The following is a 57,671-nucleotide window of genomic DNA, read 5'->3' as shown; positions in this document are numbered from 1 at the left end:
GCTATCGTATTTCAAGTATGATATGAACAGAGACGAATATAATTTTCAAAGGTAAACAAGTATATAGGAGGACTCTAAATGGATATTCTATTTGTTATTCTACTTGTTATTCTTATAATTGTATTAATTCAAGGTAAGGAATACAAAGTGAATATTAATCGTATTTGGCTCATTCCGGCTTTGCTGTGCTTTGTAACAATCCAGTCCATTATTCATATGGGACAATTTAATATATTGCAAGGACTTCTCTTCGTTGCAATGCTCGGAATGGGATTGGGTCTAGGAGTTATTAGGGGAAAAGCTTTAACATTTCGATTAGATAGTGAAACAGGTCATGTATTACGAAAAGGAAATTGGTTAAGTACAATTATTCTCCTTGTTATTTTAGGTGCAAAGGTTTTGATTAAGCAAAGTATGTTTCCTGGCAGTACTCACCACACATTAATGGTTGTAACGAATACCTTTTTATGTATCACATTAGGTACCGTAATTAGTAGACGCTATTATATTTGGAAAAAATATAATGAGTTAATACAAAAAGTGTAAATACATTTATCCCTTGTTTAACAACGCTGTGAACGGTAATACTAAATAACATTGAACTTTTACAACAAGGGATGATAATATGATATTCATTTACACAGATTTCGGCGGAACACATTCAACTGCACTCGCTGCAGCTTATCATTTAAATAAATTACCAACAGATCGTAAGTTAACGAAAGAAGAAATATTAAATGTAGATTACTTTAATAAATTGAAAACAGAGGATATGGGAAAGATTATTTTTCATGGACAAGATGAATATGGGAATCCTGTATATACAATTGGGTGCGGGGCATCCAAAGTCGTTGTACCTGCGATGAAGCATTTAGGAGAGATTCTGCAAAAACATTATCACAGCCATGAAAAGATTATTTTTTCTAATACATCACCAACAGTTCCTTTACCAATGACTTTCGGTGGTCTGTTTTCTAGAAGGTTCCACATCGACTTTATCGGCGTACCATTACTCGTATGGGGAGCAAAACTTAGCTGTGATAACATACAAAGGCTTGTTAATTATACGAAAGAAGCTGGCCGATTGACGAATGATTATGTTGTAATTTTAGATAACGAAACATTTAAGTAATGTTAAAAAAAGACCGCAAAATTTCGCGGTCTTCTTTTTTTGACAAATAGACAAAAAATATTCACATTTATTATACATCTTCTATAGCTAAAATATTAAAGTCCTGTTACTATTACAGGGGATATTCTCTTTTCGTAAGATAAATATATAGAAAAGTCAGAAAAGAGGAACAGAACAAGGGAGGAACAACATGAAGCGTGTTGCTTGGTTTACTGATAGTACAACTGCGAGTTTTACAACAGATGGTGATAACTTTGTTATCCCAATTGAAGTTATTATTGATGGAGTGTCTTATAAGGATTGTGAAGAAGGAGTTCATAAACGTCTTTATGAAGCGTTAAATGATGGAAGAACAGTTACTACTTCGCAACCTAACATAGGGGAAATGGTAGAATTATTTACTAAATGCAAAGAAGAATATGAAGAAGGCTTTGCAGTTGCTATTAGCGGAAAAGTAAGTGGGACCTATCAAAATATGAAGCTAGCTGCTGATATGGCAGGTTTCCCTTTAACTGTATTAGATAGTGAAACGACAAGTTATCCAATGGATGAACTTTTGAGAAAAGCTAAAACGTTATACAATGATGGTATGACTTTACAAGATATACATAAAACATTAGTAGATGAAAAAAGAAGGCCTTTTTATGTATTTCCAAAAAGCTTAAAAGGTTTATATGCAAGTGGTCGAGTAAAGGGAGTTCAATTTTTACTTGGAAGTTTATTAAGTGTCAACTTAATCTTAGAAGTAAAAGGCGGAGAACTTTTACTTGAAAAGAAAGTGCGTAAAATCCAAAAATGTAGAGAATACATTAAAAATGAGCTTGAAAAAGAATTACCAAAAGTACTTCATATGTTCTATGCTAACGATAAAGATGGAGCTGAAGAATGGATTTTAGATATTAAACAAGCATTCCCTGAAATGGATTTCAAGCTTTATCCATTGCCGATTTCATTTGCTGTTCATGCAGGTGAAGGAACAATAGCAATTAGTTATTAAGAGGAAAACCCGTGAATAATTCGCGGTTTTTTTTATTATATAAAAGCTTCATTACATCATTCCCGTATCACAAATAATAATGTATAGATAAAAGGATTTTCTACTAAAAAAAAGAAGTATGTATAAACAAATATTATAATGGTAGTGATATTATGAAAATCGGAAAGTTTGGAGAAAAAAATAATATAAGTATAGATACAATTAGACATTATATGGATCTCGGACTAATTATTCCTGAAAAAAAGGGTAGCCATTATTTTTTTGATGAGTATTGTCAAAAAGATATAGAGCTTATATTAGAGTACAAATGGCTAGGTTTTAGTTTGAATGAAATTAAAGAACTTTTTCTTTATCAAAATTTAGCAAAATCTATGAATTACGAAAAAGATACTCTTTACCAATCTTTATTTAAATCGAAATACGAAATGTTTGAACAAGAAATACAAATTTTAGAGGAGAGAAGGGATAAATTAAAAGAAGTGTTAAATGATTTATCCCTAACAAATGAAACTCCGAATTCTATTATTGGGATAGATTTAAGCGTACTTCATTTACTTACATGTTCTAAGTGTAGCAAAAACCTAATTCTTCAAAATGGAATTATTAATTGCAATCAAATTACAGAGGGAAAGTTAATTTGTAACTGTGGGGAAGAATACATTATTACTTCAGGTATTCTAACAACTGGCAATTTATTTAAAGCATATGAGCGATCTTCACTTGAAAGTTCTATTTCAGATTATATTCATGAAACTGATACTGCATATTTGGAAAATATGCATAGAGAAGGAGAATGGGCGAAAAAGAAACTAATGCAATTAGATTTAAATAACAAAATACTACTTGATATAGGATCGGGTCTTGGGTTCTTTTTGCGAAATATTTATGAAGAACTACCCGAGGATTGCTTATTTATTGCAGTTGATCGAGATTTGAATAAACTACTATTTTTAAAAGATGTATTAGAAAGAAGAAATCCGAAAAGAAACATTCTCTTTATCTGTGCTGATTTTTTAAGTATACCTATTCAGAATCAGTCTGTTGATATTGTAATTGATCACTCTGGTACGAGCAATTATAGTTTTGAGCATGAGGATTTTTTACTTCACGAATTAAATCCACTTTTTAAAACGGATTGTTATTTATTAAGTTTATTTATTTTATTTAAAAATTTTAGCATAAATAGCCAAATTACAACTAGATTTCGAGATAATTTTACGTCTTCAAAAGTGAAGAGAGAAATCCAAAAGCTACAGTTTAATTCCATAGATGAAAGAACTTCAGAATATATAGAACGAGGAGGGAAATACGAGGATTTCTTTGTTCAAGGAGAAGAAATTTATACATATTCATTTTTCGGAAAAAGATGGGGTTAACCCCATCTTTTTTAATTTTTCTTTTAAAAGTTTTTAATAATAGCATATTGATATTGGGTTAACCCGAGAACTTACACTGTACGTAATACAAAGTTCAGCGGGAGGGAAATGTTATGGGAAGTTTACGATTACATATAGAAAATAAAAAAAGAAGCCAAGAACTAAGAAATATTTGTTTATATTCAATTGCAAAAACAGTATCAATATCCGGTAGCTCTATATATAGTTTCGCATTAGGATTATATGTTTTACAAATAACCGGATCTGCGTTAAATTTTGCGATTACGCTCATTTTAGGAACGATTCCAATGATTGTTATGAATCCATTTGCCGGTGTAATTGCTGATAAGGTTGATAAAAAGAAACTGGTTATTTGTATGGATTTACTAAGTGGATGCTTATTAATAACTGTTTATATATTAAGCAGCTATTATGGATTAAACTTATTCATCATTTATACTACTACCTTTCTTATGACGGTATTTACAACATTTTTTGGAATAGGATTAGAAGCCGCAAAACCAAATATCGTCTCTAAAGAGCGGCTTATGAGTATTAACTCTATAAGTAAAATTATCGATTCTGTATCTTTAATTCTCGGTCCTATGTTAGGTGGCATCGTTTTTGCAGTCTTTGATATTAAAATTTTTATAATTATAAACGGTATTTCATTTATTCTTTCGGGTATATCCATATTATTTATTCATTTTAAACTGTTCGAGTTCAACATAAATGAGGAATGCCCAAAAAGGAGAATTAATTTTATTAAAGATATAAAAGAGGGGTTTTCATACTTAATTGAAAAGGAAAGCCTAAAGAATACGTTTCGAATTTTAATTTCACTTAATTTCTTCTTAGGGTTTGCTGTAACTGTTCCATTGCCATACATTATTAACACAGTTCTCAATCTTAGTTCTAAGCAATTTGGTATCATTCAAGGGACTTTTCCAGTAGGGATGATAATTGGTGCAATTTTAGTAAAAAAGATAACTAATCGTTTTTCTTACTCTTATCTTTTGAAAAAGCTAAGTTCAATGTTGGCAGTTTTTATGATTATTTCAGGAATTCCAGTTCTATTCAAAAGTTTTGAAGTAAATGATTTTGTATACGTTATTACGTATTGTGTTGTTATGTTCTTTTTAGGGCTAATAATAGCGTTAATTGATATTCCTTTAATTTATTTCATGCAAAAAGAGATTCCTGATGAATATAGGGGGAGGGTACTCAGTATTGGATTAAGTATAGGTAAAATGATGCAGCCAATAGCATTGGCATTATCAGGTCTATTATTAAATTATATTCCAGCCTATACACTTCCAATTGCAGGAGGGATAGTATTTCTTATTTTGAATAAGGCTTACTCAAATAAGTTGAATTTAGAAATTCATTCAAAAGATTACAGTGTTTTGCATAGCTAAGTATATTGTCCATTAACAGTTACCCAAAATGCAATTGCAGGAAGATGGAAAATCGTGATTTTGTGGCATTTAAGCAAAAATGAAATTATTAGGTTTAATGAATTATTGAGGATGTTACCTGGTATCTCAAAAGGAATCTTAACTAGACAATTAAGAGAGCTTGAAGAGGACGAGTTAGTACACAGAGAAGTTTATAAAGTTGTTCCACCAAAGGTAGAATATTCTTTAACAGAGCAGGGGAAAAAGTTTATACCTGTATTAGAAGCAATGCAAGTCTGGGGTAAAGATTTACTAAATAAAAAAATAGATATGTATGAAAAGCATAAGGACTAATAAATTATTAATACCTTCCTATTGGTAATAGGAAGGTATTAAGTTCAAATTAAATACTGAAAAATTTATTAATGTAAGTTGTACTGGAAAACTATCGTAATTCAGCCGTCTTTCTAATAACAATCTTATCAATATCATCCTCTTCATCACCAATAAATAACCCTCGTTCTTTTAAGTATGTTTCAAAGTATAAATCTGCTTCTGCACGTTCATCATATGGCTTTACAGATAGAACGAAACCTAATTTATTTTGCTCCTCTAAATGAGAAGTGGAGATGTAAGCCGGTACATTGTGGCGTAAAAAGAGCTCTTTAACCGGAATAATCATATCTTTCATTAATTTCGTTAGCATACCCATTTCAAACTCAAAATTAAAGCGATCTATACTAGATAAATCCGCGAATACTACACCAATAAAACCTGTATTAAATACTTCTTGATATTCTACTTCTTCGTTACCGTAAAAATTCTTTTCAATTAAATAATTTATAAAATAAGAAACACCATCACTTTGTTCAAAAGGTTTTGTTGAAAGAACGAAGCCGATTTTCTTTTGTTTATGTAAATACACACATGACATGTATGCAGCGATATTATGTTCTTTAAATAATGCACTCGTTGCTCCAGATAGACCATCTAGTACGTGATGTACAATTTGAAGTTTTTTACGAGCGAAATAATAGGATTTCTTTTGTAACTCCAATGTATCAATAAAGACAGAGCCGATAAAGCCTGTATTTGAAATAATAGGTGTTTGCTTTTTTCTTCCTCTGCGCTTTGCTTGAGTCATTGTTGAAATCATCCCTTCATGTACAAATAAATTAAAAAGAACGTTTGTTCGTATATTTATATTTTACTATTAAAACGCACTAAAGTAAAGGGTTTTTGACGAAAAAACAATAAAAAAGACACCTATAAAAGGTGCCTTAAACGTTGCAGGGAAGAGGTTTCATCCCATTATTTATATTAAGATACAGATACAATCTCTTCTGTATCTTCTACATCTAAATGACAGTCCATAGTACGAACATCTTGATCTTCATGACTTCCGAAATAAATAGTAATTTTCATATGTATCGCTCCTTTATTCTAGGAATACCTAAAATAATTACTAGTAATGTTAATATTTATTATATACCACTTTTTTCATTCCGACAATGTTATATCATTTTTAATTCTTATTATGCTACATTGTGTGATATAAAGGGGTTAAAAAGGGGAATATCATTGATTAAGTGAAATTTCTTATATGTTATATTTAATATAGGTGTTATTTAATTACTATTTTTTAAAAGGAGCATAATTGATGAATTATCAAAAGTTACTTATAGATAATTTTATATACAAAACTTCATATATTGCTCGTCATGTGCAAGGGATGAGTGTAAAGAAAACGAAGGATTATATTGCCGTTAACTGTGGTTTACCTACAGATACATTTAATATTATTACTTTATTAAACAACAACTTAACGGAAGGAAACGAAGAATTATGTGCGGAGATAGAACACTTTAATCAAAAAGGGTTCCCCATGAGTGTTTGGTATTGGGATGCAAAGCGAGAGAATACACTTAAGTACGAGTTACTAAAACTTAGATTAATAGAAGCGGAAAATAATATTGCAATGGTTGCAGATTTACAAACAATTCATCCTACATTAGACATACCAGCAAGTTTTATAATACAAAAAGCAACTTCGCCGTTACAAATACAAAAATTTGGCGAAACGTTAGCGGTTTTATTCGGTACATCAGCGGAAGGCTCTAATGTTCAATCCTACTATAATCAAATTTCTTCTTTAGATTTATGGAATAGCGATGAAATGCAACTATACTTAGGTCTTTATAAAGGTGAGGTAGTATCTGTTGGCTCTTTAGTATGTACGAAAGATAGTGTCGGTATTTATGATATAGCGACTAAAGAAGAAATGAGAGGAAAAGGTTTTGGCTCTACTATGTTTAATTTCCTGCTGCAAGAAGCAAAACAATTAAAAAATGTGTACTGCGTACTACAAGCTTCACCTGATGGAATTAACATTTATGAAAAATCTGGATTTAAAGCTGTAGGACAAATGACTGTTTTTGAAAACCGGCATTTATTTGGATAATTCATCCAAATGAAATTGCTTTAAATATAGGAGTTAACATACCGTTATGAAAAAAATATCTCTAATTACACTCATATGCTTCTTTATGGTAATAAGCATCTTTGTTTTTCAGCAAATAAATGAACATAAATACATTAAAGCTACTAATACATTAAATCATATAAAAAACATTGCGCATAGAGGTGCTTCTGCATATGCACCAGAACATACAATAGTGGCTTATACATTAGGACAACAATTAAAAGGTGACTATATAGAAATAGATCTCCAAATGACAAAAGATGGGCATTTAATAGCTATGCATGATGAAACATTAAACCGTACAACAAACGGTGTGGGATTAGTTAAAGAACATACATTAGAAGAAATAAAGAAACTAAATGCAGGATCTTTTTTCAATAAAAAGCATTCCAATTTAGCAAAGAAAGAATTTGAAGATGCTACAGTTCCAACACTAGAAGAAATTATTGAAACGTTTGGACATAATCCTAACTATTATATCGAAACAAAATCACCAGATGAATATCCTGGAATGGAAGAAAAACTATTATCATTTATTAATCACTACCAAATAAATGATAAAGTTATTATTCAATCATTCAGTGAAGAAAGTCTGCGAAAGATTCATAGTTTAAATGCTAATATACCGCTAGTACAATTATTATCATATAAAAAAGCAGTTCAATTAACAGAATCAGAAATAGAAAAGTATAAAACATACTGCATAGGTCTTGGTATGAATTACAAATATATTGATGCAGCCTACGTAAAAAAAATAAAGAATTATGGATTAGAAGTTCATCCATTTACAGTAGATAATGAAAAAGATATGAAAAAGTTACTAGTATGGGGTGTAGACGGCATGTTTACTAATTATCCGGATCGTTTACATTCAATATTGGATTTGAAAAATCATAAATAAAAAGAATTACCCGATAGGAAATGATGTACGGCTGTTTTCCTGATGGTAACATAATTGAATACATTGAGCCGAAGTTTAAATAACTATGCAAAAGAGAAAATAAAAAGAATCCAATAAAAATATTGGATTCTTTTTATTTAGTTCTATGCACCCATCGTGAAACAATAGGATAATGAAATTCTTTATTTTGTAATTCATATAAAATCCCTTTAAGTGGTCCTAAAATTACGGCGGCTAAAAGTATTGTATATAATGGAATTGTTCCAAAAATAACAAATAAGGAATTTGTACTCAAGTCAATGTGTAATAAGGAAAGCATGATCGTACGGATTATTACGAAGTTCCAAAGAAATACAGCGAGCCATACTCCAAATTGGAAAAGGGCTGATTCTAGATTCATCTCTTTTATACTTTGTGATTTGAAAACGAAATAAAGTATGAGCGGTATAAAGAAAAGTGTATTACCAAAGAGGAAAAAGGCCAAGAAAGATAATAAAGTAATTGCATGTATCACTAGTTTAATGTTTTTATCTTGTGATAGTATCATTAAAATCCTCCTATATTTAATTTAGATGGTAAAAAACAATATAACCTATTATATCATAGGTTATATGGAATCGAAATAATCATACTATTTGCTGTATTAAGCATAATTTTTCATAAGATTACTCAGAAATTAATCAAAATGCAACTAATTTTTCCTCTGTTTTTTATATTTTTTTGATACACTGGCTACGAGAGGAATGCCAATTAAGGTAGGTAAAAACCAAAACCATATAGGTGGCAGTAAATTAATAATTGGAATATGAATTCCGACGTTTACTAAAAGTGCGGTTACGGCACCGATATAGGAGCCTAACATACCTCTAATATGGTGGCGAATCCAATTTTTCCAACGCTTTTTTCTTGCGAGATATCCGTAAATCGCAAATGAATAGGAGATAATTGCTACATAAAATAAATATGCGATTTTATCCCAGTTTAAAATAGACAATATAATTGCAGTAAGGGTTATGACAACATAGGACGCATGGTATATTTCGCCCCATTCCGTATGTTTTCCTTTCTTTTTTTGAGCAAACATCGCTACAATTCCAGTGATTAAACAGATCGTTCCAAATAAAATATGAATGGTCAAAAGGATATTAAAAATACTCATAATAATTCCTCCTTTTTTATTTTTATAGTATTGCAGTATAGGAGAAAAGTTGAAAAATATAGTTAGTTCGGCTTAATATATTGAAATATAGGTACTCCTAGAACAAAATGGAATGATTAAATTTTTTCTCAAATTTAGTGAGACGAGTATTACGTTAAATGAAGGAGAGACTTCTATGTTTACATCTATTACATATTTACAATCTGGGAATGATAAGCAACAAAAAGTTTACGAAGTTATTAATAAACTAAACATAATGGAGGATTTAGCTTTATATAGCCCTGTACTTTGCGGGACAATCCCTATTAGAGTTGATACCCTTCATTCTGACTTAGACATTGTAATGGAAGTACATAATTATGATTTTTTTGAACAGGAAATTAGATCATTGTATGGCTCATACGAAGGATTTGAAATGAAAAAGAAAATCATTAAAAATATCTTAACAATAAAGGTGAATTTTCAATTTGAAGGTTTTGAATTTGAATTATTCGCTCAGCCTAAGCCAGTGCGTAACCAAAATGCATATAGACATATGATTGTAGAGCACATGCTATTAATGCAGCATCCTCATATAAGGGAAGAAATTATTCGCTTAAAAGAACAAGGGTTAAAAACAGAACCGGCTTTTGCTCAAGTATTAAACATTGACGGTGATCCCTATAAAGAACTTATTTTATTAGGACAGGAAATGAGATTATGGTAAAAAAGGCACACAAAAAATCCTCTTTATAAAAAGAGGATTTTTTTATTATGCCATTAACTTACGAATCAAATTACTTAATATAATAATACCTTGAGTAATTTGTTCAGGGGAAGAATACCCATAAGATAAACGTATAAACTGATCTGATTCTTCCTCATAAATACGTCCCGGGTTAATAAGAACTCCCTTTGATTGAGCCTCTGAAAATAGTTTTTTCATCGAAATGTTAGGCACTACCCTTAGCCATATAAAAAATCCACCACTAGGAATATCCCATGTAGTAATGTCAGCACAGTACATATTTAATGCTTGTATCATTATTTGTCTTCGTTCTTTTAGATGAATCCTTACATTGGCTACGTGCTCCTCATAAAAACCTCTACTCAACCATTCTGCAGCAACTCTTTGAGATAAAGAACTTGACCCATAGTCAGTTTGCATTTTTATGTCTGATAATCTCTCAATAACAGGCTCTGGTCCGATAATCCAACCAATCCTAAGTCCTGGGCTAAGTGTTTTAGATAGACTACCGATATATAAAACATGTCCATATTTATCCATCGACTTTAAAGGAGGGGGCGGTAGTTCATCCATCCATAACTCACGGTAAATATCATCTTCAATGATAGGCAATTGTTCTTTTTCGCATATTCTTAGTATTTCTTTTCGTCGATCCTTGGACATTAATACACCCGTCGGATTTTGAAAACAAGGAATCGAATATAAAATATTTTTCTTTTGACTATAATTAATTCTTCTTAACAAATCATTAGGGATAATTCCATGTTGATCCATCTGTATTCCAGAAAGGTGAATATTAGCCGATTGAAATTTAATATAGAGCTTGGTGATGTATTTATTCCAAATGATTTTACATAATTACTTATTGCTTCACGTAAAGGGAGATATCCTTTTTGTTCTTCATATCCGAAATAATCTAGTTCCTCACATACGTTACGCATAATGAATTGCATAGTTTCTAACGGGAAAAGATGAGGTGCAAGTTCTCCTTTACTAAGATGAATCAATTTTTTATTTGCTTCTGCTTCATTTATTTCCCGTACCATTAACTTGCTTGGTTTATGAATACCAGCCTTTACATATTCACTCCAATCGGGCGGGGGATTGGTGGCTAATAATGACCATGTATTATTCGTTACAATTGTTCCTGACCCGATTTTCCCTTGAATTAAGCCATCTGCCATAAGTTCTTCTAGTGCGGTTATTACAGTACTACGATTTACATGAAATAATTTCGCTAACTGCCGCTGGCTAGGAACCTTACTTCCAATCGGCCATTCTCCGTATTCAATTTTTTCTTTCATATAGTCTATTATCTGCCGATATTTAGGCAGTTTTTTATCAGTAGACATATTAAAAACTCCCTCATTCATTTTAAAAATGCAAAGTGGTTGGTTTTTTCGAGGATTAACTGGTTGAAGACATTGTATCAACTATTAAATATGATGAAAAGAAATAATTGGTAATTAGAAAATGGCTGGTTTATTGGAGAGGGAGAGAAAATATGCATAATAAAAAATGGGATTTTCGTATTGTATGTGCTCACGCTTTTACGATTCTTATATGGGGAACAGCTTTTCCAGGAATTCGGATGGGGCTTGAAGCTTACACCCCTGAACACCTTACTTTGCTACGATTATTAATTGCTTCTTTGATTCTTTTTCTGTTTTCACTTATATACAAGTTACGTTTACCTGATTCGAAAGGTATTCCAGTAATTTTTATATTTGGTGCTCTTGGATTTACAATTTATCATATTGCACTGAACTACGGTGAAAAGAGTGTGAATGCTGGACCTGCTAGTTTAATTGTATCAGTAACACCTATATTAACGGCAATTCTTGCTTCTGTTTTTTTGAATGAAAAAATGAAATTAAATGGTTGGATCGGTGGTGTAATTAGTTTTGTAGGAATTGCTTTTTTATCGTTAAGTCAAGGAGATTCCATTCAATTGAATAGTGGGGGATTACTAATATTATTGGCGGCAATTTCAGAAAGTCTATTTTTCGTTTTTCAAAGGCCATACTTAAAAAAGTACGGTTTCTTGCCATTTACAATATATACAATTTGGTCTGGTACTGTATTTATGCTTATTTTTTTGCCAGGGATTTATCAAGAAATCGTAACAGCTCCTATAGAAATTACTTTGAGTGTTATATATTTAGGTGTGTTCCCGACAGTACTGCCGTATATTGCATTAGCATATATTACATCCCATGCCAGTGCTTCTGAGGCAACAAGTTCTCTATATTTAACACCAGTAACTGCATGTATTATCGCTTGGATATGGTTAGGTGAGGTGCCAACCTTTGTTTCGATAATTGGAGGGGGAATTACTATACTTGGAGTTGTGATTGCTCATTTAACATTTAATAAAGATGATTATAAGCAAATTGAGAGTGAAAAGGTATGGTAAGACATCCCTACGAGTATTTGCAATTTAAATGTAAAATTTCGGATTAATAACAGGCTTTCCATTCTATAAATATAGGAAAAAAATCTATATTAAAATCAGCTAGTCCAATATTTATACGAGATTTAATTAAACTGGTAGATTATTTATCTGCAAAAGAACTAGCATATGCTAGTTCTTTTTTATCAATACATTACTCACCATTAATATTTGCTTAGAACTGTATAGATTTAAATTATTTCCACATATACATAATTATCTTACCTATGAAAGGAGTGCATTTCTTGGAGAAGGTTTTATTTTTTGGAGACCCAGGTATTGATGATTCGTTTGCAATTATGTATGGCTTACTGCATCCTGAAAATGAAATTGTTGGTATCGTAACTGGATATGGAAATGTTGAACATATACATGCCGCTCATAATGCCGCATATATTTTACAGTTAGCAAACAGACAAGATATTCCTGTAATTAGCGGTGCAACAGGCCCACTTACAAATGAAATTACAACGTATTACCCTGAAATTCATGGACCAGAAGGATTAGGGCCCATCCATGTACCGGAAAGTGTGTTATCTATTCCTATATACAATTTTGGCAGTATTGCTGCGATTCTTGTAAAGTATGGAGAAGATTTAACAATTGTCGATGTAGGAAGATCTACCTCGTTAGCGATTGCTTTTAATTTATGGAACGAATTGATGTTAAATATAAAAGGAATTTATTTTATGGGTGGTGTCTTTTTAGAAGCAGGGAATGTTACTCCATTAGCAGAGGCAAACGTGTACGGAGATCCTATAGCAAGTCAAATTGTATTTCAGCAAGCGAAAAATATAACGTTATTCCCTTTAAATGTAACAAATAAAACGGTTTTAACCCCAAGTGTATTTACTTACATTTTAGTTAATACACAAAATCCATTTAAGTCGATTATGAAACCCATGTACGATTATTATTTATCAGCATACCAAAAACTCAATCCATCTATTGAAGGGCCATTATTACACGATGTACTTGCTATAAGCGGTTTAGTGAATCCTACATTTTTAAATTATACATCTCGAAAAGTGACTGTGGATATATGTGGCGAAACGAAGGGACAAACTTTTGCTGATTTTCGCCCACACTCTAAATCTGAAGGGGCGCGTATAGCGTTACAATTAGATGAGGAAAAATTTATTCAGGATTTTATGAAAATCATGTTATAAGTTGATGTCGAAAAAGGGAATCATTTCACTCCGTTGAATATAAAAGATAAATTCTCTTTTTAAAGGAGTTTAAAATAGTGAACGTTCAATTAAAAATTGTTACGAGAGAAAATTGGGAAGACGCATTAAAGTTACGAGTTAAAGAAAATCAAATCCATCTTGTTCCCGCAGTGGCAGTATCACTTGCTAAAGTATACATAAAACCAGATGGTGAAAATGTCGACTATATTCCATTCGCTATATATGATGGTGACCTTATAGTTGGTTTTATTATGCATGCTTTTGTACGAGAGTCAACAGATATGTATTGGATTAACGGATTTATCATTGATGAAAAAGAGCAAGGAAAAGGATATGGAAAAGCAGCATTACAGGAAATCATTAACTTAATAAAAAATAACTTTAAAGAGTGTGAGGAAATTAGATTAACTGTCCATAAAGATAATATTTCTGCAAAGAAACTATATGAATGTTATGATTTTAAACCATTAGGAAATGTATATGACGGTGAGGAAGTATATCGCTTATTGTTGTTGAAATAAAGATGTACTGTTTTGAAACAATAAGTTGTTCCGTTAAAGGGTCATATTGCGGAGAATTGGTTGTACTAATTCATATAAATTATCGCAAACTCAATTCACGCAATTATTTAAACATTTTATTATAAAACAGTATTTATATATACTTAAACTATCATTAATAAAAACATGAATGGAGGAACTAATATGAAAGAAAGCAATAAAAAAGAGTTGTCACTAGAGCAACGTGAAAAATTACTACAAACATTGAAAGATCGTTTTGAGAATAATATGAACCGTCATAAAGGTTTAGAATGGGCTAATGTTCAAAAAAGGCTGGATGCTAATACTGAAAAGTTGTGGTCGCTCAACGAAATGGAACGAACTGGTGGCGAACCTGATGTTGTTGATTTTGATAAAGAAAAAGGCGAATATATTTTTTATGATTGTTCAGCAGAAAGTCCTAAAGGTCGTAGAAGTGTTTGTTACGATCTTGAAGCGCTAGAATCAAGAAAGAAACATAAACCAGAAAATAACGCTATTGATATGGCAACTGCCATGGGTATTGAACTATTAACGGAAGAAGAATATCGTACATTACATAATCTTGAAAATTTCGATATGAAGACGTCGAGTTGGGTGCAAACACCTTCTGATATTAGAGAACTTGGCGGTGCCCTTTTTTGCGATTATCGCTTTGGACACGTCTTTGTGTATCACAATGGGGCAGAATCTTACTATGCCGCAAGAGGCTTTCGTGGTTCGTTAAGAGTCTAAAATTTGTACAGGCAGGTAAATTTGAAGTAGAGAATAGATTTGCTTAGAGAATAGTAGTGATTGCATACTTTAGCTACGGCTTCGATTTTGAGGCCGCAAAGAATAGGGCTAATCAAACCTTATTGTAAAAGAATGAATCAACTAAAAATATTAAGAGTATGTTTTGATAATTTTCTTCATAAACATACTCTTTTTTAGAATCATTTATCAAAATTATTAGTTTTAATTAACGTATAAACGAGAACTTGTAAAAGGTACTCTTGCAATTATCAATGAAATTCACCCATATGAAACACCTATGATTTATATTATCCCGCTTTTAAATGAAAATTTTCGAGCAAGTATAAAGTGAATGATTAGGAGGAATACAAAATGAAAAGTAAATTCCATCATATTGTACGAGCTATCATGATAAAAGATGAAAAACTACTAGTCGCTGAATACATAGGCCATCACTATTTTTTACCCGGTGGCCATGTTGAAATTGGGGAATCAGCAGAGAATGCACTAATAAGAGAGTTACGAGAAGAACTTGGAGTAACTTGCAGTATAAAACAATTTTTAGGCGTCATAGAAAATCAATGGCAAGCCAAAGAAACCCTCCACCATGAAATTAACCACATTTTTGAAATAGATTCAAATGAGTTAAAATCCGATTTCACTCCAATATCTAAAGAGTCCCATTTAGCATTTCACTGGATTGATTTTAATAAAGAAAATATAAATTCCTATACAATAATGCCGACACCTTCAGTAAAAGAATTACTAGAAAGAAAATTAAGTGATGAACTATTAACTTGCTGGATTAGTAACTTTTAATCGTCTCTATTTATATTAATTACGTCCACTAAAAGAATATAAAGAAAATAGGCTCAAAAACAAGGTACATCACCTAATGTAAAGTCATATTTTGTTGATGTACGCATTTAGTCAATAGCCTTGTTTCTACTTTATTTTCGGAAATATATATACTTAAAATTTTGGACGGAATTTATATTTATAAATGGAGGGGTTCGTAATGAATGAGTTTCAACAAGAACTACAATCATTAAACCTTAATGCTTATCAACCTGGTAATGTTGTGTATTGGGATCAGCAACAAAATCAATATCCCTATTACTACATTCAAGACGATGCACGTCGTTGTGGCGGATGCGGTGGCGGCGGACGTTGTGGCGGTTGTGGTGGTCGCTGTGGTGGTTGTGGCGGCGGACGTTGCGGCGGTTGCGTAGGTTGTGTAGGCTGTGTTGGTTGTTTCAGCTGTTCTAATTGCTGGAACTGGTGGATTATTTAAGTACTATAGATCAGTAATATTTCACATGAAAGAAAAGTACAGATGCAAAGTTATAATGTATTGAAACTTTTCTTTCATGCTGTTATTTTTATATGTTTTAGGGGGATATTTATTTGTACAAATATGAAAAATTAATTTCATGGGTAGAAAACATTAAAGAGACAAATCAAAGTTCTACGGCAGCACTTTGTATTATGAAAGATAATAAGATTGTGCTAGAGCATTATAGTGGAACGCATTCAAATATTCCTACTAGTAAAAAAGTAACTATATCTTCACAATTCAATGTCGCTTCCGCAAGAAAAAGCTATTTAGGATTAATGGTAGCTTATGCAGTTTATGAGGGGAAAATAAAATCTCTTGATGACGAGGCTGTAAATTATTTTAAAGAATATGATCCTTCATTACTTGGAAAGACAACGATAAGACATTTAGTAACTCATTCACACGGTTTAAATGAAACCGATGATGGGACAGCATTTCGTGAATTTGAGCCAGGACAAGCTTGGGCGTACAGAGATATTAATGTAAGAATGGTGACGCAGCTTATTTATCACTTGTATAACAAAAGTTTTCCTGAACTATTAAAGGAGCGTGTATTCATACCTGCTGATTTCAAAGAAACTGGATGGAGAATAAAACAAGATGATAATTTAGTTAAGGTTGTTGTAAACCCAGATGAAGATGCAATAAGTAGTGTTGGTGCAGTAGATGACGGCTCCGAGAAAAATCTTTTTGTCTCTGCGAGAGAATTTGCCTACTGGGGGAACCTGCATTTAAATAAAGGGGTTTTAAATGGTAAACAAATTGTGCCAAAAGAAGTTATAGCACTTGCTACGAGCTTACAAAGTCCAGAGTATACAAATAAAGAACTACCTCAAAACGGGTTGTTTTGGTTCGTTCAAAATGAACCTGCTTTATTTAGCGAACTTGGTGAGCGAGTTCCTAAAGGTTCCTATCAAATATTAGGAATTACAGGACCAACGATATTAGTCATTCCAGAATATAATGTCGTCGTTGCTAAAATGTACAATAAAAGATACAACTATGGTGGGGATAATTATTTATATTATTTACGTGAATTTAGCAATTTAGTCGCTGATACATTTAGTAGCAGTAAAAATACTATGGTTAGGGTATAACTACTCCTATAATAAAAAGGGGTGAACTTTAATGAAAAATGAAGTGAATAAAAATAAAAAACAAAATATAAAGGATGTAAACACAGAACAAAACGCGATTTATAGCGATCCGAAAGATGCAGCTAATATGCAAACTGTACCGCAGCCGAAAGACTTTGAGGAAATTGAATATTAATTTTCTCTCCGACTTATTTATGAAAGAAAAATACGTCTTAAGTCTCATCACTTTCAGCAAATTATTTGATAACATATATACATAAGCATTCGAAAATGTCTTATCTTAACAAAGCTTTCTTTAAATGCTGTATATAACCTACAAAAAGGCACTTCTTGATGAAGTGTCTTTTTTGTGTAAGCTAACTTAATTTCCATTTTCCGTACAGTATCTTGCAATTTATCATGGATATACTAACTGTGAAAATTCATGTCATGATAAAAGAAGGGGACAGTTAGCATGAAACAAACATCTATAAATCCATTGCTAATTGTTCTAGGTACAATCATTGTTCAAATTGGCCTAGGAACAATTTACACATGGAGTTTATTTAATCAACCCCTTGTAAGTAAGTTTGGATGGAACCTCAATTCAGTCGCGATTACGTTCTCAATTACGAGTTTTTCTTTATCATTCTCAACTCTATTTGCAGGAAAGCTACAACAAAAATTTGGGCTTCGTAAACTTATCGCTACTGCAGGAATTGTTTTAGGACTCGGTTTAATACTTAGTTCACAAGTTTCCTCATTACCATTACTTTATTTATTAGCCGGTGTTGTCGTTGGATACGCTGATGGAACAGCATATATTACATCACTATCTAATTTAATTAAATGGTTTCCAAACCGTAAAGGACTTATTTCTGGTATATCTGTTTCGGCATATGGAATGGGAAGCTTAATCTTTAGATATATAAACGGAAATCTTATCAACAGTCTTGGAGTATCACAAGCATTTTTATACTGGGGTATTATCGTCTTACTATTAGTGTTGATAGGATCATTCTTCTTACGTGAAGCAATTGTAAGTAACACTGCAACTGAAACATTACACAATGATTATACGCCGCGTGAAATGATGAAAACGAAACAAGTATATCTCTTATTTTTCATGTTATTCACATCATGTATGGGCGGACTGTATTTAATCGGTATGGTAAAAGACATCGGGGTGCAGCTCGTTGGTCTTAGTGCAGCGACTGCCGCAAATGCCGTCGCAATGATCGCAATCTTTAATACAATAGGTAGAATTATTCTTGGAACGTTATCAGATAAAATAGGCCGATTAAAAATCGTCTCGGCTACATTTATTATTATTGGATTATCTGTCTTCACTTTAAGTTTTATTCCACTAAATTACGGGATTTATTTTGCTTGTGTAGCAAGTGTCGCCTTTTGCTTTGGTGGTAATATCACCATATTCCCAGCCATTGTGGGAGACTTCTTCGGATTAAAAAACCATAGTACAAACTACGGGATTGTTTACCAAGGTTTCGGATTTGGTGCACTTGCAGGATCATTCATTGGAGCACTACTTGGCGGATTTCAACCAACCTTCATTACAATCGGTGTTCTATGTGTTATATCTTTCGTTATCTCTATAGTAATCCGCCCTCCAAATGCAGAAAAGAAGAAGGAAATAAAACAGTTAAATCGAAAAATAGCTTAATGCTAAGAAAGAGTCCTTATGCTAGGGCTCTTTTTCATTACAGCATAATGTATAAACAATGGATGCCATTCAAAGAATCTAATTTTGTCCCTGTACTTACTACATAACTAACATTAAAGAAGATAGGAAATTCCGATTATTAAATTGAATAAATAACATAAAAGAGCGTGCTAGTTAAAATGAAAATAGTAAAGCAATGGGTACAAGAAGATAGTGATTACATAAGAGAAAAGTAATTGAATATAACCAAAAGCAACTTTCAAATGAAGAAAAAACACCTTCAGAAACGGTTAGTTTTATAGTAAAAAATGCAAAAGAAGAAATAGTAGGAGGGATAACAGCAATAACATTCTGGCATCATGTATATGTTGACTTCCTATGGGTTTCTGAAGAATACAGGCATGAAGGTTATGGAAGCAATTTAATGAATCTTATTGAAGAATTTGCAATAAAAAAAGAATGTAGGCTAATCAAATTAGATACTTTTAGTTTCCAAGCCCCTAATTTTTATAAGAAGCATGGGTATAAAGTGATAGGGGTAAGTGAAGATCATTCTAAAGGGCATAATCATTACTATTTAGAAAAAAGGTTATAAATGAATCATTAAAGAGTGTATTATGATTAATCTTTTTCAAAATATGCTCTTTTCTTTTGTGTGTCTATGAACACGATATCGTTTCGTATTAGTTATTTACTCAAATTACTTTTTATGAATCAAAACAATTTAATGATAGAATAAAATAAAGACAGAAAATTTTCACCATTCAAGGGGGTTACATATGAAAAAAGTAAATGTTACATACGCACTTCTATATGATGAAACTCATGAAAAGCTATTAATGGTTAAAAACAAAGGGGAAAATGGTTCTTATTACACTTTACCAGGTGGAGCAGTTAAATTCGGGGAAACGTTAGAAGAGGCAGCAATTCGTGAAGTGAAAGAAGAAACAGGGCTAGACATATCCGTAAAAGGGGTTTGTTCCATTAGTGAAGCCTTTTTTGAGGAGAGAGGACATCATGCAATCTTCTTTAATTTTTTAGGAGAAATAATCGGAGGGGAAATCTGTATATCACGGCCAAAAGAGATTGAGGAGATTACCTGGATGGAATTAGATTCAGCAGAACCTTATTTACGTATACCAGAACACTTAAAAAGCCTTTTACAAAAGAAAGAAACAGTTCCTTATATTTTTAATGGAACTATTATTCATCAATCTTCATAAAGATAGTATTTCATTTAAGGCGGGGGAAAAATGGAGTTTATCGTTAATCACAAACAATTTACACAAGCTCTTTCAGAAGTAAGTAAAGCTATCTCAACAAAAACTTTAATTCCTATATTATCCGGAATAAAGATAACAGCAGATCAATCTGGAATTACTTTAATCGCAAGTAATTCGAATATTTTCATTGAAAAATTTATACCTATTTCAATTGAAGACGAACAAATTACAACTATTTTAAAAGCAGGGAGTATTGTTGTACCAGCAAAATATTTCATTGAAATTATTAAGAAAATGCCAAGTGATATTTTAATAAAAAGTATGAATGAGCAATTGATTACAATTCAATCAGATGAAATTACTTTAAACTTAAATGGATTCTCGGCGAACGAATTCCCAAATGTACCATTTATAGACGCACATACAGAAATACAAGTAGAGACGGAACAGCTGATTGAGGTATTCAAACAAACTGTCTTTGCAACTGCTAAAAATGAATCTAGACCAGTTCTTACTGGCGTACATTTCGTTATTGATCATAACAAATTAATTTGTGCTGCTACTGATTCGCACAGACTGGCTTTACGTGAAATACCCATTTCTTCACATGCGAAATTAAATTGCATTGTACCAAGTTCCACTATTAGTGAACTACTAAAATTAATGAACAGTAATTCAAATTTAGTATACATATATCTTTCAGAAAGTCACATTATTTTTAAATTCGGTACAATTACGTTGTATTCAAGACTTATTGAAGGAAAATATCCTAATATATCCGGCCTAATTCCAAATGAATCCCAAACGGTTATTAATATAGATAGAAAAAAGATTTTACAAGGTGTAGATCGGTCAAGTTTATTGGCTAGTGAATGGGCAAACAACAACGTTAACTTAGAAATCATCGACGAATGCACAATACAAATTTCTTCGAACGCTTCTCAAATTGGTAAAATATCCGAGACACAACAAATAGATGCGATTCACGGTGAAAAGCAATTAAATATATCTTTCGACGGACGATATATGGTCGATACTTTAAAAGCAATAAAAGAAGATAGAGTTACTTTAAGTTTTGGCGGTTCCATGAGACCGATATTAATTGAAGCAGGTGAACAATCTGCAGCAGTATATTTAATATCGCCTGTTAGAACTTATTGAGAACAAAGGAAGGAATTAAATTATGTACAAGCACACTTTATGTTTTATCAAAAGAAATGAAGAAATACTTATGTTAAATAGAGAATATGATCCTGTAAAAGGATTATGGAACGGTGTAGGAGGGAAGATAGAAAAAGGAGAAACACCGTTAGAAAATGCAATTCGTGAAATAAAAGAAGAAACAAATATAGATGTTGAACAAAATCAAATTCAATTTAAAGGCATTATTAAATGGGAGGATTCCTCATATTCTGGTGGCATGTATGTCTATTTAGTAGAGCTACTTAATGAATTTACATATCACACTCCAAAAAAAGTCTCAGAAGGAATTCTAGATTGGAAAGAGGTATCTTGGATTCTAAGTGACTATAATTACGGCGTAGGAGAGATGATACCTAAATTTTTAACTGAAGTACTTTATAATGAATTAATATTAGAGCACTCTTGCGTTTTATCAAATCATAAATTAATAGAGTATAAGAATAAAGAATTAGCTAAGCAGACCAGCCCAATAGATTCAATACATAAATTAGCGTAAGCAGTAACAGAAAATAGCTAATGTAGTCGAAGTGAAACTAAAGATAAAATTTAACGTGAGGGAGAGTATTTTAAATAGCAGGAAACAAATATAGTAAAGTAGTAATTAGGGGAGATTAGTATGTAATAGAAGGAGGAGCTCATGAAAAAAGGAAATCAATTATTTTGGATATATATAACTAGTATTACTATTATAATACCTTTAATTATTTACTTAGCATTGGCAGCCTCTAGCGAAAAAGATACTCTTACTCAAGTGAAAAAAGCTCCCAATATCCCATCTGTTATTCAAGATTCAAACGATATGGAAGACCCTACAGGATATTAGACAACAGAAAAGATGAAAAATGCAATTCCAGTAGATAAAACAAAGAATTTTAATAGATGAGTCATAAATGAATAAAAAGCGAACCATCAATATTAAATTGGTTCGCTTTTTATTATACTTACACTTCTCGCCACCAAGCAGCCGTAGGATAATCTTTAGATTGTAACGCAATAGCTTCACCGATTTGTGGCGTTGAAATATTAACCCCTAAACGATTTGCTTCTTTCGTAACACGTTCAATAGGATCACTCCATTCATGTAATGCTAACGTAAAAGCACCCCAATGAATAGGAACAAGCAATTCTCCTTTAACGTCAATATGAGCTTGTACTGTTTCTTCTGGCAACATATGAATAGCAGACCATCTCGTATCGTACTGCCCGCATTCCATTAAAGTAAGATCGAATGGACCATAATTCTCACCAATTTCCTTAAAGTGAGGAGCATAACCGCTATCACCACTAAAGAAGACTTTAGTTTCTTGACCAAGAATAAGCCATGAACACCATAACGAACAATCTCTATCTGTCATACTTCGTCCAGAGAAATGTCTTGCAGGAGCGCAAACTAACTTAATATTATCAAACGTAATTTCATCCCACCAATTATGCTCACTAATTTTACTAGGTGAAATACCCCATTTAATAAGATATTGCGCAACTCCCGTTGGAACATAAAAGTGCTTTGCGCGATCTTTTAACTGCATAATACTTTTGTAATTTAAATGGTCATAGTGATTATGCGAAATGATAATCGCATCAATTTTTTGAAGTTCATCATGTTCTAAAGAAAAAGCACCACTATACCGCTTACTATTAAACACAGGAAATGGGGAAGAGGCATCTCCAAACATAGGGTCTAATAACAATTTTTTACCTTCTATTTTCAAAAGAGAAGCAGAATGCCCAAACCATGTCACACTCTCTAAAGACTCATTATTTTTATTCGATAAAACAATAGGTAAATTCTTTACAGGACGCAGCTTTGTTTTCATTTTAAAGTAATCAGTTATTAAACCGATAATATTTTTCGGATTAAAACTTACATCAGTCGGAATTTGATTCATATATTTCTTTTTCATTAGTTCTCCTTTTTACGTTTAACAATATACGTATGTTGTTATTGTAGCTAATTGTAGTTTAAACGAAATCATTTTACCTTTCATCTTAAATGCAGTACATTTCATAAATTCTTCAAATTTATTATTTATATATAAATAATAGAATTCATTTAGCAGCAGCTAAAACTAATATTATGTATTTGTGAATTGTTTTGTTTAAGTAAATTCTTTCTTATAAACAACAAAGACCGTATGTTTCTTTATATGTTATAGAAGCAGGTAGGTAACTAATTATCCAAAGGAAGGAGAGTCTATAAATGCTTGAAGAAAGAAAAAAGAAGTCTAAATGTAAACTATCAAATAGCAATAACTAAATATAGAATTCTAGATAACCTTAGTATAGGTATTAACATAGCTATACTAAGGTTTTTTATTTGAAATCATTAAAGGATACTTATTTTTATTTATAGAACATAGTAAATACATAGATTTTACAATTAAATTACTAAAAAAGAAGGGATTTTAAAATGCTTGCTAATTATACTCCGGAGAAAATACTTAAAACAACTTATGAGACAAAAATGATTTCATAAGTTGACAATTATCCAACTTTAAAAATAAGCGGAACAAACCTTCAATATTTACTTGTAATGCTCCATCTGGGCATAGAATCAAATACTATAAAAACGAAGCTAAATTGGACTAGCGAGGAATTCGAAAAACAAATGCACGCATTAGAACTAGAAGGTTTATTGAATAAGACAGAAGGGAGTTACTATCCAACATGTATGGTTATAACAGCTAATAAAGGAGAAAAACTGTATAACCTATGTGAGCCTCTAATTAAAACAAGAACAAACAGACAAAGAGTCCTTTGGAATGTATGGTAATACGTATTTGGATTTAGGGGAATATCAAATTGGTCTTTATGGAAACACTCGATATACAAATTTGAATTTAATAACTGCGAATAAAGAAACGTTTAAAGAATATTTTCACGATGCTATTATCGATATTAATTATACGAAAAAGCAATTAGTTGAAAATTTTGTAGCAGTAGATAGACAAGTAGACTTAAATTCAAATGTATTATACGAAAAATTAGGCTTATATAAAAATTCACAACCTGTTATCCCAGTGTTTACAGCCGTAGATTTATCTATACTTAACGAAATCGCGAACACGATCAGTGAAGATTTGATTTTATTATGTAAAGAAAATGAAAAGCCTTTAAAAGAATACTTTGCAAGCAGCAGATATTCAAAAGAAATAACTTACGAAGAATTTTTTATTTGGTGGTATCACTTTTTCTATACAAAAGTAACTGAAGAATTAATACAAAAAGGCGTAATTATAACAAGCGCTCCAAAAAAACAAACGTACATAATCTATTAAAAACTTTAAATTAAAGTGACTAATATCCTTTTGCATATGTAGCAGCTGCATGATGTATAGACAATAATTAGTAAATAGAGGATAATCCAAAATTAAAACCTAATATGAAGAAAATAAGATATTAAAAGGAGAGAAGAGCCATGCAAAAGAAATTTATCAATCCAGAAACAATGCCAGCAACTTTTGGATACTCACATGTAGTCGAAGTTAGTAATGCTAAACGAACCATTTACAACATATCAGGACAAGTAGCAATTAATACTGACGGTCAAATAGTTGGAATTGATGATTTAGCTACACAAACACGACAAGTATTTGAAAATATTAAAATCGCATTAAAAACTTCAGACTTAAATTTTAATGATGTAGTAAAATTAACATTTTTCTTGACGGACATTTCTCAAATGGCCATTGTTAGAGATATTCGAGATCAATACATCAACACAAACAATCCACCAGCAAGTTCAGCTGTAGAAGTTAACAAATTGATTAACAATAAATTATTAATCGAAATCGAAGCAATTGCTGTAGCAAACTAATTTTAAAAACTTATTCTTAATCATATCAACGCAATTCGTTCACTTTAAATGAATTGCGTTTTTTATTAACTAAAATATAAATTATACACGGAAACATTCTTATCAATAACACAACATAAATAACTTAAAAAAACAAATAACCACACAATCTACAACACATTATGAACCCAATTAAAAAGGGGAGACTAATAACCGCAACTAACATATAATAAGTTTGTTACTTTTTACTAGTTAACATAATATATATTATACGAAGTTGTATAGAGTAAGTGTTTATCTGTATCAAAAACCAAGTAAACTATACTTAATGAGACGAAACGGGTATTTTTAATGAGATTCACATAAAATCTTATCTAAATGAATTTCTACAGTTTTTATCGTTTATTTTGCTATAAATTAATCACAGCAAATCTTAATCGATTAATTATCGTTTAACGAGTCAAAAATAATTTTGATTAGCACGGAATTTTTTTTATGCGAAATAAATTTTTCTATACTAATGATAAATTTCATTTTATGTTTTGCTTTATAGATTTATTGCTAATTACATATGTTTTATTATTTTATATTTTTGTTGTTATTTCTTTTATTTACGCTTGACTTTCATTGTATTCTTCATTCTAGTTAACATAACGTTTATTTTTAACGTAAAAAAATCCTCCTCACCTTCAGGAAGATTTCTTTTGCTAGCTAGTAATCCATTTATCTATTTTTAGTAACAATCCCAATTGTAAATAACATTGGAAAAATCTAGATTTAATAAATCGTCTTTCTTTATAAAGAAATTAGCAACACCAGAATCTCCCCACATAATATTTAATGAATCATCTGTATCGATTTGTAGCAATAACATATCATGTTGCTGGTATTTTTCTTCCCATTCCCTTGGATCTGTCTGTGTGAAAAATGGATAACCACCAATTTTATGCCCTTGATCTTTACATAAATCATCATACAGTTCGCCTAATTCTGTATTATTTTCTTCATCAACAATTTCTTCCCAATCAATTTCCTCACTAAACATCTTTTCAAATCGATAATCCCTTGATGTTACGGGTTGATAACCCAATTCAAACTTTAATTTCGCTGCTTCAGGTATGATAAAGTTCTCTAATTCTGAAGTGTTTAAATAACTAAAATCAGTAATAACCTTATTTAAATCTTCTATAATTGTAGAATGATAAATAATTCGAAAGTCTTTTTGGATTGTTGGATGATCAAAATCTGCTCCGTAAAGCTCATCTTCAGCACTTACGAAAAACTGTAGCATACCCTTTTGAGGCATATATTCAACATGCGGCATTTCTTCAAAGTTTAGCTGCGCAAGTAACATCATAGACTGTCCATTTGAATCTTTAGGATGCTCTTGATCTATAGGTAAATACGGATAACCACCAAATTTACTCTCAAAAAGCGTTGTCTCTGCTAATGTTCCAGACGCTTTAATATAAGGTTTCACACTTTCTTCTAAAATACTACGATACTGCTCTAGTTCTTTCGGAATTTGAAATTGATACGTATTCTTCATTACATTTGCCTCCCCTTAATAATGAATTGAAAATGCCTTACTTAATTATATAGCAACAGATAACTTCATTGAAAATCGTTAAATATCCGTTTTAACCCTCATTTTTTGCGCACTTGGCGGACAAAGTAAATTATGTTCTGAGACCTTTTTATTAATAGTTGTAATTAACATAGCTGCTTCTACATTATCCGTTAGTTCTTTTAAATTTTCTTTTAGATGATCTATTTCCTTTGAAAGTTCAATCCACCTAGGCAAAACATGATTATTTTTCAAAGTTCTATAAAGTTGCTTGTCAGGATTATACGAAAGATCTTTATCAAGATTAAGAGGTTTCCCTTTCCCAGGTAAATCATTAAACGCTCCTGTCTTTTCTGCCTGTTTAACGATAGAGCTAATATGATCCTCATACGTGAACGACCAAACTTTTTCATCTTTAACTAAAATTTCTTGTTTTTTAAGTTTTTTATCTAGCTCATCTTGATTCATAGATTCTCTCTCCTTTTTATTTTATAGTGTGGTTTTTGTATGTTTTAATGCTTTCAACCCATCAAATAACTTTTATCGCCACCAAACACCGTCATGATCGCCTTGAAACTCTTCATAAGTAATTTGGTATCCTTTTTCTTTTAAAGCTTTATACAGGCGTCTATTAGCCGTTAAAAGAGGTTTGTTTTCAAGTTCTCCTGCTGCTATGTAAAAATGAGGTTGACTCGTATTAGAATCTATAGATGAAATTTGATTTTCATAACCATCCTTTTTCCAATGCACGGATCCAGACATTGACAACACGTTTCCGAAAACATGTGGATTTTGAAGCGCTGCATAAAAAGCTGCTAAGCCACCAAGACTGAAACCAGCAATTGTTGTATGATTCTTTTCTTGATATACGTGATACCTAGCTTGAATCCATGGAAGTAGTTCCTCCGTTAAAAATGTATTCATTTTATCGTTATAAGTTAGCTCTTCTAGTCGATCAACGGGTTCTATTGCAACAGCAATACAAGATGGGATTTCTTTTTCGTATATTAAATAATTGAGTGTTCTTGCGATTGAAAGGTTATTAATGAATGAATTCCCATCAAACACAATGAGAAGTTCTTGAAGATGTGAAGTGTGAGAATAGTCATGAGGCGTATAAATATAAATTTTACGTGTGTCATTTAAAATCGTACTATGAAAAGAATATGTTTCAATTTTTCCAGATGGATAATGATCTGAAGGAAAACGACTGCTATACTGTACTTCCATTCCTATGCTTAACACAGACGCTTTATTGGCATCTTCTCCAAATGTATTTTTATTAAATCGGTCTAGTTGGTACTTTTCACTGCGCTTTATCCAATCATTTTCGAAAAAATCGTTTACTGAAAAATAGTACGTTGAAATAAAACTCTCATCCGTCCTAAACGTTACATACCAAATATCTGTCTGTAACAACCGTTGTAGTTGATTTACAGACAGATCCCAACCAGGAAAACTACCGAATACATAGACGTTTTCAGTTTTTTGATCCCCTAACCATATATACGTTATAAGCTTATACTGATTTTCTACAGGACATTGTTCTATTAGTGGCGTATTATTTGACTTTATTTCATGCAAAAAAGTATAAATTGCTTTCTCGTTTCCTTTTTTAATTGATTATTAAGCTCCTCTAACTTAGGACTAATTATTGAAGTCACCCATCTGCCTCCTTTGTATTTCTTTCTTTTCACTAGATTGCTTTTATAAAATTTAGGATTAGTATGTTATGTATTTAGATGAGTTATTTATTTAGAAGGTTTATCAATTGCCTGAATAGAAAGTTCCAACGCTTTTATTCTTCTTTCTAAAAGTGTTCTTTGAGGACTACCAGCCTTAGACTTATCATAGGCTCTCTCAATTGATGGAAGCAAACCAGCAAGGATATTACGAGCTTCTGCTAACTCTTCTTGGCTATACCGATGACTTTCTTGATTCCACACGTTCTCTAACACTGCTAGCCCTATACAAACGGCTTTAAGCCTTTTTTTCACTAAGGTAGTATTTGCTCCTTTTTGAGTCATCTGTGAAAAAGCATTTTCAAGTTTACGAATTGTCGATTGTAAAGATTTTATTGATTCCAATTTATCTATATTTGACACGTTTTCCATGTTACTATTGTTCCTCCTGGCTTAACTTATTTAATACTGGATATAATAAGTACTTGATTTCACTCGAAATATTTTATCATAAATAACTAACTATATTCGAATTGGATAATGGATTAAAGGAAAACGGTATCTAAACGCCTCTCCCTCCTTTACATCATTCTATATGTACTTCTTTCTTCGTATTAGAATCCCTATATAAACAAGGTATTAAAATTGTCTTTTTTATGAACAAAAAAACGCACAAGCAGCATAACTTGTACGTTTTTATTTTTATTCAGTAAGATAATACAGTAATAGTTTCCGGGCCTTCTCATAATTCATGAAATCTCTATACAAAATGGGATACTTCACAATTTCTGTTTCTATAAAACGATATTGCGGAAAACATTCAAAAAACGATTTCTTTAGCCACTTTATTTGATCAAACACAATCTCCTTTTCGTTGTTATTAAGTATGTAACTTAAAGTACCTGCTGTATGCATCCAATAATAATTTAAATCAGCGCTTATGCAATCATCTTCTGTAAACATATTATTAAAATCTTTTCGTATTTTTCGAAGGTCACAATTCGGAAACGGTTTAAGTAGCGGACTATGCATTTTCTGCAATTCATTAAAAATAACCTTTTTACCTAATAGCAACTTTCCACCCCTTTATTTCTCTATCCAATTTAATAATTTTTCATAATGATACTGAGCATCTGTATAGCCGAGATTATATAAATTAACGAGTTTTTCTTTATTTCTTTCTATTCCGCTTATAGGAAGCTGTACGCTAGGCTGAATGATATAAAAATTGTCTTTTTGTTCTATTTGATTCATATAAGTTATCGTCTCATTATAAAAACGATAATGTTCTACTAAAGATTGTGCGATATTCGGATATTTTCTATATAACATTTTAGCCAGCCCAGAAAATTTATTCCGCTGCTTCTCGTATCCATCCGGCTTTGTCATAATAACAACATTCTTTTGGTAACCATCATTTTGCGCTTTTAATACTGGAATAGGATCTATAATCCCTCCATCTAACAATTTTCGATTATCATATTCTACAGCAGGTGCTATAAACGGCACAGAGCTTGATGCACGAATAATTTTTAAAATATCATTTCCGTGTTCTATTTTATTATAATAAACTGCTTGTCCTGATTCGCAATCAGTCGTTCCGATTACAAACTGTTCATTTGAATTTAGGAAAGTTTGAAAATCGAACGGTACAATTTTGTTTGGTACTTCATCAAATAAAAAATCCATTCCAAATAATTCACGTTTTCTAATTAAGTTTCGATAAGATATATACCTGTGATCTGCTACTAGCTCTGTATTCACTTTCTTATTTCTTCCTTTTTGACGTGATAAATAGGTTGCTCCCATACACGCTCCGGCGGATACACCGACTACATACGGAAAGAATAAGTCCCTTTCCATAAAATATTCGAGTACTCCTGCAGTATATAATCCTTTCATTCCGCCGCCTTCTAATACTAAACCGATATTTTTCATGCTATATCCCTCTACTTCTGTTTTCTTAATTATATGTTAGCACAAGATTTTAGGATGAGGTTATATAAATTGGTTGCAATAATAACAAAAAACTATTGAAGCAATGTCATAATCTATTAGCCATTCGCATGGTACAATATAAGAAACTCATTCCACATATTATAAAGGAGGAATTTCATATGGGTTTATTTAGTGGTATTTTAGGAAATGCATCAAGTGCGAGTACAGAAAGCGTTGAACGTGATTTAGAAAAAATTATGCTAGACGATGAGAAAGTTGAGCATGCTTATAAATTAATTCGTGATTTAATCGTATTTACAAATCGTCGTCTTATTTTAGTAGATAAACAAGGAATATCAGGTAAAAAAACAGAGTATCATTCTATTCCTTATAAAAGCATTACACAATTTAGCATTGAAACAGCTGGGCATTTTGATTTAGATGCAGAGCTTAAAATTTGGGTATCTAGTATGGATGATCCAATTACGAAAGAATTTAAAGGTGACGATAGTATTTTAAGCATTCAAAAAGCGTTAGTAACATATACGACGAAATAACGCCTTTCCGTATTTTTATTCATTACCGAAATTACTAACCCGAGTATTTTGGAAGAATATGCGTTATTTTTGTATATTTAATCTAAAATAACATAAAAAGGTAAAGCGTATTTCAAATGCTTTACCTTTCTTTTTTGTAATAAATAAGTGTAGTTTTATCATTTAATTTCTTTATTACTTCTGTTCTTTTATACCCCATTTTTTCGTATAGAAAACAATTTCTTTCTTCTTCTAAAATCGTAGCAAGTTCAAAACTCCGTGCTTCTGGAAACATCTCTTCAATTAAAATAAGTACCTTCTTAGCGATTCCTTTCCCTTGATAGATTGGATGAATGAACATTGGACTGATCCAAAATTTATAAGGTCTTTCTTTTTGGGATATACATATCGCTCCAACAAGGTTCGAATCTATTATCATCTTATAAAAGTTGTTGCTCGGATTATTTATTCTTAAAATAGTTTTTTCAATAGATTCATTTGCTGGATTTGTTTCATAGTCTTTATATTTATTTAATAAAGGACTAAATGAGTCTATTTGCATTTGAAATAAAACTGCTGCATCAATTTCTGTCGCCTTCTCTAATGTTACCAATTTAAACGCTCTCTTAAAGAAGTAATATGAGCTGTATGATGACGACCGTGCCATGCATATAGTCCAATTGCAGCAGCAAGTTTTGTTTCTCCTGATTCAGGATGATTAAATGTCTTTTCTAAATCTGCCGGTTCTAAAGAATATAATAAGTTAATCCATCTTTTATGTAATGAATCTAGCATTACAAGTGAAACATCTACTGGTAATTTCGAGTCAGGTAGCTCTGCCCATTTTTCTTCTTTGTACGGTTTAATAGTTGGATTCTTTTCTGTCAGTGCTAATTTAAAGCGTATGTAGCTATTCATATGACTATCAACAACATGATGAACAACTTGGCGAACAGTCCATCCACCGACGCGATATGGTGTATCTAACTGCTTCTGATCTAAATCTTTTATCGCTCTTGCTAGTTCATTAGGTAAATCCTCTATTTCTTGAATCCATTTATCAATTATTTCTTCTGTAATAGTTCCTACGTAAGTAAATCGACCTATTGGATAACGTAAATCCTTCATGTACATGTCCCTCCCTATTATTTTTAACCCTTAGTAGTCCTCCAAATATAATGTACGAAATTTACGTTTTCCCCGTTTAAATCTACAGTAGTTGTCTCCGCTTCCTTTTCACGAGAAAATCCGTTCTTTTCTAATACAATTTGTGAAGCTATGTTATTTGTTGTTGTCATAGCATGTATTTCATTAATTTCATAGACTCTTGCTTGAGCCAAAATCAATTTTACAGATGATGCTGCAACTCCTTTTTTTGTAAAATCCTCTCCAACTCGGTAGCCTAACGACCCAATTCGTTTTTTCTTATCTACATCAACTAAATTGATACGTCCTACAATTTCTTTTTCCGTATTACGTATGAGATGAAAATAAGAAATTCCCTCAGTTTGTTCTTTTAATAGTTCGGCAAGTTGCTTTTGAAAGTATTCATACACGTAATAATTAGAGCCACGACTTGGTACCATTGTTTCAAAAAATGATCTGTTCGTGAGTTCAAAGTTAAATAAATCTTCAGCGTCTTGTTTCTTTAATTGCTCTATGTATATTTTCATCTCGCTTACTCCTTCTATATCTACTAACTGTTATATATTCTTTTTTAACTGATAATTTTCCTGCTATTTCTTTCGCATCAGTAATACAGCGAGTAGCACTTTCGGATGAAATAGGTGAAATGGACTACGAATTAAATTCATCACTCTTACTAATCGAATATAAACGTCAGAGTCACTTGCAGATAGTTGATATATTTGTTTCGTATACCATAGCTGAAATTTTTGCTTTATCGTTAATTTTCTTTTTAGCTGAGGATGACGTGATATTTCCGTTGTAGTCATTTCCCAAGGAGTTTGTATGATATTAGCAGTTTCTTTATAAAACTGCTGTGTAAATGCTTTATCAAGCCTTTGTCTCCGTTGTAAAAGCAACTGCAATTGGTGAGCTTCCATAGCCGCAACTGAAACTCCTTGCCCGAAAACGGGATCAAAACGACATTGTGCATCTCCGACTACTAACAAGCCTTCTGGTAAATGATTAACTAAATCAAATCGCCGACGTACTTGATAAGGAATTTTGTATGTTTTGATATCTGAAATTGCCTCCGCTTTGTTTACAAAATCTGTCACGTTAGGGATTGATAGATTTTCAGCGAAATCATAAAACTCATCATCTGTTTGTGGTGCTTTCTCATTTGTGTATCCGCTGAAAGTAACAAAATAACGATTATCCTCAATCGTTTGAATAAGTACACCATACGGATTGTCCGGGAAACTTGGAGACATTAGCATATTACAGCAGTCTAATTTCTCATTTTCTTTGAGTTTAAACATTTTAGTTGCGTAGAATAAATCGATACGCACTTTCTCTTCTTGCACTTCGATATTGTATTCACGTAACCACGCTATACTTTTTGAACCGAATCCACTCGCATCAACAACAATATCTGCTTGAATTTCTTCTTGCGTGCCAGTCTCTAAACATTTAGCTTTTACTCCACATACTTTGTTAAGCTTTCCATCTACTAATAACCCTTCAACCAATGTTCCAAATTTAATGATTACATTTGAAATTTGATCAATTCTTTTTTGGATATGCCATTCAAGCAAAAGCCTACTTTGTTGAATCATATGCACTTCTCCTATGAATGGTTGTTTCCATAAACCAAATTGATGCCATTTTATATCACGAGTAAAGTTATTTACGATGCTGCCTGCTTCTATTAATTCATTAGTAATAGTAGGAAACAATTCCTCGATTGCATTTTCTCCACCTTTTAATAACACATGAGGATGATTACTTTGTGAAACTCTTTTTCTCAAAGCTTTTCCATCCCATCTTTCGCTGACTTCTATAATGATTACTTCTTTAAAAGAAGTTGATAATGCTTTTGCTGCGAGTTTTCCTGCTATACTTCCGCCAATAACGATAGCCTTATTAAACATATTTACCCCCTTAATGAAAAAAGATCCTGCCTTGTATGAATGAAACAGGATCTAAACGAAGAATTACTAAATTAAAACACATGAGTAAATTGCAACGTTAAAATTAAAATACCTAATCCCCATACGTAATACGCGAATACTTTTAAGGAGTGACGTTTTAAATATTGAATCATCCATGAAACAGCTATGTAACCAAAAAACGCTGCTGATAACGTGCCGACAATTAAAGATGTACTAGAAATAGATTCTGCTTTCCCTTGATAAACATCTGCAAATTGCAAGATGATTGCTCCGACTATTGCTGGCGTAGATAATAAAAACGAAAAATATGCTGCTGTTTCACGGTCTAGTTTTCTCCATAAAGCAGCGACGATTGTCATACCAGAGCGAGAAATTGCTGGGAAAATAGCAGCCGCTTGAAATGAACCGATGATAAATGCATCTTTATATGTAATGTCATCCATTTTTTTACGACCGTTTTTTTGTTTATCGGCCATGTAGAGAAAGAAACCTGTCACTAAAAACTCCCATCCAATCGTAATACCTGTTTTTGAAATATCTTCAAAGAAGTCTTTAAATAACAATCCGATTACAACTGCAGGTATCGTCCCAACAATAAGCAATAACATTAGTTTTGAAAATGGATTTTTAATTAAGTATATAAATTCTTTTTTGTAATAAATAAACACTGCAAGCAAAGTCCCGATATGCAGCATCGTATCTAAAAACAATCCAGCTTCATCTAATTGAAACAAATGCCTTCCTAAATAAAGATGTCCTGTACTACTAATCGGCAAAAACTCTGTTAAACCTTGTATTATCCCTAATATAAAAGCTTCTAACCAATTCATGATGGTCCCCTTTCTCGTTTGCTTGTACCAATATATGAAGGTTCAATTTTCGATATGAAAAAAACTATTTTTCTCTATGAATTTACTTTCATTTTATGGATATATATGTAAAAAAGAGTGAGGAGGGTTACTATGTGGCAACATACAAAATTCGGCAATATATTACTTTGGGCAGGACCTATCCTTGTGTTTATTGGGTTATGTATGACAAATGTTATTTCGGATATTCCTTTTTTTGAAGGGAAACATAAAACGCTTGGAATAATAACTTTATTTATAGGGCTTTTCTGTTTAATTGCTGCTAATCATTTTAAAAAAGGAGAAAGAAATGAGGAATGAAACACAAAAAAACAATCCCAGTATATGTGCTAGGATTGTTTTTTGTTACTTATTTATAGAACACTTTATCAACGTTATATTTTGCTTTATATTCATTAATAATGTAAGTTTCGTAAATTTCTCTTTCTGTTGGATCTTCTACGATACATGCATCAATGCGGTATACTTCATCACGGTGATTTTTAATTGGTGAAACATTATCTTCAAAATGCTTTTTAATACGTTGTCTAATTTTACGAGCTTTACCTACGAAAAGAAGTTCGTCATTAATATTGTAAAACATAAAAATGCCGCCTTTATCTCTAGGGAACAAGTGGAAATCGATAAAACCGTTAATTGGAGTAATTAATGGCTCGTCTCCTTTAATAACTTGGTTACGTTCAGTAATGGAAACATCAGCTTCAGGAATATTAATTTTAATCAAGTTCATTCACGTCCTCTTTTATTATAAAGATAAATAATAGCATAAGTATGTAAGAAAAGCTATGTTAAGAGAGATATTTTATTTTATAATTCAAATATTATAGGTATATCATGTAAACTTTTTTTCCAAATCATATGATCGTTTGATTCGCCCCAATAATCCTTCAGCACATAACTAGGTTTTCCAAACTTTTTTGTCCATATACTTTGTGCTTTTTTGTATCCACTATCTAAACAGCATTCGGTTATTCCTCTGCTAAGTAATGTAAGATACATTGTATTTAGTAGTAAACTCCCTATACCTTTTCTTTGATACTCCGGAAGTATAAATACAGTTCCTATTTCATACAAATCCTTAAGTACACCGTCTGTACAACTATTAATCAATGCACTTGCTGGACCGATTTCAATCGTTCCAATGATTTTATCGTTACTTGTATCTATCGCTAATAAAAAGTAACGATTTTCTCCATTACTATCAAAATCATTTTTTAAATATTTCTTTTTCGAGTTAATTTCATTTTCTATGTCATCTAATAGATGTGATAAGCCTTCGTTTTTAAATGTATTAGTAATAACAAGACGAAAAAACAAATGTAATTCATCTAAATCATTCGAATTCGGCCTTCTAATTTCAACGTTATACATGGCTTACATCTCCAATTTTTAAAAATATATGAGAAAGTGTATTTGTTCAAAAAGATTTTATGCAATTGTTAAGACCATACTTTATATACTCTATTCATTATTATTCTACACAACTCTGCATAGATCCAGCAGTATAAAAAACTCAGTATAAATATTAATGTAATAACTTTTATATCCATAGTCGTATGAATAGTAGGACCAAGTACAGGAAAACGGAAGATATCGAGAATGATCATAATTCCTATAAGTAGACATATCGCTGAAAAGGAAATTACCCAAATCCTCCTCTTGAATTGTAAAAAGGATACTCCTAACGCTATACCTAATAAGCCTGTAGTAAAGGGAAAGACAATTAGTTCACTTGGCTCAATAATGAATAATAGGAAAATAGTAAGAATATAAGAAAGTACTCCCTCACGAATAGAATAACAAATAGCCAGAAAAATCGGTAGCGTCGCGAAAGGACTAATAAATAACCCAACTCCAGGGATTAAGTTCCCCGCAGATTGAAAAATAGCAGCAAATGAACCGAGTAATGCTGTAATGACTAACCTACTTGCAGGCGTCACCTTTTTTTTATGAACAAAATTCGCATCCTGCTCTATCATCCATTGATACCAATAGCTTCTAAAGCGATTCATCAAATCCCCCCCTAAAGAGACCTAATTCACCACTTTCTATTTTCATTCAAATACTTATTGGTTATGTTTTACTTTCTGCTTGTTAGGAATCACTATACAATAGATGTTTATCCATAGAAGGTTTTTTAAGAGGCGCTAAGTCGTGCGTTTGAAAAAGTATGAATTCCATATATTTTTAGACTAAGAGTTTATACCGTATCATGGAACAATTTCAAAAATAGTACCTTTGTTAAAATCCGTTACTTTCATAGATCCATAAACCCCTAAATATAATCTAGTTTGATCTCCATTTGTTCCCAAGCTCATATAATAAGCTGCTTGAGAATCAAAATCATAATTGGTTTCAATAACATGAAAATCATTACGTTTATCGTCTATACTTGCCCTAGTATATGCTAAAACACCTTTAACTGGAGACTGAGATTCTTCTTTCTTAGCAAGATCAGTAAACACGATACTACCAGTTAAACTAGGAATTGTAGTTCCCATATATGGTTGTACTCCTGTAAGTGAGGTTCCTCCAAACTTATCTGCTCTGGAATCTTTATGAAAATAACTAATTAGGGGCTGTATGCGCCTCACTGATGTTTCTATTGTTTCATTATAATAAGCCATTGTTCTCTCATCCAAAGTAGGATTCTCAGAACAGTGCCTTATAAAAGAAGTAGGAAATTCTCCTTCCCATCCTCGCCAACCAAAATTAATAAATCCATCTTGATTGGGAGTGGATCTCATTAAATGCGTTTGAACAAGTTCGGTAACCGGTATGGGTTTATAATGAACAAACGAAAAAATAGACTCTACAATATCCTGCCCGACATTTCCAGCATATTTGATATATTGATTATAAAACCTTTGAAATGAAATACCTGTTATATTCCGAACTCCTTTCGCAATTACTGTAAGTGTTTCTTGTATAGATAAAGGAAACTCATTAAAGCGTGTAACTACTGGAGGGTTATTTATGAATGTATTTTTACTTACATCAATTTCAATTATTTTGCCCGCTATTTCTAAATCATCCTGGCTTAAATTAAATGGATCATAACCCGATCCACCATCTCCATTTGTAAAAACAAGTTTTCCACTCTCAGGTGAAAAGTTTAAACTATTGACTCCGTTATGATTAAAAAAGGGCCTTCTTATGTTAAGTAATGTCCGCCGTTTTTGAGGTTGACTATGTGATTGTAAAATCCATTCCTCAACCGTATCAATATGATCATATTGAGTATCTCTATTTACCCACTTTAAGTTTAAAGTTTTCGGATCACACGGATTAGGTTTAAAAGGTTCAGAAAGGGCACCCGGACCTTGAGTGCCAGCTACTGAATAATGAAGGTAAAATAAACCGTTTTGATAAAATTGTGGATGAAACGCTAGTCCTAGCAATCCGCGTTCATCATAACCGCTACTAGAGACACCTTCTTCAAACGTGCCTAATTTGATAATTCGCGGGCGAATATCTAAAAAATTCCTTATAACTCCGTCTCCTATGTAAAAGATTTCTCCTACCTGGGTTGCAATAAATAGTCTTTCAGCCGATTCACCTGGAAGTATGGCTGCTTTTATTACAGTTGGTAAATTTATGTTATGAACGATTGGCCGTAAACTAACCTTAACTTTTGTCAACTTACTTTACACCCCTTTAATTGCGTTTTATTAAAAGAGTATGATTAGAACTGTTCGATTAGTATTCAATTAGGGACTAGGATACTATTTCTGACTGCGCTGCTTTTCCTGCTTCTCCATATAACTACGCATCCGTCGCATATATTCAGGTGCGTCCATTCGATTCCCTGCGATCATTTCAATTATACAGAGTCTTTTGGCGCTTTCCTTTTCAACATGGATTATAGCCTGATCAAGCTCTCCATAGGTCTGGACCGTAACGGTAAACGCGTTACCTCCAAAAGCTTCGGCCAGCTTGGTGTAAGACCATCGAGGGATTTCGTTGTACTTTTGATCCTCTGTTTTGACATTTAAATATCTCTCGATTGTATAACCATCGTTGTTCAAAATAAAGATTATAGGCTTGCAGCCGTAATAGAGCATAGAACTGATTTCCTGTGCCGTTAGCTGCAGGGCACCGTCACCTGTAAACACCAATACTCGGCGTTCCGGCGCGGCCATAATAGCACCAAACGCCGAAGGGATTGCGTAACCGATGGACTGCCATCCACCTTGTCCAATATATGTTACATTGCCCGGCAGTCTTACCTCTCCCATTCCATAATAGAACGTTCCGGTCTCGGCGATTACAATATCACCCTCTTTCAGCATACGCTGAAAACGCGGATAATAGCCGTCAGCCATTAGAGGTCCGTCGGCAATAGTTGTGAATTGCTCATAAGGGAATGACAATTTTTTTGTCAAACCTTTGCCCTTATAATTCACCTTCTGAACGGCAAGTAGCATGTCGGCTGCAAGAACATTCGGATATTCCGCCTCAGCGATTTTAACTATATCTGGTTGAATATTGACAGTTATCAGCGGGTTCAGCTTTGCGGTAAAACTTGCGGTGTTTGTGTCCGCCCATACCATGCCAATCGCAATGATACAATCTGCATTCTCCACCGTACTTTGGACTTCAGTCCTCCCGAAAGAGCCTAGATACATTCCGATATAATTTGGATGGGTCTCATCGAATCCTCCCTTCCCGTACATCATCGTTACAACAGGCACATTCATTGCATCGGCTAGCTGGTGAGTCGCTGTCTGAAGGCCGAATCGCATCGTTTTCACATCCACCAGGATAACCGGTCGTTGGGAACGTTCCAAAAGCGGACGGACATGATTCACTGCAGCCTGAAGGGTATTCGGATTGGATGTTGGACGTGGTGGTACCGGTTCTGCCCAGACTTTAATTGGCTTGGTCACTAAATCATTAGCCACAACCAGGTATACCGGCTTTTTCTTTTCCTTAGCAATGCGAATCGCAGTCTGAATTTCAATCTTGGCATTTTCCGGCGTAAGCACCGCGGTATATGCCGTAATCTGCTCATACACCTTGCGAAAAACGTCAAAATTCCCATCCATTAAGGTGTGATGCATAAGCTTATGCTCTTTTTGATCCTTCTCAGGAGGCGCACCCACAATGTGTATAATTGGCACATGCTCGCTGTTGGCTCCCGCTATCGCATTGCATGCACTGAGCTCCCCGACCCCAAATGTCGTAATAAGAGCCGATATTCCTTTGATTCTTGCATAGCCATCTGCAGCGTAGCCCGAGTTTAGTTCATTTCGTCCTTCTATAAAACGGATGCCGTTATAACACTCCAAAGTATCAAGAAGTGTAAAATTATAGTCCCCTGCGACACCAAAAATTTCGGTAATGCCCTCGAGTTTCAGGCAATCGAACAAATACTGGCCAACCGTTTTTTGATCAGGTCCCCTTTGTAAACCAAAGCTGCCCGTATTAATCATGTTGTCCATCGCTTGCTCACTCCTTATCTATTTCTTGGGCTTGTTCTATTTTATAGTACCCTTTTTGATAATTCCCTTTAATTAAACCGGTTATCCGTTGTGCAACAATTAATCAGGAAGAAATGCTCCTTATCTTTGGAGATATTCATAAAACAAGAGAAGGAGGAGAAACACTAAAACATTACAAAAATGTATTAATTAATCTTCTAATATTCTTTTTAAATTGTTTCCCTTTAAAACATCCCATTTATCATGCTCCTCACTCTGTTTTGCAAAAGTCTAGCTTACTTTTTAAAATTTTGTAACAGAACCTTAAAAATAATAAAAACCCACGAAGAAAATGCATTTTCTTCGTGGGTTTAGTTATTTAAATGGACTTTCACCTAACTCAAGAAGCATCCGCACCTTCAAACTGACTATTATAAAGCGAAGCATAGAAACCATCAGCTTTCAATAACTCTTCATGATTACCTTGTTCTACAATATCTCCGTCTTTCATGACAAGGATTAAATCTGCATCACGTATTGTTGATAATCTATGAGCGATAATGAAGCTTGTTCTACCTTCCATAAGGTTTTCCATCGCTTTTTGAATCAGTACTTCTGTACGAGTGTCAATGGAGCTTGTTGCTTCATCGAGTATTAATATTTTCGGATCCGCTATAAGGGCACGTGCAATTGTTAGTAGTTGCTTTTGTCCTTGGGATACGTTGCTTGCTTCTTCGTTTAGTTCCATTTGATATTTATTTGGTAATGTTTTTACGAAGTTGTGAACGTGAGCTGCTTTCGCTGCTTCAATTACCTCTTCGTCTGTAGCATCGAGTCTACCGTAACGTATATTTTCCATGATGGAGCCGTTAAATAGCCAAGTGTCTTGAAGTACCATACCAAACATGTTGCGCAGGTCTTCTCGCGTGAAGTCTTTTATATCGTGACCGTCGATACATATTGCACCGCTGTTTATGTCATAGAAACGCATTAACAGTTTTACAATCGTTGTTTTACCAGCTCCGGTTGGTCCGACGATTGCTACCTTTTGTCCAGGTTTAATGTTAGATGAGAAATCATTGATGATGATCTTATCTGGATTGTATCCAAATTGAACATCTTGGAAGGTAACTTCTCCTTGAACTTTTTGCAGCTTCACTGGATTTTCTGCTTCTGGCACTTCCTCTTCTTCTTCTAAAAATTCGAAGACTCTTTCTGCAGCAGCTGCAGTAGATTGAAGTACGTTCGCGATTTGTGCTACTTGAGCGATTGGTTGCGTAAAGCTTCTAACATATTGCACAAAGGCTAAAATGTCTCCAACTGCGATGGTTCTCTTTACCGCAAGCCATCCACCTAAAATAGATACAGCGACGTAACCGATATTACCGATAAATGTCATAATCGGCATCATCATTCCAGATAAAAATTGAGATTTCCATGCGGAATGGTAAAGGGTATCATTTACCTTTTCGAATTTTTTCACTTCTTCTTCTTCTTTGTTGAAGGCTTTTACGATATTGTGACCACTATAAATTTCTTCGACCTGACCGTTTACGTGTCCTAAATATTCTTGCTGGGATTTGAAGTATTTTTGTGATCGTTTTACGACTGCCATGATGAGAATCATCGATACTGGCAATATTAAAAGCGCCACCAATGTCATTTGCCAGCTGATTGATAACATCATGATAAGTACACCGATGATTGTAATAACGGATGTGATGATTTGCGACATACTTTGGTTTAAAGTTTGGCTCACCGTATCTACGTCATTTGTAATTCTCGATAATACTTCGCCGTGCGTTGTTTTATCAAAGTATTTCAGCGGCATACGGTTAATTTTTTCATCGATTTCTTTTCTGAAGTTATAAGATACTTTTTGAGCTACTCCAGAAATAATGTACCCCTGGATAATACCAAACACAGTGCTCAGTATATATAATCCAAGGAGTAAAATAACAATGTTTCTGATATAGGTAAAGTCAATGGCCGCACCGGGTGCTCCTGATACTTTGCTTACGAGTCCTTCGAAAAGTTTTGTTGTCGCGTTTCCTAAAATTTTTGGACCAACGATTGTAAAGGCTGCACTGCCGATTGCGAAAAGGATAACGATTAAGATTGATAATTTATAGGGCTTCAAGTATTGAAGGAGTTTATTCATCGTTCCTTTGAAGTTTTTTGCTTTCTCAATCTTTCTCATGCCGCCGCCCATAGGACCGCCACCGCCAGGACCAGGGCCGCTTTGTTTTCTATTTTCTATTTTTCTATCACTCATGATGACAACTCCTCTCTTGAAAGTTGTGATAAAGCAATTTGCTTATAAACTTCACAGTTTTCCATAAGCTCTTCATGAGTACCAGTTCCAATTATTTTTCCTTCGTCAAGTACAATAATCTTATCGGCATTCATGATTGTACTGATTCTTTGGGCAATAAGTAAAATAGTACTTCCTGTAATCTCATTGTTTAAAGCTCTGCGCAATGCTGCGTCTGTCTTAAAGTCAAGAGCTGAGAAACTATCATCGAATATGAAGATTTCCGATTTTTTCGTAAGAGCACGCGCAATAGAAAGTCTTTGTTTTTGACCACCGGAAACGTTCGTACCACCTTGTGATATTTCTGTGCGGAAGCTTTCAGGCTTCGCGTTAATAAACTCCATAGCTTGCGCGATTTCCGCCGCTTTTTCGAGTTCTTCTTCAGTTGCTTCTTTTTTACCATATTTCAAATTACTCTCGATTGTACCTGAGAAGAGAACTCCTTTTTGCGGTACATAACCAATTTTCTCTCTTAATTCCTTCTGAGATACTTCTCTAATATCCGTGCCATCTATTAATATTTGGCCGCTTGTGACATCGTAAAAGCGTGGAATTAAGTTGATTAATGTTGATTTACCACTACCTGTACTTCCGATGAAAGCTGTCGTTTCACCAGGTTTTGCAGTAAAGGTGATATTGGAAAGCACATCTTCTTCTGCACCTGGGTATCTAAAGCCAACATTTTTAAATTCAACGTAACCTTTCTTGTCTGAAGCAAATGTTTTCGGCTCTTTTACATCACTAATGGTAATGTCAGTATCTAAAACTTCTGCGATACGTTGTGCGGAAACTGAAGCACGTGGAACCATAATAGATACCATTGAAATCATTAAGAAGGCCATGATGATTTGCATTGTATATTGCATAAATGCCATCAAATCACCAACTTGCATATGTCCCATATCCACTTGGTGTGATCCAACCCAAATAATAAGTACAGTAACGGCATTCATGATAAACATCATCATTGGCATCATAAATGACATTAAACGGCTTACAAATAAATTTGTTTTTGTTAAATCTTGATTTCCTTTTTCAAATTTCTTTTTTTCATGTTTTTGAGTATTAAAAGCACGAATAACGAGCATACCGGTTAAAGATTCACGAGTGATTAAGTTAATTTTATCTACTAACTTTTGGATACGCTTAAACTTAGGAATCGCGATGCTAAATAAACCAATGACTAGGCTTAAAATCGCAATTACCGCAACTGCGATAATCCATCCCATTGAAAGGTCTGTAGTAAGTACTTTAATAATGCCGCCGATACCTAAAATTGGTGCATAGAATACAATGCGAAGCATCATAACCATAAGTGTTTGAACTTGTTGGATATCATTTGTACTTCTTGTGATTAGAGATGCAGTGGAAAACTTATCAAACTCCGCATTCGAGAAGTTTGTAACTTTCCGGAATACTTTCTTTCTAAGGTCTCTGCCGAGTCCTGCAGCTACTTTTGCAGCAAGTAAACTCACGATAACGGTAGCTGCCATACTTACTAAGGATAAAAGCAGCATTTTCCCGCCGGAAGTAAGGATGAAATTAGATTGAAGCTTATCTATATTGATACCGATCTTTTTATACTCATTCTCAATGAATGAAACGGCTGATTGCGTTACCATGCTACCTGGCATATTCTTAAACTTTTCATCTGCCTTTTCTTTCATTGCATTGATTTGATCTTGAGGAAGTTTCGCAATGATTGCAAAAGGATCTGAATTTGGCGGAAGTTTCGCTGGTGTGTTGCTGTCACCTGTCGCAGCAGGAGAGAAAGCAGATGAGCCACCTTTTTCAATTCCTTGTGTAATTAACATTGGTTTCCCAAAGATATCGTTAAGTTCGTTAATTATTTTTTTATCTTCTGTATGTAACTTATAAAGTGGCTCTTTATCAAGCTGCTGATAATCTTTTAAGTCATTTTTTAGTTCACTTTGAGAGAGGTTGTTCTTATCTAAAAGCACATAGTTGTCAGCAACTTTTTTCTTCTCATTTTCATTCATAAAGAGCGTAAGTTTATCCATTTCACTTTTACGAATAACCTCAGGTACTGCATTTTCTACACCTTTTTGTTGAATCCCTACATTGACAATGTTAGACATGTAGTCTGGCAGTGATAGATCGCATACTGCCTGTACAGTTAAAAGACATACAACTGCAATGATGGAAGCAATAAATGGTTTTAAATGCTTGATGATCTTTAACATTTAGTTCATCTCTCCATTTTCTTTGTCTAATTTTTTTAGTTTTTACTCCGCTTCTCTCCTTTATTCTTTGTATTCTCAGTAATTCATTCTAGCAGCTCTTTACGTATTTTCGACTACAGATTAATTTTATGAATATATGAAGATATGATGCATCTTTTAGTGTGTAGATGTTGTTTTATAGGACTTAAATCCAAAAATAGAACGCACATGTTTCTTAATAAAACGATGATCTTGTTCCACTATATAATTAATATATCTAACTAATCTTTTCTGGCGGAAAACCAGAATTTCGTAAACTACCTGAATTGATTGATGAATATCGGATTAATATGTTTCCTGTAGTCTTAGGCAGTGGACTACCTTTATTAAAGAAATTACGGACAAAATCAATCTTAAACTTATAAAAAACAATACATTTAAAACTGGAGCGGTTGGTCTTATCCACCAACCGGAGGGAAATGCTTGACTACTCGGCACTTCAACTATCGAGTGCTAATATTCAACAACGCGTACCGGAAATAATCAACCATATTTTATAAAAAGTGATTCTATAAAATATGTTTAGAGCCTATTTTGATAACTCTTTTTTTTCAAAAACAGGCTTTTTATATTAGGTAAATCAGCAGTAATAGACTTACCTTTGATCAAACATGTTTATAAACCAACATAACGTACAGGAAATCGGTTTTTCTCTTGCCGAAATTTACTTAGCATACAGTGGTCATATTTTTTCAAGAATAACGGAAGAATATATAGAAAATGCTACATAAACGTGAAGTTTGATCAACTTAGGGGGGACAACCTTGTTCAATCAAATAGTAAAAGCTGTACCCAATTTATTTACGATTGGAAATTTATTGTGCGGTGTTTTTTCAATTACCATGAATATGAGTGACTATTTGGAAGTGGCCTCCATTTTTATTTTCTTTTCAGCTGTTTTAGATCTCCTTGATGGAAGAATTGCGAGGAAATTAAAAGTGAACAGTGAGTTTGGTGTACAATTGGATTCCTTAGCTGATATTGTTAGTTTCGGAGTTGCTCCTGCACTTTTATTTCATTCGATAGCAACACCTTCTATTTTAACTTCTTTGGCATTTATCCTTTTCCCAACGATGGGTGCTTTAAGATTAGCTAAATTTAGTGTAAAACCAACCATTGGATATTTTAAGGGATTACCTATTCCAGCTGCTGGATTACCATTGGCCGGTATGGGATTGTTTTCATATAGCAATGCATGGATTACATTAATCCTCGCTCTCTTAATGGTAAGTCCAATTAGGTTTAAAAAACTTTAATTGGGATCCCGTCTATCGCTTTAATTTCATTTGTGGAACGGTTCGCTAATATCCATCAAGTTGAGGGTTTTGATGTTATTCATCATTTTACGAATGCAGCGATGGGACAGACTTTAAAGAGCTTACCTATTGTAATTGCTCATAATAGATTGTGAAATTGAATAGCCTCCAGTTTTTGAGGCTATTGTTTATATTTCTGATATGTATTTTCGCCTCTATATTGAACGAATCCCCCTTTCTTCTCTAATACCTCAAACGATAAAAATGCACTTCGTTGCTATAAAGAGCAAAAAATTTTCGTTTTGTGGATTATTTATTTTTTTAGCTTGATAGCGATGTGGTGATCCCACTTGTTTAAAAGAACTCCTACCTCTCAAAATACTTAGTTACGCCCAAATAACATAACAAAAAGATTAGGAAATCACTCCTAATCTTTTTGTTTATTACTATTCCATTGCCCCAGCAACATCGTAATCATTTAAATCTAATTCAATCGGTTGCCCTAACGCAAGTTTCGCAAGTTCTGATCCTAAGTATGGACCTGCTGTTAATCCTGAAGCACCTAATCCGTTTGCAATGAGTATGCCTTCAAAATTAGGGAGTGGGCCAATAACAGGTAAGAATCCTGGCGTAAATGGCCTGAAGCCAACTCTAGTTTCAAGCATTGTACCATCTTCTAAACCAGGCGCTACTGTTAACGCTTTATGGAATACTTCATGTAAACCACCAGCTGTTACACGGTGATCGAAACCAGTATCATTCTCATGCGTTGCACCAATTACGACATGGCCATTGTCAAATGTTAAAATATATTGATCGTTCGGCGGCATAACAACTGGCATATTTTCTGTTGCTGTATTTTCAATTTGCAAATGAACAATTTGCCCTTTTTGGAATGTAACTAAGAAATTAATTCCTAACGGATTCAAGATTTCATTCGCCCATGCGCCTGCAGTTACAATTACCTTTTCTGCTAAAATTATTTCATCGTTTACTGTAACTCCAGTAATACGATTACCTTCACGAACTAATACAGCATCTCCTTTTATAAAAGTAGCACCATGTTTTTTCGCAGCACTTATTAATGCGTTACGTAATGATCTTCCATTTACTCGTGCAGCGCCACTAATATGAACAGAACTGTATTCTTCTGATAATGCTGGGAATAATTTTTTCGTTTCTTCAGCTGATAAGCGAGTGATTTCACCGATCTCTGGTGCATCTTCACGTCGTTTATAAGCTCGTTCTTCCATTTGATCTAGTTTTTTCTCGTCAGTATGTAAACTAATTGCACCTACACGGTTGTAACCTGTATCCGTTTCACCGTCTTCTTCTAATTGTTGGATTAACGAAGAATAGTAACGTGCACCGCCCTTAACGATTTTATACCACGCTTTATTACGACGCTGCGAAAGCCAAGGACAGACGATACCTGCTGCTGCATCAGTGGCTTGACCTAAATCTTGACGATCTACAATAGTAACCTTCGCACCAGCCTTAGCAAGATGATAGGCAGTAGATGCCCCTAAAATCCCAGATCCAACTACAATATACGATTTCATTTCAAACACCTTTTCTCTTTTGCTAATTATTTAAATATAAGAACATACTTTAGTATACTGAAAGGAATCCTTTTTTCAATGTGCTCAACGTAATTAATTGTTGCATCATTGTGACGTTCCTAATCATTATTTTTTCTTCTTACGGAATAATTCAATTGTTTTATAGCCTTGTGAAAGGATTTCAATCATTTTCTCAAGACGTTTATCGCGTGTTTTTTCTTGTTTCACTGAAAATAAATTACGTGCCCAATCTTTTTGATTACCAGGAGTTAAACTTTGATAAAAATTAAGTTCAGCTGGATGATTAGCCAATAATGCTTCAACATCTTGAATACGATCTGCATAATCAGCAACACATTGACTCGCTGCAGGTGTTTTCTTCGCTTTTTTCTTTTCACGTTTTAAACCTACAACTGTAAAGACATCATCCATACTTACCATTCGCGCAAATTTAATTTCGCTTTCCCCAACATATCCATCATCTCCAACGTTTAATGCCGGAAACATCTCATCACGGTGAATAAACGTACTGTAACGAGCATTACCTTTTTTCGGATATGCGAAAAACACGTAACCTTTTTCAATTAGTAATTCTTCATTACTAATAATAAAATTCGTTTGTTTCACCATTTCATCAAGTGTTTCAACAAAAATAAAAATAGCATCATGTTCTTTTGAAAATGAGGTTTCTTTACCTGTGAAAATGTCATAATCACTTGGTTCGTTAATTACGACCATATTTGTATACTTATTAAGTTTCAATTTATCAATAACTGACATTATAATCTTCCTTTGCATCCAATATTCATTTTATATACTTCTTTATACTGTTCTAGTGTATTATATCTATTAAGAAAATTAAACTTGAAATCGTATCATTCTGTTTCAATAGACCATAATTTTTTACTATAAGGAGTGGTTTTATGCCATATGTAATCCGAGATGAAGGGCTAGTTTTGCAAGGAGATAATGGAAAAGAGCCAGTTTTTCATACATATGAAGAAGCTGAGGAAACGTTAAAAACGTTAACTATACCGCAGTTTCCGAAACATATTAGACGAAAACCATTTAAACCAAAAATAATAAAAATAGCCGATTCTGAATAAGAACCGGCTATTTTTATATTCACAACTCAATAGCAAATAAAGTATATAAAAGCTCTTTATATTGATTTTCTGTAATTTCACGCTTCGTTTTTTCTCCATAAATAATTTCAGTTAAACTAGTATTCGTTAATGAGATATGGCCAAAGTTCGTCAATTTTACTGCAATGGGTCCTTTATTGAAAATAGATTTCTCATCTTCTATCACTCTTCTTTGAACATCGTTTACTACTGTCTCATCAATAATATGTTTATAAAAAGCATGACAAACTTTCCATTCTCCATCAACATCTATTCTTTCTAGAACATAGTTTCCTTTACTCGTATCTTTTTGTCTTACTCGATACGAACCGTTTTTAGAAGAAACAAGTTCGCCAGTAAACGGTACTGGCACAAGAGGTACTAATGAAGCAATACCTACATCAATTAAGTACCTTACGTTTTCGTAATTTAAAATAATTGTTATATGCCCATCTTCAAGTGCCCAATCGTTTATATCATTTTTATATACGGTACCTAGTGCGAGTTGTACATCATAACCACTATCTTTTAAAAAATAGTAAAAAAGAGTATTTAATTCATAACAAAGCCCACCTCGAGAACTAGTTAAAATTTTCTCTTGTAAGTTTTTCATAGAAATTGTATTCGCATTACTTGCTATTACATTTAAATTCTCAAACGGGATTGTGTGGGCAAATGCAAAGAGTATTGTACTTAATTCTTCAAATTTTATTTCAGTACGTTTTTCAAGGTTTAATCTTGTAAAGAGTTGATCTTGTAACTTTGTCATATTCAGCACCCCTTAATAAGTTATAAGTTAAAATACTATATGCTGATTGTAAATTTGAAGGGATATTGTAACAATGTACATTTGCAGTTACTGTACCGGTACAAAATTTAAATTTGAAAAACATTTTTATATAAAAATACAAATAAGAGGCACCATCACGGATGCCTCTTTCGAATTACATTTTATATCTTTATTTCAATGAGCTTAATTTTTCAATTGCTTGTTGCTCAGTTGCTAATAAAAAAACATCCTTACCTTTATTACATTCATAAATGAAATCTTTTAGGCTTTTACTAGTGTACATAGAAAAATCCCCGATAATAGCAATTTTCACGCTGTAATTAATAAACTTTTGAAGAATATCACCCGCAAGCCGTGTTTTTAGGTCAAAGAAACTTTCACTTATTAATGATTTATTGATAGCAATCCGCTTTGAATCCGCTTCATATTGAACTGTTGCCATGAGATCTAATGCAGATTGAACATCGGATATTAATACTGTATCGTTTCTGACGACGGCAATATTTATTCCGCCAATTACTACTTTCTTTATTTCCATAGTCTCACTCCTCTATAATTTATAAAGTATATATTAAACATGCTGTGTAGCTTTTCATTAACACACATAAATGATTTGCCCCTGGCCCAATATCCTTTATATCCTCGTAAATAAATATTGTTTTAAAACTTCTCATACGGTCAATGAAATTAAGGGTAATCTATCTTTTTACTATTTTTGAAAATTTATCTCTCCACAATAACTTAATAAATTATCAAAAGAAGTAATCTCGGCATATGGTTTAGTGTCGGTATTATTCTTAATCACATTAGGATTGAACCATATGCCCTTTATATTTGCATTTTGACAACCGGCAATATCCTTTTCTAAGTCATCTCCAACAAATAGTACATCTTCTGATTGTACATTTAGCTTATTTAATGCTAGTTCGAATATACGTTTATCAGGTTTACTAAATCCCACTTCTTCAGAAATAATAATCGTATCAAAATACTCATTTAAACCCGTATTCATTATTTTAGCTTTTTGCCTCTGAGTTGAGCCATTTGTAATAATTCCAACTTTAAAGTGCCTCTTTATATGATTTAAGAAAAGAATAGTATTTTGGTCAATTGAAAAACATTTAGGAAAGTTTTCATTCCAAAAATCTTGGATATAATTGCGTGGCAATCTATATTTCGGCGCGAATTCATCAAATAATGATTCTAAAACTATTGTTTTATCACTAATGCCATATTCTCTTTTATCATATTCTTTGAATTTCTGTAACATATTGTTTTTGACTGTATCACTAACATCCTCATAACGCTTCTCTAAAACTAATAAAAACAAGTTATCTACTGCCTTATCCCTATCGAGTAACGTATCATCTAAATCAAACAGCATAGCTTTATAACTCCTCAAATAATTTCACAACCTTTCTCGCAATATATAAATAATCCCTAGTTCATACCTTGAAACTTTTGGTTTACCAAGAGAGTTGTTATTTATGTGAGAATAACGATCAAACAGAGTAAAGGATTTATTTTTACCTTCCAGGAGAATTAATTCTAGCCTTAGAATCCAGTTGTTTCTCTCCAGATCAATTAAATGCTCAACTACTTCGAATGTATTTCAAGTTCCTTCCTCTTCATTACAATGTAGCCATTCGCCTGATAAACTAGATAAAAAAACTCCAAAGTTTGTGGCACACGCTCTAGAATTACAGTAGCTTCTTTTATATTGAAATTCATTTCCTTTTCTCCTCTTGGTAAAGAAGTAAAAGTATATTTTCATACAATTCAGGAAATTACACCCGATTTACATTATTATACATTAGTTTTACTTAAATATTAATGTTCATTTTATTGAACGTGGAGCTAACACAATAATCGTCTTGTGGAATCTCCTAATTTATCTCCACATAAACTCCAGATAGTAAGGCTATAATGACTACCAGAGGTGATATTATGAAAAACTATCATATTCTCGTGGTAGAAGACGATCAAGAAATTCAGGAATTAATTAAACAATTTTTAATGACACAACAGTATACAGTTGTAGTTGCATCAGATGGATTAGAGGGTATGACACAATTTAATAAGCAATCCTTTGATTTAATTCTTCTAGATGTAATGATGCCCAATCTTAATGGATTTGAAGTATCCAAGATGATTCGAAGTCAGTCAAACGTACCAATTATTTTGCTAACTGCATTGGAAGAAGAGGAAGATCAAATGAAAGGGTTCGATCTTGGAATCGATGATTATATAACAAAACCCTTTTCGTTTCATGTTTTGATTAGACGAGTCGAAGCTGTACTTAGAAGAAGTTATGATAAAAATGTAAATAATCATTTGGTATTTAAAGAAGTGCGTATCGATGTTGATGCATATAGAGTATATGTAAATGACGTTGAAATTTTATTAACGACAAAAGAGTTTGAAATTCTACAACTACTATTTCAAAATGAGAGAAAAGTACTCACAAGAGAAAATATCGTAGAAAAAGTTTGGGGGTACGATTATTTTGGAGAAACACGAATAATTGATACACATATTAAAAACCTACGTAAAAAGTTAGCTATCCCTTATATTAAAACAATAAAGGGTATTGGTTATAAAATTGATGAATAGTATTGTGAAAATCATGAAGATGAAGCAAATTACTTATAAACTCTTTATGACTACCTCTCTCATTTTGTTATCCTTTGCAGTATTGATTTATTTAACTTTATACTTCTTTCTCCCTACGTTTTATGAGCAATACAAAACAGATCAACTTCAAACAGGGATAAAAGAAATCATTGATAAATCTAAAGATCTTACGTTTCAAGATGCGATACCACTTTTTGATGAATATGCAAAAAAAAATAATGCGATGCTTTATCTTCAAAATAATGAGGGAATAATTAAATACTCTCCTTCATTTTCTTTTACTCAAAATGGTTCGCAAACAACAGTAGTTACTAGAGCCACACGGTTCGAGAATGCAGGTACCCTTAGCAATTCATATAACGTTATGCAACCAATTCAATTTCAAGATGGTAGTTTAACACTTATAGTCTTTGCTACATTTCAACCAATTGATGAAGCTTCACAGGTTTTAGTACGCTTTCTCCCCTATATTAGTATCATTGTACTCATAATTGGTGTAGGGAGTGCTTATTTCTATTCCAGGTTTATTACAAAACCACTTATTTATATTAATGAAGGTGCACAAAAGATGGCAAATTTAGATTTCTCCGAAAAAATTGAGGTTCGCTCTACAGATGAGTTAGGAGAATTATCTAATAGTTTGAATGACATGTCTATTAACTTACAACAAGCTATGTTTGATTTAAAAAAAGCAAATCAACAATTAAAAAATGATATTGAAAAAGAACGAGAAATAGAAACAAAACGCAGAGAGTTTTTTGCGATTGTAGCACATGAATTAAAGACCCCTCTTACTGTAATGAAAGGATACTTAGAAGGGATGATATACAATATTGGCCCTTATCAAAATCGTGATCAATATTTAAAGAAAAATCATCAAATTATTGAAAGTATGGAACAATTAGTTCGTGAAATTTTAAGCATGTCGAAATTAGAACAACACACCTTTAAACTAAAAGTAGAAGAAGTTAATCTTTCGAAGTTAATAGATACAATCACAAAAGATCTCGAATTTTTTGCTTCTCAAAAAAGCATCCAAATAATAAAAGAAATTGATTCTGATCTTTCTGTTTATACAGATCGTGTTCTTTTTGAAAAAGCATGTAAAAATATTATCCATAATGCGGTTATGTATTCACCACATAATGAAAAAGTCTATATAAAGTTAAGTGAGGATTCTAAACAAGGTCAAATCAAAATGCAAATTATGAATACAGGTGTCAATATTAAAGAAGAGGATATACAACAAATTTTCAAACCATTTTATCGAATTGAAAAATCAAGGAATCGAAATACTGGAGGAAGTGGTTTGGGGCTATATATTGTTAAACAAATTCTTGAAACGCTAGATATAAAATATTCTATAAAAAATATGGAACATAGTGTACAATTTTGCATGAACATTCCATTATCTAAACAAAAAACAAACAAACTCCCCTCTTAGTAGGACGAGTTTGTTTGTTTTTTGTAGTTTTAGTATTGATATTTTTCGAGTTACTTTTTAAGCAATATTGGGATTAGCTTTTTTACCAATCCACATACCTAAGCCCACCATGCCAAGCCAACAGCAAATTGCTAACATAAACATCAATCGTTGTATGGATAACCCTTCAATCTGCATTTGACCCTTCCCAACAATTGTTTGGAAAAGTTGCGACCATTCGACATCGTAAAACACCCCTACTCCCACAATCACAATCAATATAAAAAATTGTAAAAATATATTCCCCATATTTCTCCATGTTGTGTAAATGAGTAAAGAAAGCTCTCTATGTGTAGCATTCACCATATATACTTTCATATTATTTTGAGAAGAAATACTATTAATGGCATAGCTCCCAAATGTAACGCTAAGGACTATAAATATTGGAGAATAAAACCCGAATATCATGATTAAAGTACTTACTAAAAATAAATGGATTGGATTAACTTTCTTAGCAGCTTTGATATCTAAAAATATGGACATCAAAATCCCTAATAGGTATGGTCCAACTACAATGAAAATACAGGTTAACATGTTATAGAAAGTAAAACTATAAAAAATACTACCAATGAGTATCATAGAAACTTGAAATAAAGTAATTGTTTGCTTAGTCATACATACCACCATATTTTGTAATGAATAAATATTACATAGTATAACTGATACATTGCATCTTTATTCCAAATGGTTAGTGCTTAGAGCCATGGACAATTAAACCTCTTATTTATAAAATCTATCACATGAGATGTAAGCTAGTTCCTTTTTACAGATAAATAATTAAACGGGACAGTATTTAGATCATACACCTAAATACTGTCCCGTTTTTTATATGCAATTCTTCAATGATATAGTAAACCGATCATAACAAAAAAAACCTGTAGAATATACTACAAGTTCTTTTTCAAAAATTGTTAAAAAGGGAATAACAAACTATCTTAACATTCAATACAGGGAGACCATTTTAATTATGGCTTGGTTATATTGTATATCAAATATAAATATTTGAAGAAACTAATTTCGAAAATTATGTGAATTAAAAAACTAGGGTGTTTATATTAAATTTCGTTTACTACCAACTTCTTCTTACTTAAATAGACTGCACGGTCTGATTTTTTAGCAACTTCCTGTGAGTGCGTCACAACAATAATACATTTATTTTCTTTATGTGCAAGTTCTTGAAACAGTTCTATTATATCCATTGCCGTTTCTTCGTCGAGGTTTCCTGTCGGCTCATCCGCAATCAGTAAATCAACATTACAAGATAACGCTCGAGCGATTGCAACACGCTGCTGTTGCCCGCCACTTAGTTGCAGAACATTTCGTTTCGCTTCTACTTCTGTAAGTCCTACTTTCTCTAATAATTCTAACGCCCTTGCCGTTTTATTTTGCACTTTAACACCTGTAATTTCCATTGCTGTTAAGACATTTTGAAGAGCAGTCATATAGGTAATCAAATTATAAGATTGGAAAATTACCGATACATTTTGATTACGGTACCGATCCAAACCAATTTTTCGAATATCCTTTCCATTAAATAGTACATAACCATTTTTAGGTATATCTAGCCCACAACCTAAGCTAAGCGTAGTGGTTTTACCAGATCCGGATGGTCCTAGAATCGTGTAGAAATGTCCTTTTTGAAAAGAAAAGTTAACATTTTCTAGTATCGCTACTTTTTTTTCGTTACTTTCATAATAATAATCTAAGTTTTTAAATTGTAAAATCGTCTCCATATCGAGCCTCCTTATTCATCTTTTAAAAGAATTTGTTTTGGATTCAGGCGTAGAATAGATAATGCTGGAAGAAGCGTTGCTAATATAGCAATAGCTAGTCCAATCCCCCCCATTTTCCCTACATCTTCGCCTGTTACACTTACATTAATTTTATCAATTGGATCCTCTTTTTGATTTTGTACAGTTCCACCAGGTCCAGCTACCATTACAGTTCCATTTTGTGAGGTGTTTGTTTCTTCTCCTGCTGTAGCAATTTCACTCGAAAGTAAATTATTCCCTATGAATTGAGAAATTTTTGCTCCTGTTGTTATGGATAATCCAAATGCTAAAATAGCGATACATACTACTTCTACTACGAACTGCGCCATCAGTTTCCACTTTTTCTCTCCAATGGACAATAGAATCCCCATTTCCTTACGACGTGCTTTAATCGATAACATAATGATTAACCCTAAAATAATCGCACCTGCAATTGATACAATATAAATAATCATTTGAGAAGTAGATGAGATATTTTCGATAGGCCCAATCATTTGTTTGTACAACGAATCATGTGCATCTAATTTATAATAATTAAAATCAATATCAGATTTTTTTGCTTCTTCTTTAAATGCTTCAATGTTTTGTGGATCTTTCAAGAAATACACGACTTGAATGCTACTTATCCCTTGATCTATTTCTAATTTTTTCATAGTTGAATGCGGCATATATAGTTTATTAGCTGGATCCATTATAGGAGGAGCTTGTTGCCCCATTGCTTGCTCATTCGTTTCGTAAATACCGATAATTTCAACCTCCAGGGTTTCCTTCTTATCCCCTGATTGCACTTTAACTTTGTCTCCTACTTTCAAGTTGTTTAATTCCGCTAATCGTTTTTCCATTAAAGCTACATTCTGATCTTTCATCTGTTCTGTAATTGGTTTCCCATCAATGATTTTACTTTTTCCATTCTTAAAGCTTTCTTGTAATGCAGTTTTGCGAACTCCCTCAATCATAAAAGAAGAATTCATATCTATTTCTGTACCGGAGCCTGAACCGCCTCGTACAGCCGCCATTCCCGCCTTACCTTTTCCTTCTTCTTCTCCTTCTGAAGCTCCTACTAGTTTAAGTCCGTCAGAAATTCCGAGAGTGCTAGTTATGTAATTATAGTCTTTTACATACTTTGACTTCGCTAATTGATCTGCTTCTTTTGTATTAAGCTTCGGTGGATTAGGCATCTCTCCAGTTTCCCTAGCTTGTTGACCTAATTTGTCAAAATCAAGACTTAAAGTAACATCTGCACCGAGTTTTTTTCTTGCTGCATCAGCAGCTTTTTTTGATGCATTTTGGATTGTGAATCCTGCCAACACTAAATTTGTAACAATTAGGAAAACTGCCATCAAAATTAATGATGTTCCTACTCTTTTTTTCATACTGAGAATTGCTCGTTTCATAAAGTTCATTTTTTCTTACCTCCTTGATAACTTGTATTCTATATAGGTTATCTAGAGTCTATATGGAGCTAATCGGTAGTTTATCTAGAGATATAAGGAGTTTATGTGTAGTTATTCATTGACCTGGTCAAGAAAAACCGGAACACATATTCAAAAACGTAATCGTTTTTGAATATGTGCAAGGAGGTATATGGCTTTAGATAGCATTGAATGAGAGCATACAAATCCATGCTTATTACGTAATTTCTATACAACAAATAAAAACCACCCTATTTGGATGGTTATATGTGTGCTTGTTAAATATGAAAATTCATTAAAGAATATGGAGGTTTTTTGAAGTTGGTCGGATTCTCTAATAATAATATTGTGTTAAAAAGCCTAACTTATAATTTTATAAGTTAGGCTTTTATGCTATCTATAAGAAAAAGTTATAGAGACTCATAATATTTTATAATTTAACCTTTTGTATTTAAACAAGTAAAATAAAAGTAACAAGTGCATACATTAAGGAGGTTTTTTGATAGTGACAGAAACTATAACATTTAGGATTGCAACGGCAGATGATTTAGATGAAATTGTAAAAATGCTTGCTGATG

The 57,671-nt window shown here is 32.8% G+C and carries 60 protein-coding genes and 6 pseudogenes (1 of these 66 only partly in view); 33 read left to right on the top strand and 33 right to left on the bottom strand.

Features of this window, described 5'->3' with window-relative positions:
- Positions 1-78: 78 nt before the first annotated feature.
- The 6 genes from MKY70_RS14160 to MKY70_RS14135 all read left to right on the top strand — a co-directional run bounded on the left by MKY70_RS14160 (position 79) and on the right by MKY70_RS14135 (position 5,256).
- Positions 79-546 carry a DUF1453 domain-containing protein gene (locus MKY70_RS14160; RefSeq protein WP_341024756.1) on the top strand — a complete coding sequence of 156 codons (468 nt, stop codon included), beginning with the start codon at positions 79-81 and terminating at the stop codon, positions 544-546.
- A 79-nt stretch (positions 547-625) separates the two neighbouring features.
- Positions 626-1,132 carry a DUF3189 family protein gene (locus MKY70_RS14155; protein ID WP_002013190.1) on the top strand — a complete coding sequence of 169 codons (507 nt, stop codon included), beginning with the start codon at positions 626-628 and terminating at the stop codon, positions 1,130-1,132.
- A 190-nt stretch (positions 1,133-1,322) separates the two neighbouring features.
- Entirely contained in the window at positions 1,323-2,129 is an 807-nt protein-coding gene (locus tag MKY70_RS14150) for a DegV family protein (RefSeq protein WP_002141971.1), read from the top strand.
- 152 nt (positions 2,130-2,281) lie between these two features.
- On the top strand, positions 2,282-3,505 hold the full coding sequence (locus tag MKY70_RS14145; protein WP_341024753.1) for a methyltransferase domain-containing protein: 1,224 nt from the start codon (positions 2,282-2,284) through the stop codon (positions 3,503-3,505).
- A gap of 113 nt (positions 3,506-3,618) precedes the next feature.
- The gene (locus tag MKY70_RS14140; RefSeq protein ID WP_341024750.1) at positions 3,619-4,923 is read left to right on the top strand and encodes an MFS transporter; all 1,305 of its coding nucleotides are present in this window, start codon (positions 3,619-3,621) and stop codon (positions 4,921-4,923) included.
- Between the two features lie 33 nt (positions 4,924-4,956).
- Positions 4,957-5,256, top strand: a complete 300-nt coding sequence (locus MKY70_RS14135) for a winged helix-turn-helix transcriptional regulator (RefSeq protein ID WP_176280940.1) — start codon at positions 4,957-4,959, stop codon at positions 5,254-5,256.
- Positions 5,257-5,347: 91 nt separating this feature from the next.
- Here the strand turns inward: MKY70_RS14135 and MKY70_RS14130 are convergent, their stop codons facing one another.
- Positions 5,348-6,046 carry a hypothetical protein gene (locus MKY70_RS14130; protein ID WP_060751184.1) on the bottom strand — a complete coding sequence of 233 codons (699 nt, stop codon included), beginning with the start codon at positions 6,044-6,046 and terminating at the stop codon, positions 5,348-5,350.
- Positions 6,047-6,562: 516 nt separating this feature from the next.
- Between MKY70_RS14130 and MKY70_RS14125 the strand changes: the two genes are divergently transcribed.
- Both MKY70_RS14125 and MKY70_RS14120 read left to right on the top strand, forming a co-directional pair.
- Positions 6,563-7,363 (top strand): GNAT family N-acetyltransferase, encoded by an 801-nt coding sequence (locus MKY70_RS14125; protein ID WP_341024747.1) that lies wholly within the window; start codon positions 6,563-6,565, stop codon positions 7,361-7,363.
- Between the two features lie 46 nt (positions 7,364-7,409).
- On the top strand, positions 7,410-8,285 hold the full coding sequence (locus MKY70_RS14120; protein ID WP_341024745.1) for a glycerophosphodiester phosphodiesterase: 876 nt from the start codon (positions 7,410-7,412) through the stop codon (positions 8,283-8,285).
- 133 nt (positions 8,286-8,418) lie between these two features.
- Here MKY70_RS14120 and MKY70_RS14115 read toward each other — a convergent pair whose 3' ends face one another.
- Positions 8,419-8,832: a DUF4870 domain-containing protein gene (locus MKY70_RS14115; protein WP_088291851.1), complete on the bottom strand. Its 414-nt coding sequence runs from the start codon at positions 8,830-8,832 to the stop codon at positions 8,419-8,421.
- A 144-nt stretch (positions 8,833-8,976) separates the two neighbouring features.
- On the bottom strand, positions 8,977-9,444 hold the full coding sequence (locus MKY70_RS14110) for a DUF2306 domain-containing protein (RefSeq protein ID WP_341024742.1): 468 nt from the start codon (positions 9,442-9,444) through the stop codon (positions 8,977-8,979).
- A 175-nt stretch (positions 9,445-9,619) separates the two neighbouring features.
- Here MKY70_RS14110 and MKY70_RS14105 point away from each other — a divergent pair, with 175 nt between their 5' ends.
- Positions 9,620-10,150 carry a DUF4269 domain-containing protein gene (locus MKY70_RS14105; RefSeq protein WP_088033729.1) on the top strand — a complete coding sequence of 177 codons (531 nt, stop codon included), beginning with the start codon at positions 9,620-9,622 and terminating at the stop codon, positions 10,148-10,150.
- A gap of 45 nt (positions 10,151-10,195) precedes the next feature.
- Here MKY70_RS14105 and MKY70_RS14100 read toward each other — a convergent pair.
- Positions 10,196-11,523: pseudogene (locus tag MKY70_RS14100) on the bottom strand (aminotransferase-like domain-containing protein).
- Positions 11,524-11,675: 152 nt separating this feature from the next.
- Here MKY70_RS14100 and MKY70_RS14095 point away from each other — a divergent pair.
- The 14 genes and pseudogenes from MKY70_RS14095 to MKY70_RS14030 all read left to right on the top strand — a co-directional run bounded on the left by MKY70_RS14095 (position 11,676) and on the right by MKY70_RS14030 (position 22,435).
- The gene (locus tag MKY70_RS14095; protein ID WP_088033731.1) at positions 11,676-12,587 is read left to right on the top strand and encodes a DMT family transporter; all 912 of its coding nucleotides are present in this window, start codon (positions 11,676-11,678) and stop codon (positions 12,585-12,587) included.
- Between the two features lie 281 nt (positions 12,588-12,868).
- Positions 12,869-13,792: a nucleoside hydrolase gene (locus MKY70_RS14090; protein ID WP_088033733.1), complete on the top strand. Its 924-nt coding sequence runs from the start codon at positions 12,869-12,871 to the stop codon at positions 13,790-13,792.
- A 77-nt stretch (positions 13,793-13,869) separates the two neighbouring features.
- Entirely contained in the window at positions 13,870-14,334 is a 465-nt protein-coding gene (locus MKY70_RS14085) for a GNAT family N-acetyltransferase (RefSeq protein WP_088033735.1), read from the top strand.
- A gap of 183 nt (positions 14,335-14,517) precedes the next feature.
- Positions 14,518-15,087 carry a DUF4256 domain-containing protein gene (locus tag MKY70_RS14080; protein WP_088033737.1) on the top strand — a complete coding sequence of 190 codons (570 nt, stop codon included), beginning with the start codon at positions 14,518-14,520 and terminating at the stop codon, positions 15,085-15,087.
- A gap of 372 nt (positions 15,088-15,459) precedes the next feature.
- Entirely contained in the window at positions 15,460-15,906 is a 447-nt protein-coding gene (locus MKY70_RS14075; RefSeq protein WP_002032390.1) for an NUDIX domain-containing protein, read from the top strand.
- Between the two features lie 199 nt (positions 15,907-16,105).
- On the top strand, positions 16,106-16,381 hold the full coding sequence (locus MKY70_RS14070; protein WP_088033740.1) for a heterocycloanthracin/sonorensin family bacteriocin: 276 nt from the start codon (positions 16,106-16,108) through the stop codon (positions 16,379-16,381).
- 113 nt (positions 16,382-16,494) lie between these two features.
- Positions 16,495-17,523, top strand: a complete 1,029-nt coding sequence (locus MKY70_RS14065; protein WP_341024737.1) for a serine hydrolase domain-containing protein — start codon at positions 16,495-16,497, stop codon at positions 17,521-17,523.
- A gap of 31 nt (positions 17,524-17,554) precedes the next feature.
- Positions 17,555-17,698 carry a hypothetical protein gene (locus MKY70_RS14060; protein ID WP_002013225.1) on the top strand — a complete coding sequence of 48 codons (144 nt, stop codon included), beginning with the start codon at positions 17,555-17,557 and terminating at the stop codon, positions 17,696-17,698.
- 279 nt (positions 17,699-17,977) lie between these two features.
- On the top strand, positions 17,978-19,186 hold the full coding sequence (locus MKY70_RS14055; protein ID WP_002013226.1) for an L-lactate MFS transporter: 1,209 nt from the start codon (positions 17,978-17,980) through the stop codon (positions 19,184-19,186).
- 179 nt (positions 19,187-19,365) lie between these two features.
- Positions 19,366-19,781: pseudogene (locus MKY70_RS14050) on the top strand (GNAT family N-acetyltransferase).
- A gap of 184 nt (positions 19,782-19,965) precedes the next feature.
- Positions 19,966-20,409 carry an NUDIX hydrolase gene (locus MKY70_RS14045; RefSeq protein ID WP_016101906.1) on the top strand — a complete coding sequence of 148 codons (444 nt, stop codon included), beginning with the start codon at positions 19,966-19,968 and terminating at the stop codon, positions 20,407-20,409.
- A gap of 30 nt (positions 20,410-20,439) precedes the next feature.
- Positions 20,440-21,570, top strand: a complete 1,131-nt coding sequence (gene dnaN / locus MKY70_RS14040; RefSeq protein WP_088033744.1) for a DNA polymerase III subunit beta — start codon at positions 20,440-20,442, stop codon at positions 21,568-21,570.
- Between the two features lie 22 nt (positions 21,571-21,592).
- Positions 21,593-22,108 (top strand): NUDIX hydrolase, encoded by a 516-nt coding sequence (locus MKY70_RS14035; protein WP_088033746.1) that lies wholly within the window; start codon positions 21,593-21,595, stop codon positions 22,106-22,108.
- Between the two features lie 141 nt (positions 22,109-22,249).
- Entirely contained in the window at positions 22,250-22,435 is a 186-nt protein-coding gene (locus MKY70_RS14030) for a hypothetical protein (protein WP_088033748.1), read from the top strand.
- Positions 22,436-22,553: 118 nt separating this feature from the next.
- Here the strand turns inward: MKY70_RS14030 and MKY70_RS14025 are convergent, their stop codons facing one another.
- A complete protein-coding gene (locus MKY70_RS14025) occupies positions 22,554-23,516 on the bottom strand; it encodes an MBL fold metallo-hydrolase (protein WP_088033750.1) in 963 nt (320 codons plus the stop codon).
- A gap of 596 nt (positions 23,517-24,112) precedes the next feature.
- Between MKY70_RS14025 and MKY70_RS14020 the strand changes: the two are divergent.
- Together MKY70_RS14020 and MKY70_RS14015 are read left to right on the top strand one after the other, a co-directional pair.
- Positions 24,113-24,890 (top strand): annotated as a pseudogene (locus MKY70_RS14020) (hypothetical protein).
- Between the two features lie 140 nt (positions 24,891-25,030).
- On the top strand, positions 25,031-25,429 hold the full coding sequence (locus MKY70_RS14015) for a RidA family protein (protein ID WP_088033752.1): 399 nt from the start codon (positions 25,031-25,033) through the stop codon (positions 25,427-25,429).
- Positions 25,430-26,141: 712 nt separating this feature from the next.
- Here the strand turns inward: MKY70_RS14015 and MKY70_RS14010 are convergent.
- The 6 genes and pseudogenes from MKY70_RS14010 to MKY70_RS13985 form a co-directional block, all read right to left on the bottom strand.
- Complete coding sequence (locus MKY70_RS14010; protein ID WP_341024734.1) at positions 26,142-26,957, bottom strand: YwqG family protein; 816 nt, start codon at positions 26,955-26,957, stop codon at positions 26,142-26,144.
- Positions 26,958-27,035: 78 nt separating this feature from the next.
- Positions 27,036-27,443: a DnaJ family domain-containing protein gene (locus MKY70_RS14005; protein ID WP_002136558.1), complete on the bottom strand. Its 408-nt coding sequence runs from the start codon at positions 27,441-27,443 to the stop codon at positions 27,036-27,038.
- Positions 27,444-27,515: 72 nt separating this feature from the next.
- Positions 27,516-28,639, bottom strand: a pseudogene (locus tag MKY70_RS14000) (alpha/beta hydrolase-fold protein).
- 87 nt (positions 28,640-28,726) lie between these two features.
- Positions 28,727-29,089 carry a hypothetical protein gene (locus tag MKY70_RS13995; RefSeq protein WP_002127600.1) on the bottom strand — a complete coding sequence of 121 codons (363 nt, stop codon included), beginning with the start codon at positions 29,087-29,089 and terminating at the stop codon, positions 28,727-28,729.
- A gap of 270 nt (positions 29,090-29,359) precedes the next feature.
- Positions 29,360-29,731 carry a YxiJ-like family protein gene (locus MKY70_RS13990; protein ID WP_044441648.1) on the bottom strand — a complete coding sequence of 124 codons (372 nt, stop codon included), beginning with the start codon at positions 29,729-29,731 and terminating at the stop codon, positions 29,360-29,362.
- Positions 29,732-29,743: 12 nt separating this feature from the next.
- Entirely contained in the window at positions 29,744-30,595 is an 852-nt protein-coding gene (locus MKY70_RS13985) for a patatin-like phospholipase family protein (RefSeq protein WP_113734979.1), read from the bottom strand.
- 179 nt (positions 30,596-30,774) lie between these two features.
- Here MKY70_RS13985 and MKY70_RS13980 point away from each other — a divergent pair, with 179 nt between their 5' ends.
- The gene (locus MKY70_RS13980; RefSeq protein ID WP_002065713.1) at positions 30,775-31,152 is read left to right on the top strand and encodes a PH domain-containing protein; all 378 of its coding nucleotides are present in this window, start codon (positions 30,775-30,777) and stop codon (positions 31,150-31,152) included.
- 121 nt (positions 31,153-31,273) lie between these two features.
- Here the strand turns inward: MKY70_RS13980 and MKY70_RS13975 are convergent, their stop codons facing one another.
- The 5 genes from MKY70_RS13975 to MKY70_RS13955 form a co-directional block, all read right to left on the bottom strand.
- Complete coding sequence (locus MKY70_RS13975) at positions 31,274-31,798, bottom strand: GNAT family N-acetyltransferase (protein WP_002085328.1); 525 nt, start codon at positions 31,796-31,798, stop codon at positions 31,274-31,276.
- Positions 31,738-32,259, bottom strand: coding sequence for a YfiT family bacillithiol transferase (locus MKY70_RS13970; RefSeq protein ID WP_088033757.1), 522 nt, complete (start codon positions 32,257-32,259; stop codon positions 31,738-31,740). The genes MKY70_RS13975 and MKY70_RS13970 overlap by 61 nt, the downstream gene beginning before the upstream one ends.
- Before the next feature lie 23 nt (positions 32,260-32,282).
- The gene (locus tag MKY70_RS13965; RefSeq protein ID WP_088033760.1) at positions 32,283-32,804 is read right to left on the bottom strand and encodes a GNAT family N-acetyltransferase; all 522 of its coding nucleotides are present in this window, start codon (positions 32,802-32,804) and stop codon (positions 32,283-32,285) included.
- Between the two features lie 63 nt (positions 32,805-32,867).
- Positions 32,868-34,190, bottom strand: a complete 1,323-nt coding sequence (locus tag MKY70_RS13960) for a glutamate synthase (protein ID WP_341024727.1) — start codon at positions 34,188-34,190, stop codon at positions 32,868-32,870.
- A gap of 71 nt (positions 34,191-34,261) precedes the next feature.
- Positions 34,262-35,041 (bottom strand): undecaprenyl-diphosphate phosphatase, encoded by a 780-nt coding sequence (locus MKY70_RS13955; protein WP_002085334.1) that lies wholly within the window; start codon positions 35,039-35,041, stop codon positions 34,262-34,264.
- A gap of 132 nt (positions 35,042-35,173) precedes the next feature.
- On the opposite strand from MKY70_RS13955, the gene MKY70_RS13950 reads away from it, so the two are divergent.
- Entirely contained in the window at positions 35,174-35,380 is a 207-nt protein-coding gene (locus MKY70_RS13950) for a hypothetical protein (RefSeq protein ID WP_002141925.1), read from the top strand.
- Positions 35,381-35,429: 49 nt separating this feature from the next.
- Here the strand turns inward: MKY70_RS13950 and MKY70_RS13945 are convergent, their stop codons facing one another.
- From MKY70_RS13945 to MKY70_RS13910, 8 genes and pseudogenes are all read right to left on the bottom strand, one after another.
- Positions 35,430-35,810, bottom strand: coding sequence for a nucleotide excision repair endonuclease (locus tag MKY70_RS13945; RefSeq protein WP_001048946.1), 381 nt, complete (start codon positions 35,808-35,810; stop codon positions 35,430-35,432).
- A 77-nt stretch (positions 35,811-35,887) separates the two neighbouring features.
- Complete coding sequence (locus tag MKY70_RS13940; protein ID WP_088033766.1) at positions 35,888-36,451, bottom strand: GNAT family N-acetyltransferase; 564 nt, start codon at positions 36,449-36,451, stop codon at positions 35,888-35,890.
- A gap of 68 nt (positions 36,452-36,519) precedes the next feature.
- Positions 36,520-37,092, bottom strand: coding sequence for a hypothetical protein (locus MKY70_RS13935; RefSeq protein WP_341024724.1), 573 nt, complete (start codon positions 37,090-37,092; stop codon positions 36,520-36,522).
- A 198-nt stretch (positions 37,093-37,290) separates the two neighbouring features.
- Entirely contained in the window at positions 37,291-38,721 is a 1,431-nt protein-coding gene (locus MKY70_RS13930; protein ID WP_088033768.1) for a PQQ-dependent sugar dehydrogenase, read from the bottom strand.
- 84 nt (positions 38,722-38,805) lie between these two features.
- The gene (locus MKY70_RS13925) at positions 38,806-40,524 is read right to left on the bottom strand and encodes an alpha-keto acid decarboxylase family protein (protein WP_341024722.1); all 1,719 of its coding nucleotides are present in this window, start codon (positions 40,522-40,524) and stop codon (positions 38,806-38,808) included.
- A gap of 379 nt (positions 40,525-40,903) precedes the next feature.
- Positions 40,904-42,778 carry an ABC transporter ATP-binding protein gene (locus tag MKY70_RS13920; RefSeq protein WP_341024720.1) on the bottom strand — a complete coding sequence of 625 codons (1,875 nt, stop codon included), beginning with the start codon at positions 42,776-42,778 and terminating at the stop codon, positions 40,904-40,906.
- Complete coding sequence (locus MKY70_RS13915) at positions 42,775-45,021, bottom strand: ABC transporter ATP-binding protein (RefSeq protein ID WP_341024719.1); 2,247 nt, start codon at positions 45,019-45,021, stop codon at positions 42,775-42,777. Before MKY70_RS13915 ends, MKY70_RS13920 begins: the two co-directional genes overlap by 4 nt.
- Before the next feature lie 162 nt (positions 45,022-45,183).
- Positions 45,184-45,288, bottom strand: a pseudogene (locus tag MKY70_RS13910) (IS6 family transposase); the annotation flags it as partial.
- A gap of 536 nt (positions 45,289-45,824) precedes the next feature.
- On the opposite strand from MKY70_RS13910, the gene pssA reads away from it, so the two are divergent.
- Positions 45,825-46,316 (top strand): CDP-diacylglycerol--serine O-phosphatidyltransferase, encoded by a 492-nt coding sequence (pssA, locus tag MKY70_RS13905; RefSeq protein ID WP_002085344.1) that lies wholly within the window; start codon positions 45,825-45,827, stop codon positions 46,314-46,316.
- 32 nt (positions 46,317-46,348) lie between these two features.
- Complete coding sequence (locus MKY70_RS13900; RefSeq protein ID WP_002032342.1) at positions 46,349-46,471, top strand: hypothetical protein; 123 nt, start codon at positions 46,349-46,351, stop codon at positions 46,469-46,471.
- A 291-nt stretch (positions 46,472-46,762) separates the two neighbouring features.
- On the opposite strand, the gene MKY70_RS13895 is transcribed toward MKY70_RS13900, so the two are convergent.
- Positions 46,763-47,878: an NAD(P)/FAD-dependent oxidoreductase gene (locus tag MKY70_RS13895; RefSeq protein ID WP_088033777.1), complete on the bottom strand. Its 1,116-nt coding sequence runs from the start codon at positions 47,876-47,878 to the stop codon at positions 46,763-46,765.
- Positions 47,879-48,004: 126 nt separating this feature from the next.
- Positions 48,005-48,658 (bottom strand): YdeI/OmpD-associated family protein, encoded by a 654-nt coding sequence (locus tag MKY70_RS13890; protein WP_341024717.1) that lies wholly within the window; start codon positions 48,656-48,658, stop codon positions 48,005-48,007.
- 143 nt (positions 48,659-48,801) lie between these two features.
- On the opposite strand from MKY70_RS13890, the gene MKY70_RS13885 reads away from it, so the two are divergent.
- Positions 48,802-48,984: a hypothetical protein gene (locus MKY70_RS13885; RefSeq protein WP_002013279.1), complete on the top strand. Its 183-nt coding sequence runs from the start codon at positions 48,802-48,804 to the stop codon at positions 48,982-48,984.
- 19 nt (positions 48,985-49,003) lie between these two features.
- On the opposite strand, the gene MKY70_RS13880 is transcribed toward MKY70_RS13885, so the two are convergent.
- The 4 genes from MKY70_RS13880 to MKY70_RS30835 form a co-directional block, all read right to left on the bottom strand.
- Positions 49,004-49,771, bottom strand: coding sequence for an arylamine N-acetyltransferase family protein (locus MKY70_RS13880; protein WP_060751159.1), 768 nt, complete (start codon positions 49,769-49,771; stop codon positions 49,004-49,006).
- Between the two features lie 190 nt (positions 49,772-49,961).
- Entirely contained in the window at positions 49,962-50,330 is a 369-nt protein-coding gene (locus MKY70_RS13875; protein WP_088033781.1) for a DUF4180 domain-containing protein, read from the bottom strand.
- Positions 50,331-50,501: 171 nt separating this feature from the next.
- On the bottom strand, positions 50,502-51,176 hold the full coding sequence (locus MKY70_RS13870) for an HAD family hydrolase (protein ID WP_140152401.1): 675 nt from the start codon (positions 51,174-51,176) through the stop codon (positions 50,502-50,504).
- A 212-nt stretch (positions 51,177-51,388) separates the two neighbouring features.
- Complete coding sequence (locus MKY70_RS30835) at positions 51,389-51,523, bottom strand: hypothetical protein (protein WP_002141907.1); 135 nt, start codon at positions 51,521-51,523, stop codon at positions 51,389-51,391.
- 216 nt (positions 51,524-51,739) lie between these two features.
- On the opposite strand from MKY70_RS30835, the gene MKY70_RS13860 reads away from it, so the two are divergent.
- Together MKY70_RS13860 and MKY70_RS13855 are read left to right on the top strand one after the other, a co-directional pair.
- Positions 51,740-52,405 carry a response regulator transcription factor gene (locus MKY70_RS13860; protein ID WP_341024714.1) on the top strand — a complete coding sequence of 222 codons (666 nt, stop codon included), beginning with the start codon at positions 51,740-51,742 and terminating at the stop codon, positions 52,403-52,405.
- Positions 52,398-53,870, top strand: coding sequence for a sensor histidine kinase (locus MKY70_RS13855; RefSeq protein ID WP_341074524.1), 1,473 nt, complete (start codon positions 52,398-52,400; stop codon positions 53,868-53,870). Before MKY70_RS13860 ends, MKY70_RS13855 begins: the two co-directional genes overlap by 8 nt.
- A gap of 57 nt (positions 53,871-53,927) precedes the next feature.
- On the opposite strand, the pseudogene MKY70_RS13850 reads toward MKY70_RS13855, so the two are convergent.
- From MKY70_RS13850 to MKY70_RS13840, 3 genes and pseudogenes are all read right to left on the bottom strand, one after another.
- A pseudogene (locus tag MKY70_RS13850) lies at positions 53,928-54,473 on the bottom strand (hypothetical protein); the annotation flags it as partial.
- A 491-nt stretch (positions 54,474-54,964) separates the two neighbouring features.
- Complete coding sequence (locus MKY70_RS13845) at positions 54,965-55,642, bottom strand: ABC transporter ATP-binding protein (protein ID WP_048547260.1); 678 nt, start codon at positions 55,640-55,642, stop codon at positions 54,965-54,967.
- An 11-nt stretch (positions 55,643-55,653) separates the two neighbouring features.
- Entirely contained in the window at positions 55,654-57,084 is a 1,431-nt protein-coding gene (locus MKY70_RS13840; protein ID WP_002032327.1) for an ABC transporter permease, read from the bottom strand.
- Positions 57,085-57,598: 514 nt separating this feature from the next.
- On the opposite strand from MKY70_RS13840, the gene MKY70_RS13835 reads away from it, so the two are divergent.
- Positions 57,599-57,671: the beginning of a GNAT family N-acetyltransferase gene (locus MKY70_RS13835; protein WP_088033789.1), read on the top strand. 389 nt of this gene lie beyond the right edge of the window; 73 of the gene's 462 nt are visible here — the first part of the coding sequence; it begins with the start codon at positions 57,599-57,601; its stop codon lies off the right edge, out of view.

The organism is Bacillus sp. FSL R9-9492 (assembly GCF_038007365.1).
GTDB lineage: Bacteria > Bacillota > Bacilli > Bacillales > Bacillaceae_G > Bacillus_A > Bacillus_A mycoides.
Note: the sequence above shows the minus strand (reverse complement) of the source record. Positions and strands in the feature narration are given on the sequence as shown.

Excerpts from the sequence above, each read along its gene's own strand:
- MKY70_RS14160 (WP_341024756.1), top strand. The coding sequence starts at position 79 with ATGGATATTCTATTTGTTATTCTACTTGTTATTCTTATAATTGTATTA.
- MKY70_RS14155 (WP_002013190.1), top strand. The coding sequence starts at position 626 with ATGATATTCATTTACACAGATTTCGGCGGAACACATTCAACTGCACTC.
- MKY70_RS14150 (WP_002141971.1), top strand. The coding sequence starts at position 1,323 with ATGAAGCGTGTTGCTTGGTTTACTGATAGTACAACTGCGAGTTTTACA.
- MKY70_RS14145 (WP_341024753.1), top strand. The coding sequence starts at position 2,282 with ATGAAAATCGGAAAGTTTGGAGAAAAAAATAATATAAGTATAGATACA.
- MKY70_RS14140 (WP_341024750.1), top strand. The coding sequence starts at position 3,619 with ATGGGAAGTTTACGATTACATATAGAAAATAAAAAAAGAAGCCAAGAA.
- MKY70_RS14130 (WP_060751184.1), bottom strand. The coding sequence starts at position 6,046 with ATGACTCAAGCAAAGCGCAGAGGAAGAAAAAAGCAAACACCTATTATT.
- MKY70_RS14125 (WP_341024747.1), top strand. The coding sequence starts at position 6,563 with ATGAATTATCAAAAGTTACTTATAGATAATTTTATATACAAAACTTCA.
- MKY70_RS14120 (WP_341024745.1), top strand. The coding sequence starts at position 7,410 with ATGAAAAAAATATCTCTAATTACACTCATATGCTTCTTTATGGTAATA.
- MKY70_RS14115 (WP_088291851.1), bottom strand. The coding sequence starts at position 8,832 with ATGATACTATCACAAGATAAAAACATTAAACTAGTGATACATGCAATT.
- MKY70_RS14110 (WP_341024742.1), bottom strand. The coding sequence starts at position 9,444 with ATGAGTATTTTTAATATCCTTTTGACCATTCATATTTTATTTGGAACG.
- MKY70_RS14105 (WP_088033729.1), top strand. The coding sequence starts at position 9,620 with ATGTTTACATCTATTACATATTTACAATCTGGGAATGATAAGCAACAA.
- MKY70_RS14095 (WP_088033731.1), top strand. The coding sequence starts at position 11,676 with ATGCATAATAAAAAATGGGATTTTCGTATTGTATGTGCTCACGCTTTT.
- MKY70_RS14080 (WP_088033737.1), top strand. The coding sequence starts at position 14,518 with ATGAAAGAAAGCAATAAAAAAGAGTTGTCACTAGAGCAACGTGAAAAA.
- MKY70_RS14075 (WP_002032390.1), top strand. The coding sequence starts at position 15,460 with ATGAAAAGTAAATTCCATCATATTGTACGAGCTATCATGATAAAAGAT.
- MKY70_RS14070 (WP_088033740.1), top strand. The coding sequence starts at position 16,106 with ATGAATGAGTTTCAACAAGAACTACAATCATTAAACCTTAATGCTTAT.
- MKY70_RS14060 (WP_002013225.1), top strand. The coding sequence starts at position 17,555 with ATGAAAAATGAAGTGAATAAAAATAAAAAACAAAATATAAAGGATGTA.
- MKY70_RS14055 (WP_002013226.1), top strand. The coding sequence starts at position 17,978 with ATGAAACAAACATCTATAAATCCATTGCTAATTGTTCTAGGTACAATC.
- MKY70_RS14045 (WP_016101906.1), top strand. The coding sequence starts at position 19,966 with ATGAAAAAAGTAAATGTTACATACGCACTTCTATATGATGAAACTCAT.
- dnaN (WP_088033744.1), top strand. The coding sequence starts at position 20,440 with ATGGAGTTTATCGTTAATCACAAACAATTTACACAAGCTCTTTCAGAA.
- MKY70_RS14035 (WP_088033746.1), top strand. The coding sequence starts at position 21,593 with ATGTACAAGCACACTTTATGTTTTATCAAAAGAAATGAAGAAATACTT.
- MKY70_RS14030 (WP_088033748.1), top strand. The coding sequence starts at position 22,250 with ATGAAAAAAGGAAATCAATTATTTTGGATATATATAACTAGTATTACT.
- MKY70_RS14025 (WP_088033750.1), bottom strand. The coding sequence starts at position 23,516 with ATGAAAAAGAAATATATGAATCAAATTCCGACTGATGTAAGTTTTAAT.
- MKY70_RS14015 (WP_088033752.1), top strand. The coding sequence starts at position 25,031 with ATGCAAAAGAAATTTATCAATCCAGAAACAATGCCAGCAACTTTTGGA.
- MKY70_RS14010 (WP_341024734.1), bottom strand. The coding sequence starts at position 26,957 with ATGAAGAATACGTATCAATTTCAAATTCCGAAAGAACTAGAGCAGTAT.
- MKY70_RS14005 (WP_002136558.1), bottom strand. The coding sequence starts at position 27,443 with ATGAATCAAGATGAGCTAGATAAAAAACTTAAAAAACAAGAAATTTTA.
- MKY70_RS13995 (WP_002127600.1), bottom strand. The coding sequence starts at position 29,089 with ATGGAAAACGTGTCAAATATAGATAAATTGGAATCAATAAAATCTTTA.
- MKY70_RS13985 (WP_113734979.1), bottom strand. The coding sequence starts at position 30,595 with ATGAAAAATATCGGTTTAGTATTAGAAGGCGGCGGAATGAAAGGATTA.
- MKY70_RS13980 (WP_002065713.1), top strand. The coding sequence starts at position 30,775 with ATGGGTTTATTTAGTGGTATTTTAGGAAATGCATCAAGTGCGAGTACA.
- MKY70_RS13975 (WP_002085328.1), bottom strand. The coding sequence starts at position 31,798 with ATGGCACGGTCGTCATCATACAGCTCATATTACTTCTTTAAGAGAGCG.
- MKY70_RS13970 (WP_088033757.1), bottom strand. The coding sequence starts at position 32,259 with ATGAAGGATTTACGTTATCCAATAGGTCGATTTACTTACGTAGGAACT.
- MKY70_RS13965 (WP_088033760.1), bottom strand. The coding sequence starts at position 32,804 with ATGAAAATATACATAGAGCAATTAAAGAAACAAGACGCTGAAGATTTA.
- MKY70_RS13960 (WP_341024727.1), bottom strand. The coding sequence starts at position 34,190 with ATGTTTAATAAGGCTATCGTTATTGGCGGAAGTATAGCAGGAAAACTC.
- MKY70_RS13955 (WP_002085334.1), bottom strand. The coding sequence starts at position 35,041 with ATGAATTGGTTAGAAGCTTTTATATTAGGGATAATACAAGGTTTAACA.
- MKY70_RS13950 (WP_002141925.1), top strand. The coding sequence starts at position 35,174 with ATGTGGCAACATACAAAATTCGGCAATATATTACTTTGGGCAGGACCT.
- MKY70_RS13945 (WP_001048946.1), bottom strand. The coding sequence starts at position 35,810 with ATGAACTTGATTAAAATTAATATTCCTGAAGCTGATGTTTCCATTACT.
- MKY70_RS13940 (WP_088033766.1), bottom strand. The coding sequence starts at position 36,451 with ATGTATAACGTTGAAATTAGAAGGCCGAATTCGAATGATTTAGATGAA.
- MKY70_RS13935 (WP_341024724.1), bottom strand. The coding sequence starts at position 37,092 with ATGAATCGCTTTAGAAGCTATTGGTATCAATGGATGATAGAGCAGGAT.
- MKY70_RS13925 (WP_341024722.1), bottom strand. The coding sequence starts at position 40,524 with ATGGACAACATGATTAATACGGGCAGCTTTGGTTTACAAAGGGGACCT.
- MKY70_RS13920 (WP_341024720.1), bottom strand. The coding sequence starts at position 42,778 with ATGAGTGATAGAAAAATAGAAAATAGAAAACAAAGCGGCCCTGGTCCT.
- MKY70_RS13915 (WP_341024719.1), bottom strand. The coding sequence starts at position 45,021 with ATGTTAAAGATCATCAAGCATTTAAAACCATTTATTGCTTCCATCATT.
- MKY70_RS13895 (WP_088033777.1), bottom strand. The coding sequence starts at position 47,878 with ATGAAATCGTATATTGTAGTTGGATCTGGGATTTTAGGGGCATCTACT.
- MKY70_RS13890 (WP_341024717.1), bottom strand. The coding sequence starts at position 48,658 with ATGTCAGTTATTGATAAATTGAAACTTAATAAGTATACAAATATGGTC.
- MKY70_RS13885 (WP_002013279.1), top strand. The coding sequence starts at position 48,802 with ATGCCATATGTAATCCGAGATGAAGGGCTAGTTTTGCAAGGAGATAAT.
- MKY70_RS13880 (WP_060751159.1), bottom strand. The coding sequence starts at position 49,771 with ATGACAAAGTTACAAGATCAACTCTTTACAAGATTAAACCTTGAAAAA.
- MKY70_RS13875 (WP_088033781.1), bottom strand. The coding sequence starts at position 50,330 with ATGGAAATAAAGAAAGTAGTAATTGGCGGAATAAATATTGCCGTCGTC.
- MKY70_RS13870 (WP_140152401.1), bottom strand. The coding sequence starts at position 51,176 with ATGCTGTTTGATTTAGATGATACGTTACTCGATAGGGATAAGGCAGTA.
- MKY70_RS30835 (WP_002141907.1), bottom strand. The coding sequence starts at position 51,523 with ATGAATTTCAATATAAAAGAAGCTACTGTAATTCTAGAGCGTGTGCCA.
- MKY70_RS13860 (WP_341024714.1), top strand. The coding sequence starts at position 51,740 with ATGAAAAACTATCATATTCTCGTGGTAGAAGACGATCAAGAAATTCAG.
- MKY70_RS13855 (WP_341074524.1), top strand. The coding sequence starts at position 52,398 with ATGAATAGTATTGTGAAAATCATGAAGATGAAGCAAATTACTTATAAA.
- MKY70_RS13845 (WP_048547260.1), bottom strand. The coding sequence starts at position 55,642 with ATGGAGACGATTTTACAATTTAAAAACTTAGATTATTATTATGAAAGT.
- MKY70_RS13840 (WP_002032327.1), bottom strand. The coding sequence starts at position 57,084 with ATGAACTTTATGAAACGAGCAATTCTCAGTATGAAAAAAAGAGTAGGA.